Source organism: Shewanella chilikensis, assembly GCF_002836945.1.
Lineage (GTDB): Bacteria > Pseudomonadota > Gammaproteobacteria > Enterobacterales > Shewanellaceae > Shewanella > Shewanella chilikensis.
On record NZ_NIJM01000005.1, the window covers coordinates 57,672 to 115,342 of the forward strand.

General features: G+C 50.2%; 47 protein-coding genes and 2 other RNA genes (1 of these 49 only partly in view). 32 read left to right on the forward strand and 17 right to left on the reverse strand.

Annotated features, from left to right (window positions below; translation table 11 throughout):
* The first annotated feature begins 51 nt into the window (after positions 1 to 51).
* Complete coding sequence (locus tag CX651_RS02935; RefSeq protein WP_101053382.1) at positions 52 to 1,245, forward strand: trans-sulfuration enzyme family protein; 1,194 nt, start codon at positions 52 to 54, stop codon at positions 1,243 to 1,245.
* Positions 1,246 to 1,294: 49 nt separating this feature from the next.
* On the opposite strand, the gene CX651_RS02940 is transcribed toward CX651_RS02935, so the two are convergent.
* Positions 1,295 to 2,689: a DASS family sodium-coupled anion symporter gene (locus CX651_RS02940; protein ID WP_101053384.1), complete on the reverse strand. Its 1,395-nt coding sequence runs from the start codon at positions 2,687 to 2,689 to the stop codon at positions 1,295 to 1,297.
* Positions 2,690 to 3,068: 379 nt separating this feature from the next.
* Between CX651_RS02940 and CX651_RS02945 the strand changes: the two genes are divergently transcribed.
* The 8 genes from CX651_RS02945 (at position 3,069) to CX651_RS20230 (ending at position 7,185) form a co-directional block, all read left to right on the forward strand.
* Complete coding sequence (locus tag CX651_RS02945) at positions 3,069 to 3,377, forward strand: ComEA family DNA-binding protein (protein ID WP_101053386.1); 309 nt, start codon at positions 3,069 to 3,071, stop codon at positions 3,375 to 3,377.
* 145 nt (positions 3,378 to 3,522) lie between these two features.
* An RNA gene (gene ffs, locus CX651_RS02950) (signal recognition particle sRNA small type) lies at positions 3,523 to 3,619 on the forward strand.
* A 107-nt stretch (positions 3,620 to 3,726) separates the two neighbouring features.
* Complete coding sequence (locus CX651_RS02955; protein ID WP_146225987.1) at positions 3,727 to 4,932, forward strand: site-specific integrase; 1,206 nt, start codon at positions 3,727 to 3,729, stop codon at positions 4,930 to 4,932.
* 65 nt (positions 4,933 to 4,997) lie between these two features.
* Positions 4,998 to 5,354, forward strand: a complete 357-nt coding sequence (locus tag CX651_RS02960; protein WP_268249206.1) for a BRO-N domain-containing protein — start codon at positions 4,998 to 5,000, stop codon at positions 5,352 to 5,354.
* Positions 5,355 to 5,407: 53 nt separating this feature from the next.
* Positions 5,408 to 5,860 (forward strand): Rha family transcriptional regulator, encoded by a 453-nt coding sequence (locus CX651_RS02965; RefSeq protein WP_101053392.1) that lies wholly within the window; start codon positions 5,408 to 5,410, stop codon positions 5,858 to 5,860.
* Complete coding sequence (locus CX651_RS02970; RefSeq protein WP_045282675.1) at positions 5,857 to 6,075, forward strand: hypothetical protein; 219 nt, start codon at positions 5,857 to 5,859, stop codon at positions 6,073 to 6,075. Before CX651_RS02965 ends, CX651_RS02970 begins: the two co-directional genes overlap by 4 nt.
* A gap of 216 nt (positions 6,076 to 6,291) precedes the next feature.
* Positions 6,292 to 6,552, forward strand: coding sequence for a hypothetical protein (locus CX651_RS02975; RefSeq protein WP_101053394.1), 261 nt, complete (start codon positions 6,292 to 6,294; stop codon positions 6,550 to 6,552).
* 510 nt (positions 6,553 to 7,062) lie between these two features.
* Positions 7,063 to 7,185 (forward strand): hypothetical protein, encoded by a 123-nt coding sequence (locus tag CX651_RS20230; RefSeq protein ID WP_257581628.1) that lies wholly within the window; start codon positions 7,063 to 7,065, stop codon positions 7,183 to 7,185.
* Positions 7,186 to 7,247: 62 nt separating this feature from the next.
* Here the strand turns inward: CX651_RS20230 and CX651_RS02980 are convergent, their stop codons facing one another.
* Positions 7,248 to 7,883, reverse strand: coding sequence for a recombinase family protein (locus CX651_RS02980; protein ID WP_308427923.1), 636 nt, complete (start codon positions 7,881 to 7,883; stop codon positions 7,248 to 7,250).
* Positions 7,884 to 8,329: 446 nt separating this feature from the next.
* On the opposite strand from CX651_RS02980, the gene CX651_RS02985 reads away from it, so the two are divergent.
* Entirely contained in the window at positions 8,330 to 9,163 is an 834-nt protein-coding gene (locus tag CX651_RS02985) for a DUF6236 family protein (RefSeq protein WP_101053396.1), read from the forward strand.
* Positions 9,164 to 9,515: 352 nt separating this feature from the next.
* Positions 9,516 to 9,613, forward strand: an RNA gene (gene ffs, locus CX651_RS02990) — signal recognition particle sRNA small type.
* A gap of 363 nt (positions 9,614 to 9,976) precedes the next feature.
* Here ffs (CX651_RS02990) and CX651_RS02995 read toward each other — a convergent pair.
* The 6 genes from CX651_RS02995 to dinG all read right to left on the reverse strand — a co-directional run bounded on the left by CX651_RS02995 (position 9,977) and on the right by dinG (position 15,469).
* Complete coding sequence (locus CX651_RS02995) at positions 9,977 to 10,267, reverse strand: late competence development ComFB family protein (protein ID WP_101053398.1); 291 nt, start codon at positions 10,265 to 10,267, stop codon at positions 9,977 to 9,979.
* A 61-nt stretch (positions 10,268 to 10,328) separates the two neighbouring features.
* Entirely contained in the window at positions 10,329 to 11,234 is a 906-nt protein-coding gene (locus CX651_RS03000; RefSeq protein WP_101053400.1) for a histone deacetylase family protein, read from the reverse strand.
* Between the two features lie 3 nt (positions 11,235 to 11,237).
* Positions 11,238 to 11,933 (reverse strand): DUF2057 domain-containing protein, encoded by a 696-nt coding sequence (locus CX651_RS03005; RefSeq protein ID WP_101053402.1) that lies wholly within the window; start codon positions 11,931 to 11,933, stop codon positions 11,238 to 11,240.
* A 9-nt stretch (positions 11,934 to 11,942) separates the two neighbouring features.
* Positions 11,943 to 12,605, reverse strand: a complete 663-nt coding sequence (locus tag CX651_RS03010) for a primosomal replication protein (protein ID WP_101053404.1) — start codon at positions 12,603 to 12,605, stop codon at positions 11,943 to 11,945.
* On the reverse strand, positions 12,602 to 13,375 hold the full coding sequence (locus tag CX651_RS03015) for a TSUP family transporter (protein WP_101053406.1): 774 nt from the start codon (positions 13,373 to 13,375) through the stop codon (positions 12,602 to 12,604). Before CX651_RS03015 ends, CX651_RS03010 begins: the two co-directional genes overlap by 4 nt.
* Before the next feature lie 21 nt (positions 13,376 to 13,396).
* Positions 13,397 to 15,469, reverse strand: a complete 2,073-nt coding sequence (gene dinG, locus CX651_RS03020) for an ATP-dependent DNA helicase DinG (RefSeq protein ID WP_101053408.1) — start codon at positions 15,467 to 15,469, stop codon at positions 13,397 to 13,399.
* A gap of 86 nt (positions 15,470 to 15,555) precedes the next feature.
* Here dinG and CX651_RS03025 point away from each other — a divergent pair, with 86 nt between their 5' ends.
* From CX651_RS03025 to CX651_RS03065, 9 genes are all read left to right on the forward strand, one after another.
* Entirely contained in the window at positions 15,556 to 17,925 is a 2,370-nt protein-coding gene (locus CX651_RS03025; protein WP_101053410.1) for a DNA polymerase II, read from the forward strand.
* A gap of 214 nt (positions 17,926 to 18,139) precedes the next feature.
* Positions 18,140 to 19,348 (forward strand): porin, encoded by a 1,209-nt coding sequence (locus CX651_RS03030; protein ID WP_101053412.1) that lies wholly within the window; start codon positions 18,140 to 18,142, stop codon positions 19,346 to 19,348.
* 418 nt (positions 19,349 to 19,766) lie between these two features.
* Complete coding sequence (locus CX651_RS03035; RefSeq protein WP_101053414.1) at positions 19,767 to 22,520, forward strand: TonB-dependent receptor; 2,754 nt, start codon at positions 19,767 to 19,769, stop codon at positions 22,518 to 22,520.
* A 674-nt stretch (positions 22,521 to 23,194) separates the two neighbouring features.
* Positions 23,195 to 23,977, forward strand: a complete 783-nt coding sequence (locus CX651_RS03040) for a DUF3450 domain-containing protein (protein WP_039035598.1) — start codon at positions 23,195 to 23,197, stop codon at positions 23,975 to 23,977.
* The gene (locus CX651_RS03045; RefSeq protein ID WP_039035599.1) at positions 23,977 to 25,332 is read left to right on the forward strand and encodes a MotA/TolQ/ExbB proton channel family protein; all 1,356 of its coding nucleotides are present in this window, start codon (positions 23,977 to 23,979) and stop codon (positions 25,330 to 25,332) included. Before CX651_RS03040 ends, CX651_RS03045 begins: the two co-directional genes overlap by 1 nt.
* Entirely contained in the window at positions 25,332 to 25,859 is a 528-nt protein-coding gene (locus tag CX651_RS03050) for a MotA/TolQ/ExbB proton channel family protein (protein WP_082014355.1), read from the forward strand. The genes CX651_RS03045 and CX651_RS03050 overlap by 1 nt, the downstream gene beginning before the upstream one ends.
* Positions 25,860 to 25,872: 13 nt before the next feature.
* Positions 25,873 to 26,277 (forward strand): ExbD/TolR family protein, encoded by a 405-nt coding sequence (locus CX651_RS03055; protein ID WP_025011238.1) that lies wholly within the window; start codon positions 25,873 to 25,875, stop codon positions 26,275 to 26,277.
* A 1-nt stretch (position 26,278) separates the two neighbouring features.
* On the forward strand, positions 26,279 to 26,899 hold the full coding sequence (locus CX651_RS03060; protein WP_039035600.1) for an energy transducer TonB: 621 nt from the start codon (positions 26,279 to 26,281) through the stop codon (positions 26,897 to 26,899).
* Between the two features lies 1 nt (position 26,900).
* Positions 26,901 to 28,151 (forward strand): tetratricopeptide repeat protein, encoded by a 1,251-nt coding sequence (locus tag CX651_RS03065; RefSeq protein ID WP_101053416.1) that lies wholly within the window; start codon positions 26,901 to 26,903, stop codon positions 28,149 to 28,151.
* Positions 28,152 to 28,818: 667 nt separating this feature from the next.
* Here the strand turns inward: CX651_RS03065 and CX651_RS03070 are convergent.
* Positions 28,819 to 31,461 (reverse strand): SO2930 family diheme c-type cytochrome, encoded by a 2,643-nt coding sequence (locus CX651_RS03070; protein ID WP_101053418.1) that lies wholly within the window; start codon positions 31,459 to 31,461, stop codon positions 28,819 to 28,821.
* Between the two features lie 238 nt (positions 31,462 to 31,699).
* Here CX651_RS03070 and CX651_RS03075 point away from each other — a divergent pair, with 238 nt between their 5' ends.
* Positions 31,700 to 32,419: a suppressor of fused domain protein gene (locus CX651_RS03075; RefSeq protein WP_101053420.1), complete on the forward strand. Its 720-nt coding sequence runs from the start codon at positions 31,700 to 31,702 to the stop codon at positions 32,417 to 32,419.
* Positions 32,420 to 32,514: 95 nt separating this feature from the next.
* On the opposite strand, the gene CX651_RS03080 is transcribed toward CX651_RS03075, so the two are convergent.
* On the reverse strand, positions 32,515 to 33,576 hold the full coding sequence (locus CX651_RS03080; protein WP_101053422.1) for a DUF3083 family protein: 1,062 nt from the start codon (positions 33,574 to 33,576) through the stop codon (positions 32,515 to 32,517).
* 207 nt (positions 33,577 to 33,783) lie between these two features.
* On the opposite strand from CX651_RS03080, the gene CX651_RS03085 reads away from it, so the two are divergent.
* Positions 33,784 to 34,284, forward strand: a complete 501-nt coding sequence (locus CX651_RS03085) for a GNAT family N-acetyltransferase (RefSeq protein WP_101053424.1) — start codon at positions 33,784 to 33,786, stop codon at positions 34,282 to 34,284.
* Positions 34,285 to 34,347: 63 nt separating this feature from the next.
* Here CX651_RS03085 and CX651_RS03090 read toward each other — a convergent pair whose 3' ends face one another.
* Positions 34,348 to 35,022, reverse strand: a complete 675-nt coding sequence (locus CX651_RS03090) for an arylesterase (RefSeq protein WP_101053466.1) — start codon at positions 35,020 to 35,022, stop codon at positions 34,348 to 34,350.
* Between CX651_RS03090 and CX651_RS03095 the strand changes: the two genes are divergently transcribed.
* The gene (locus tag CX651_RS03095; protein WP_101053426.1) at positions 34,961 to 35,773 is read left to right on the forward strand and encodes an ABC transporter ATP-binding protein; all 813 of its coding nucleotides are present in this window, start codon (positions 34,961 to 34,963) and stop codon (positions 35,771 to 35,773) included. The two genes, CX651_RS03090 and CX651_RS03095, sit on opposite strands and share 62 nt — an antisense overlap.
* Positions 35,773 to 38,226, forward strand: a complete 2,454-nt coding sequence (locus tag CX651_RS03100; protein ID WP_101053428.1) for an ABC transporter permease — start codon at positions 35,773 to 35,775, stop codon at positions 38,224 to 38,226. The genes CX651_RS03095 and CX651_RS03100 overlap by 1 nt, the downstream gene beginning before the upstream one ends.
* Before the next feature lie 591 nt (positions 38,227 to 38,817).
* On the opposite strand, the gene CX651_RS03110 is transcribed toward CX651_RS03100, so the two are convergent.
* The 3 genes from CX651_RS03110 to CX651_RS03120 form a co-directional block, all read right to left on the reverse strand.
* Positions 38,818 to 39,453, reverse strand: a complete 636-nt coding sequence (locus CX651_RS03110) for a hypothetical protein (RefSeq protein WP_101053430.1) — start codon at positions 39,451 to 39,453, stop codon at positions 38,818 to 38,820.
* Between the two features lie 154 nt (positions 39,454 to 39,607).
* Positions 39,608 to 43,900: an EAL domain-containing protein gene (locus tag CX651_RS03115; RefSeq protein ID WP_101053432.1), complete on the reverse strand. Its 4,293-nt coding sequence runs from the start codon at positions 43,898 to 43,900 to the stop codon at positions 39,608 to 39,610.
* A 288-nt stretch (positions 43,901 to 44,188) separates the two neighbouring features.
* Entirely contained in the window at positions 44,189 to 46,978 is a 2,790-nt protein-coding gene (locus CX651_RS03120) for an insulinase family protein (RefSeq protein WP_101053435.1), read from the reverse strand.
* A gap of 172 nt (positions 46,979 to 47,150) precedes the next feature.
* Between CX651_RS03120 and sixA the strand changes: the two genes are divergently transcribed.
* Entirely contained in the window at positions 47,151 to 47,621 is a 471-nt protein-coding gene (gene sixA / locus CX651_RS03125; protein WP_101053437.1) for a phosphohistidine phosphatase SixA, read from the forward strand.
* Positions 47,622 to 47,792: 171 nt separating this feature from the next.
* On the opposite strand, the gene smrB is transcribed toward sixA, so the two are convergent.
* Entirely contained in the window at positions 47,793 to 48,323 is a 531-nt protein-coding gene (smrB, locus tag CX651_RS03130; protein ID WP_039035610.1) for an endonuclease SmrB, read from the reverse strand.
* Positions 48,324 to 48,407: 84 nt separating this feature from the next.
* Here smrB and prmB point away from each other — a divergent pair, with 84 nt between their 5' ends.
* The 6 genes from prmB (at position 48,408) to CX651_RS03160 (ending at position 54,555) form a co-directional block, all read left to right on the forward strand.
* A complete protein-coding gene (prmB, locus tag CX651_RS03135; protein WP_101053439.1) occupies positions 48,408 to 49,352 on the forward strand; it encodes a 50S ribosomal protein L3 N(5)-glutamine methyltransferase in 945 nt (314 codons plus the stop codon).
* A 96-nt stretch (positions 49,353 to 49,448) separates the two neighbouring features.
* Entirely contained in the window at positions 49,449 to 50,543 is a 1,095-nt protein-coding gene (aroC, locus tag CX651_RS03140) for a chorismate synthase (protein ID WP_025010457.1), read from the forward strand.
* Positions 50,544 to 51,731, forward strand: coding sequence for an MFS transporter (locus CX651_RS03145; RefSeq protein WP_101053441.1), 1,188 nt, complete (start codon positions 50,544 to 50,546; stop codon positions 51,729 to 51,731).
* Positions 51,732 to 51,773: 42 nt separating this feature from the next.
* Positions 51,774 to 52,901, forward strand: coding sequence for an ATP-NAD kinase family protein (locus CX651_RS03150; protein ID WP_101053443.1), 1,128 nt, complete (start codon positions 51,774 to 51,776; stop codon positions 52,899 to 52,901).
* Between the two features lie 3 nt (positions 52,902 to 52,904).
* On the forward strand, positions 52,905 to 53,174 hold the full coding sequence (locus tag CX651_RS03155) for a YfcL family protein (RefSeq protein WP_025010460.1): 270 nt from the start codon (positions 52,905 to 52,907) through the stop codon (positions 53,172 to 53,174).
* Between the two features lie 364 nt (positions 53,175 to 53,538).
* A complete protein-coding gene (locus CX651_RS03160; RefSeq protein WP_101053445.1) occupies positions 53,539 to 54,555 on the forward strand; it encodes a DUF3137 domain-containing protein in 1,017 nt (338 codons plus the stop codon).
* A gap of 149 nt (positions 54,556 to 54,704) precedes the next feature.
* Here CX651_RS03160 and rnt read toward each other — a convergent pair whose 3' ends face one another.
* Complete coding sequence (gene rnt / locus CX651_RS03165) at positions 54,705 to 55,373, reverse strand: ribonuclease T (protein WP_101053447.1); 669 nt, start codon at positions 55,371 to 55,373, stop codon at positions 54,705 to 54,707.
* A 141-nt stretch (positions 55,374 to 55,514) separates the two neighbouring features.
* Here rnt and CX651_RS03170 point away from each other — a divergent pair, with 141 nt between their 5' ends.
* On the forward strand, positions 55,515 to 56,387 hold the full coding sequence (locus tag CX651_RS03170) for a flagellar protein MotY (protein ID WP_101053450.1): 873 nt from the start codon (positions 55,515 to 55,517) through the stop codon (positions 56,385 to 56,387).
* Positions 56,388 to 56,619: 232 nt separating this feature from the next.
* On the opposite strand, the gene CX651_RS03175 is transcribed toward CX651_RS03170, so the two are convergent.
* Positions 56,620 to 57,671: the 3' portion of a ketoacyl-ACP synthase III gene (locus CX651_RS03175; protein WP_101053452.1), read on the reverse strand. 25 nt of this gene lie beyond the right edge of the window; 1,052 of the gene's 1,077 nt are visible here — the last part of the coding sequence; its start codon lies off the right edge, out of view; it ends in the stop codon at positions 56,620 to 56,622.

Sequence of the window (57,671 nt, forward strand, 5' to 3'; positions counted from 1 at the left end):
GAAGCCGAATAACAATATAAGGGATGGGCGGACTGACATGGGGAGTTAAGCATGCAACACAAGCAGCCAAAAGTACTGCACTCAGCCACACTGGCTATTCATGGTGGCCACTCTGGCGAGTCTTCCGGGGCATTGGTGTCGCCTTTATATCAGAGTGCCACCTTCTGTTTTGATACAGCCCAAAGCGGTGGTCGCCGCTTTGCCGGTGAAGAAGAGGGCTATATCTATACCCGCTTGGGTAACCCGACGGTTGCCGAGCTTGAGCGGCGTCTGGCGCTGCTTGAAGGCGCTGAAGCAGCAGCTGCTGCCGCGTCCGGCATGGGCGCGGTATCGGCGGCCTTGCTGGCATACTTGAGCTGTGGCGACCACCTGCTGGCTTCCTCGGCCGTCTATGGTTGCACTTTTTCATTGATGACAGAGCAGTTTGCCCGCTTCGGTATTGAGGTGTCTCTGGTGGATTTTGCCGATCTCGCGGCCGTCGAGGCGGCTATACGCCCCAACACTCGGGTGATTTTTTGCGAAACCCCGGTGAACCCGCATCTGGCCGTGTATGATCTCCGCGCCATAGCCGCTATCGCCAAGCGCCATCAACTGACCAGCATAGTGGACAACACCTTTATGACACCGTTGCTGCAGCAGCCACTGCAGTTGGGAATCGATCTTGTTGTTCACAGCGCCACCAAGTATCTCAATGGCCACGGCGATGTTATTGCCGGTATCATCTGTGGCTCACTGGCGGCGATAATGGCCATCAAGCAACAACAGCTAAAAGATATTGGCGCCGTGCTATCGCCTTTCGATGCCTGGTTGATTTTGCGAGGCCTGAAAACCCTCTCGGTGCGACTCGAACGTCATTGCGATAATGCCGAGCGCCTGGCGCAGTATCTCGAATCCCATCAAGCCGTGGCCAAGGTACATTATCCCGGGTTGGTTTCCCATCCGGGCCATCAGTTTATCGGCTCGCAGATGCGCAGGGCCGGTGGGGTGTTGGCGTTTGAGCTTAAGGCCGATTTGGAGCAGTCCATGGCCTTTGTCAATCGACTGGCACTATTCAAAATTGCTGTGAGTCTGGGAGATTGTGAGTCGCTTATTCAGCACCCGGCGTCCATGACCCATTCCCCCTATACTCAGGAGGCGCGTCTTAAAGCCGGCATAGGTGACAGCCTGCTGCGAATATCGGCCGGGCTCGAGGATGTGGATGACCTGATAGCCGATCTGGAGCAGGCACTGACAGTGATCAGTTAAAAGGGATAAGGCGAGCATGGCTCGCCTTATCTTTTCGGGCTTGAGAGAATCAAATGCCCCAGAAGGTGTGGGCTATGATATAGAGCACCAACATACTGATGAAGTTGATGATAACACCGACTCGCATCATTTCAGACTGCTTTATGTAGCCAGAGCCATAGACAATGGCGTTGGGTGGCGTGGCCACCGGCAGCATAAAGGCGCAGGATGCCGAAATACCTATGAGCACTGACAGCATCACAGGCGACAGCCCCAATGCTTCGGCGATAGCAGCAAACACAGGTACCAGCAGCGCAGCACTCGCGGTGTTACTGGCAAACTCTGTCAGCATGACCACAAAGAAAATGACCGCGAACACGAACAGCGACATATGGGTACTGCCGAAAATGTCTGTCATCCAATGGGCCAGGAAGACGCTGGTACCCGTGGCTTTCAGTACGGCACTCAGGGTCAGACCGCCGCCGAACAGTATCAGTACACCCCAATCGGTGGTTTTTTCTATCTTTTTCCAACCAACCAAGCCAAGTCCTGCCAGCAAAACTACTGCAGAAAGCGCGACTATGGTGTCAAACTGGCTGATACCACCGAGCGCCTCTGATAGGGGCTTACTGAAGATCCAGCAGCAAACTGTGGCCAGGAAAATAAGCAGGGTCAGTTTTCCCTGGAAACTCAGTTTCTGATTTTCGATATCCAGTTTGCATTCCACCGACAAGTCCGGTTTGAAATACAGATACAGGGCGATCAGCATGGTTGGCAGCATCAAGGCCACAGTCAAGAGACCAAACTCCAGCCAGTCGCTAAAGCTCAAGCCAGCTTGGGCAGCGGCAATGGCGTTTGGTGGACTACCTACCAGAGTGCCTATGCCACCAATGTTGGCCGAATAAGCGATACCCAGCAGCATAAAGACATAGGTGTTGTGTTGGCTCTCTCTATCCAGTTGCTGCAAGATCCCCAGTGCCAGAGGCAACATCATGGCCGCTGTGGCTGTGTTGCTGATCCACATAGACAGCAAAGCTGTTACTCCGAACAGCATCATACAGGCGATACTGAGTTTACCCTTGGAAGCCAGTAACACCTTTTGGGCTATAAGAGTATCGATTTTTTGATGGTGCAGGGCAGCAGCCAATACAAAACCACCAAAAAACAAATAGATAATTGGGTTGGCAAAGTTGCTCATGGCAGCTTTGGTTTCAAACACACCGAAAAATACCGCCAGAACCGGAATGAGTATCGCCGTGATACTCAAATGAATGGCTTCAGTAAGCCAGAGCACAGCGGCAAATACCAAGATAGACAGACCGGTATTTACCCCAGGTTCAAAGGGTAAAAAGTTGTGCAATAGGAAAAGCAGCAAGATATCTGCGGCTAAGATCAACATGTTACGTTGTTGGACGCTCTTCTCTGTCTGCGAAGGGGGTAAGCTTTCCGTTTGTTCTAAAGACATTCTTAACTTCCTCGTCTTGTTTTTATGGCAAGCAATTTAGGGTATAGCTCACATTTGGCAAAGGGCTTTATTGGGTAACTTAACCACCTTGCGTAATACATTTGTATGAGGAATCTATCACGAAATTGGAAAATTGGAGAGGTGGATCACCTAATTTTGATCGCCTTTGAGCGTTTTTTTGTTTCAAACGGTTAACTAAGAGGCACAGCCTCTATATTACTGAAAGAGAATGAAAGTTTAAAACGGTGATGCGTGTCACATTAAGCTGTTGTACTAATGTCTAGTTGCAATAATTTTGCAATATCCGTGCGCTGGTCTACATTTCTCTTAGGCCAAGGAAAAGGATCTCGGCCTCAATGACCATGACAAGGAGTCTTCAATGAAAACACCATTCTATGCTTTATTACTTGCAACTAGTTTGAGTTTCCCCCTTTACGCCGGAGAGCCCACCAAGGATAAAACTTCACAAACCCCGCAAGCCGGCCAAGCACAGGTTCACCAAATCAATATTAATACTGCTTCGGAATCTGAGCTGCAGCTACTGAAAGGGATTGGAGAAGCTAAGGCCAAAGCGATTGTGGAATATCGTAGCAGCCAAGGAAAATTCAAATCCATTGATGAGTTGGCTCAAGTGAAGGGGATTGGGGCTAAACTGGTCGAACAGAATAAACATCTATTGGTACTTTGAAGAGTAAGGGTAAACACAGGTTTTTGTTTATCTTATGTTCACTTAAAAGCACTAGGGGGCAAACGGAGGTTATTTCCCTTGATCCCGGCGGGGGCATGGTGGATAATCCACGGCGTTGCAGCAAGGCTGCAAATCTGTGGTGACCCCAGGGTCCCCCCGCAATGATAACTTGTGAACCCGGCCAGGCCCGGAAGGGAGCAACCGTAGCAAGTGACTCATGTGCCGGGGTGTGGCTCTGGGGGAACCTCCAATTCCAAACCTTTTCAAATGGTTAGCGCTGAAAGTACCTAAGGGGTCCACAAGGTGGTCCACTTTGAGTCTAGCTAAAGCCTCTAATCCAGCTCCTTACTTGTATCGATCCCGACATGGTGTCTGGTATGCCCGTGTAGTCGTTCCTGAAGACCGTAGAGATGCCATAGGGAAACGTGAACTTCGCAAGACACTTGCCACTAAAGACAAGCGCGAGGCTGTCCTGAGATCTTGGGATGTGCTTAAGGCTCTGCATGCCTTGGCTAAAGGCAAAGCATTGGCGACACAATCCCCATCAGCCAGCTTGGAGTCTTCTCAAGGTCGTGCTGTGGTATCGGCCCCAGTCCCTCCTGAGATTCCCCCCGTATCCCCCCAGTTACCTAAGTTGAGTCAGATAGCGGATGAATACAGCCGGGAAAAGGTCTTGGGTGGTGCATGGTCGAAACATACTGAGAGCGTCAACCGCAAGACATTCAGAGACATGATTGCCTTGCTGGGCGACCTTAGGATTGACCAGTTCACCAAGGAGCAGGCTCAGAGGTATAAGCAGCACTACAGTGCCAAGACTGACCTATCTGTTGCGACAATCAACAAGTATCTGACTAGGGTCACCGCCTTGTTGCAGTGGGCCTCAGCTCACTATGGGACACCCAATCCCATGGCAGGAATGAGCATTCGTGTGTCGGCAAAGGTGAAGGTGTCTAAAGAGCGGGAGGCGCTGACTCCATTCCAAATCAAGCAGTTATTCCAAGCACTGCCCATAGGTAACGCCAAAAGGTATGCCTACAGGTACTGGGTGCCTCGGCTTGCGGCGTACACTGGGGCCAGAGTCGGGGAGTTGGCTCAGTTGTATCTGGATGATTTCACGGTAATTGATGGTCATCCGTGCATCCTTATCCGAGCCAATCACCCAGACCAATCAATTAAGACCCCAAGCAGCGAGAGGGCCATCCCCATTCACCCTAAGCTGATAGCTCTGGGCTTCCTGCACTTTGTTGAGAGACAGCGAAGCCTAGGTCATCAGCGCCTGTTCCCTGAGTTGCCTAAACAGGAGGCTCGGGGTTACTCCCATGCTGTTTCTAAGTGGTTCCACAACTTCAAAAGGAAACTGGACTGGGGAGAGCGAGAGACCTTGCACGGTATACGCCATGCGGTGGCAACTCAGTTGAAGCGCAAGGAGTTTAGCTCTGATTTGGTCGCCGGGTTATTGGGGCATTCCCATGGTTCAATTACCTTCGACCGCTACGGGAAGGAGTACAAGGTAAACAACCTGCTCAGAGTGGTTGAGGCTCTGGATTGGGAATGAGGGCTGTAGACTCAAAGCTGAGCTCATCCTGAGTAAAAAATAGGGAAGTAACAACTATCCGTGTAATCCCAGACTTCAAGGATGGTCAGCCTTATTTCGTGGCTAAAGATGTCGCTGAGGCACTGGGCTACGGTCGAGATGCTGCAGCACCGCGCAAGGTTATCAGCAACATAGTGGCAAACCACTGCCCTAACCGCATCCAGATTACCCGCAAGGATGTGTCTTATGAAACACAAGACACATTCGGCAAGGCACCATCTTTAAACATCATCCCTGAGTCAGACCTTTACCGTCTGGTCATGCGTTCCAACCTGCCGTCTGCCCAAGCCTTCCAAGACTGGGTATGTGGCACAGTGCTACCTGCAATCCGTAAGGACGGTGCCTACATCATGGGCGAGGAGAAGGGAATAAACGGGAAATGAAGGGGGGGGCTGATGACCGTCCACGGGTCTAGACAACCAACAACGTACCCACTATGTCAAGCCGCGAGATTGCCGAGCTGACAGGCAAGACACATTTCAACGTCTGTGCTGACATCCGCAACATGCTGGCGCAACTTGGAGTAGGAGAATTGAAATTTCAATCGTCCTACTTGAGCAAGCAAAACAAGCAAGTCACTGAGTATCTTCTGCCGCGCCGCGAGTGCGAGATTTTGGTCTGTGGCTATGACGTAGGTCGTAGAGCCGCCGTAATCGACCGCTGGCTGGAGCTGGAGACCAAGCAACGCCAATTGCCCAAAATGACCCCGGCTCAGATGATTGCCGCTAAGGTTTACTGTCGATCAAGGGATGATCGGTTGATTGGAAGACCCGTGATGACCGTCACGAAAAATCCATGCGTATACGACTTGATTGTCTCAGGTGAGATCTTGCGGTGGTATGTTTGCCGACCAGATGAACACCACATACACACAGGAGGTAATCAATGACTATGGTCTACATCTTTAATGAATCCCATCCACTAGCTGCTGAGGTCGAGCTGCTGCCAGCTTTGCTTACCTCTGAGGCCCACAACGTCAAACAGAAAGACCCAGCCGCCATGGACTGGAAAGAGGTCACCCGAGAAGAAGCCAAGCAGGCACTATCTGAGGGCCTCCCGGTAATCTTCTCTGACGACTGCTGTACTTACCTTAAAGCAGCCTAAGGATGGCCCAGAGGCGCAGGGAGGCGCCAATAGACTGAGTATCTCCTGCTAAAGAGAGAGCTAGGAAGGTTTAACCCCCCTAGCCAACTCACTCTGACCAAACAACCGGGCAATGGCGAGGCAATGCGAAGGTGTTCTTTAAGAACGAGGGTAAAATTGCACCCGTTAATTTGGGCCGCCGAGACAGTCAAACCTTAGCCACTCAGGAAGCCCTCTATGCCTACGCTGGAAACAAGTGCTCCTGCAAAACTGCAGGTGCAAAACTTTGGGGCCGATAGAGGCTTCGCTACATGGGCAACTCAGGAAGCCCTCTATGCCTACGCTATGTGGTGCGATGTTGAGTTCTACATGGTGGTCGTGGATGCCTTCACCGCCCTGACTAACGGGGACATTGAGGAAGCCCAAGAGATTGCCCAGACCGTGGTGTCTGTCCATGAACAACGGGCCACTGAACTGTACCTCCAAGGCCATCACTGAGCAGGATGCATAGTCTGGCATCGACTAAGGCGACCTCTGGCTTGACTTTGAGACCCTCAGGACTGACGCCTGACACTCCCGACCAGCAATGGAATCTTGAGGCTGCCTGCTTAGGTGGGTAAATAATGCTCAGATTTATCGCAAAATTGTGTAGACACAAACCTGAAAATGTGGTATTTAGCCCAGCCCCCGTCTTTAGGTAGTCTTGAGGTATCCTTAGGTCTTAAGGTGTCCTTAGGTCTGAGGCTCTGTCTTGGGAGGGATATTATCCTGATTGGTTATACTGGCTGAGGAGAACCTTGGTCTTGAGGATCCTTAGGTCTGAGGAGTCTTAAGGTAAGGGAGACCGATACACGTAGACAGCAACACTTCGGAGGGTTGAGGATTACCTATGGCAGTCCCGAAGTCCCTTGGAGGGCCACTGAAACAGCAGAGGAAACTGTGTGGCCCAAAGGAAGCGAAGGAGAACCCAAAGTGACCTTGGCTTCTCTGTCGTATATGGAGGGACAATTGGCAGATGGTCTCCTGCTGGTGGTCTTGATGACCGTAGGCGGTCTCAGTGACAACACCAAAACAGGGAGGCAGAGACAAGGAATGCAGAAGATCCTCAGAACGCCTCAGAGCCTCGATTAGCCTCCAGTAATACCTTTGGCCTATCCAAGACTCTGGAGGCCACAGCAGATCATCCAGAGCGTTTACAGGCTCTTATTCCAGTGCCTCTTGACTGTCGCCAGAGACAATCCCAAGACCTCGCTTGCCTTGGATTGCGACAGCCCTTGCTCTCTTGCTTTCTTCACCGCCTCAGTAGTTCCCTTGGCTACAGGGCGGCCAAGCTTCTTGCCTTCAGCCTTGGCCCTTGCGAGTCCTTCCTGAGTACGCTCTACAATGCGGGACTTCTCGAACTCGGCAAAGGCAGTCATCAGGGACAGCATCAGCTTACCTTCAGGAGTGCTGAGGTCGGACACAGGCAAGTCTAGGGACTGGACGCTAATCCCCCTTGAGGTCAGATGCTGTATGGTCTGGAGCACGTCTATGGCATCCCGACCCAATCTATCCAGCTTCAAGACCACTAGGCGGTCTCCAGCTTCCAACTTGTGGTCTACTAGGTTCTTGAAAGCTGGCCGAGCCATGGCTGCTACGCCTCCAGAGATAGACTCGCTAATGATACGACTATCCAGTAGCTCTGGGATGCGCTCCTTGAGCTGGTGGGCTTGAGTCTCGGCATTCTGCTCGACAGTGGAAACACGACAGTAAGCAAAGGTTCTCATGGGTTCACTCTCGGTGGTGTCATAATCGGTATCAAGAATGATCTTGGGGTTCAACAATGTCAAGTGCTATTTTGTTGATACCAGATAAGACCCACAATTCCTAGTGTCATAAAACGATGGTTTGTTGAGCCTATGGATGGTGTCTGTGGTTGGCCTGAGAGTGTCTTGGGGAAACGAAGGACAGAAAATAAATCGATAGGGGGTACGGGGGGAAATTGGCGCAAAGGCTATATCTAGAAAGGCCTCAGAAATTTTTCTAGTATTTCGATGCCTGTCCCTTCAGTAGATGGAAGGATATGCGCATGGAGTAATATGATGGGATGTCTTATGATAAGGCAGCCACTTGATCGTTTACAATAGTGTCAGTGTATAGTGGCATACAGTATATGCATTAAACCTACATTACACCTCAATCGCCATAAATAGCCGAACCGAATACTGTTACATTGTCACAGTGCCGTGTCTATTTGCCAGGAAATGGGAAAACTTTATCCATAAGGAATATATATATGAAAAAAGGATTGTTAATTACTCAGGATATTACTGCTGGTAATAGTGGCTTCTCTTTAAATCAACCACTTAGTCCACAGAAACTAAGGCAATACGCACTATTTTGGGATGAGATCGCTTGTCCCCAAAGTAACATATTCCACTTTGGGATGGGGCCTGATTATGAGTATTTAATTGAAGCTGGAATAGCGAAATACGAAACAGTTAATTTTTCCGGCTCAATCCGTGGAGATGCTAAGTATTGGATAGAGTTGCAGGAAGCAGCTTTCCAAAAGCTAACCATGAGAGATGAATCAAAGTGGAGCTTAGCGTCTGAAGTGAAGTCATTAGGTATGAGCAGCCCAAGTCAACATGCTCATTCGACTTTATGTCTGCATCTAGTTGATTCAATTCAGGTGTTTACTGGAGACGTGCCTTTGGCGGAAATTCTTGAGTTCAAACAGCGGAGACATGATGAGTTAATAGAGTTTCGTGACAGTATTGATGAGCTGGTAGAACAAACTATATTCACTGCTGACACTTCTGAAGCTATTAAACGACAGATTCGTAAGGTTGAACGTGACTTAAATGAAGTCAATCGAGTTATGTCAGAGAGTAGGTATCCAACACTAAAGACTTGCGCAACCAATGTACTAACGGCTGATGGAGTTCTTGGCCTTGTTGCTCCTGCTCTTTTGGCTATGGAGCTTCCTTTGGAATCCAACGTAAAGACTGCCTTGGCTATCGGTTCAGGTATTGCGTTTAGTTTGTATAAAGGTCGCCATACAAATGTCCTTCCTCGCAACCTCAAACAATACGCTTACGTGGCTCATGCGAGAAAGGAGCTTATATAAACTACTGTCCTCAGTTTGCCCTGCATCTTTCAGCTCAGACTGGAGTTTAACAAATACTTCTTCGTTGTTTAGTGTTTTAGCAAAGTCGTGTCCTTGGTGGCTAAGCCTCAGAGAAATATTTGCTAGTCGATAGCTTCGCGCTAGGGCTTGAGGGCCCACTTCGAAAAGTGACTGATTGCTCACTAACCCATTTTCAATACTGTCTTTGTCTAATTATCGGCAAGAGTATCATGGACGTCTATTTTGTAGACACTAAAGTGTTGACTTGGAGCTAGAGTAAGGGATACAAATTGTGGGTCATTCAACAGATTAATCCACTTAGGTGTCTTCAAGCGTGTGAATGGATGCTTACCTCGCGTCCTCCCCGCAATGATAACTTGTGAACCCGGCCAGGCCCGGAAGGGAGCAACCGTAGCAAGTGACTCATGTGCCGGGGTGTGGCTCTGGGGGAACCTCCAATTCCAAACCTTTTCAAATGGTTAGCTTGAGATAAACCTTGGTGATACACAAGGTGGTACACTTTGAGTCTAGCTAAAGCCGATTTCCACCCTTATCTCTGTTACTCCCGACACGATATTTGATGCGCCAGAAGCGCAGCCCCTCTATAGCGAAGACGCGCCAATGGCTACCATTAACACTTTCGTTTGGTATAAACAGCTGGCTACATGGACTGCGATGGCTTGGCTACCACCTCATTAACGGCCAAAACAAGACCGCCAAGAAGTAAAAAAATAGCAGCAGAGCGGCGACTTTATTTCCGCTGGTGAGGCTCAAACCCAGAGTTATCCGTGTTTCTTGATAACTGGGCCTGTGCTACCCCAGCGCTTGCTGCTCGGTTTCCAGTTTCGGGGGCAATTTGGATTTCAAAAACGCCCGCGATTTCTCTAATGCCTGGTAGATCTCGTTGCGCATTCTATCTTGCTCTTGGTAGTCGCCGTAGAAATAGGTGTCCACCAGATGGTGAATGTAGCGCACCGGTAGTTGATTGAGCGTGATACAAGCCAGATCTGCCACATAGTCGGTTGGCAGCTCATCCATCAACCCCTCTTCAGCGAGGATTTCCATTAACATCACTTCGTAGTAGTTGCGGATCTCTAGCTGCATAGGTGACGCTCCCAAAGTTTTGCTGCGTTAGGCTTGGTTGGTAGCAATTGGTTCGTAGCCTTTAGCGATACAGCTTAGTCGCGGCGCGAAATAATTGACTGTGTCTGAATGTTAATTGTAGAGGGTCTTTGCAGTATCCGCCTCCCGTGACACAGGCTATTGGTATTGCCGCGTCTCTGGCATGACGCAATACGCTCATATCCCGTTTGAATATGCCCTCAAGGCTGAGCTGCAGCAAACCGAGTTCATCTTCAGCATGCACATCGACCCCAGCGTCATAAAGAATGAGATCCGGCCTATGAGTCAAGAGCAGCAAAGGCAGTATCTGCTCCAGCGTTGAGAGGTACTCGTCATCAGCAGCTCCTTTTTCAAGCTCGATATCATAGTGAGAGTCTGCTTTACGGGCGGGGAAGTTTTGTCGGCAGTGTATTGAGCAACTGATGATGTTCGCATCGCCGGCTGTCATGGTGGCTGTGCCGTCGCCTTGATGGACGTCGCAGTCGATAATCAAAATCTTGTCCGCCAGCCCTTGGTTTATCATGCGTCTGGCACTGTAGACCAGGTCGTTGAAAATACAGTAACCGCTGCCAAAGTTTTGGTGAGCGTGATGGTAACCACCGCTGATATGCAGCGCTATGCCGTGCTCGAGCGCTTTTCGCGCCGCCAGCTCAGTACCGGCGACTGAGTGCAGTGTCCGCGCTAGCAGATGCTCGCTCCAGGGAAAGCCTATGCGGCGCATTGCCTTAGGATCCAACTGGTTGTGCATAAACCCGGCAACATATAGAGGACAATGCACAGAGGCGAGGGCAGTTTGGTTTGCAGGCTTTGGGGAACAGAGGCTAAATTGCCCGGAAAATGGAGTTTGGCACAGATACTCAAACAGGCGTTGATATTTGCTGATTGGAAATCTGTGCCGGGATGGTAACGCCAGCCTAGAATAGCTGGCGTGATACACCAAAGGGAGCATCTATCAGAGCTGTTTGATGGCCCAGCTCATGAACTCTTTGCGAGTCGCTTCATCGGCCTGTAACCACCAGTATTGCAGCATTTGCTGGGCATGGGCGGCACTGTCACCACCTTGGCCACTGGCCTTGGAAGCTGCTGGCATTGTCATGGCACTGACAGGTGATGGCTGGGATACAGGTGCCACAGGTTGGTTGGCGGCCATGTTACCTGAGGTTACGGCTGCAGCGGCGGTTTCAACATCTGGACCCTTGTTGCCATTGAACAGCTGTGACAGGAAAGTGGTTTCTTTCAGTTGAGTCAGTTCCACCTGGTAGTTGACCTGGCCCTTATCGGCGCGGGTAATGACGACCTGAGGGGTTTTGGCAAACTCTTTGGGTTTTTTGACGTAGTCACCATCGGCAGGCTTAAGGATGTACTCGTTGTCGCCTTCGGCTTTCAAGGTCAGAATGAAAGGAGAAGACTTAACGAAGCTTTGACTGTCGGAAAACTCATCATCGACCATGTCATGATAACGAATAGCAATCTTGTGGACACCTTCGGACAGTGCCAGCTCAGATTTGTGGTTGAAGTTGCTGGTTTCAATTTCTTTGCCATCCAGAGCCAGATATTCAAAAGACATAGGGATGGTCAGATTGGCCGCAAATACCGAGGAAGTGCTGAGCAGGGCCAGTATGGCCGAGGCGGTCAAGCGTAGTTTCATTGTTGCTCCTTAACGATTGTAACTCTGATGCGGACGTTCAAATGCCTGAATGCGATCTTCAATATAGCTGATCGCCTGCCTGCACTTACCGAGGCGGCGATGCATCAAAAGGATGTCATTCTGGACGGGGATTTTGTCAGTACTATGACAGTTTTCAAGCTTTGATTGCAATTGTTCAATCTTTTGTTCTATTTTTTTGGCCCAGTTCAGATGTTTGTTCAGCTCTTCGTACAATTGATGGCTGTTTTGCATAACACCTGCAGCTATCCAGCCAAAACCACTTTCCTGGTGTCGGCGGCCCTGACGTTGTTGGTAGCTTCTCCGCTTGCTGGCCTGCTGTAGCTTCTGGACCCTGGCGTTGAGACCTGTGGTGCCAAGGGCCCGTTTCAGGGCGACAAACCTGTCCTGAATACGCTCGCAGCTTAAGGCTATAGTGTGTTGGGCCAACTGATGGCGCAACTGTTTTTCCAGCTGATCTATGCTCTTGTGCAGCTGTTCCACACAGGGATAGAGCTGGGCACCATGCTGAATAAACAGTTCGCTGTTGAAGCGTTCAGTATCCTGCAGCAGTTTGCGCTGCGCCGCTGGTAAAGAAGCATCATGTTGCAGCACTTCTTGCTCCAACTGCCTGAGTTGTTCCCGCAGGCGTTGTACCAGTTGATTGGTGTTCAAAACCAGGCACTCCAGGCTAGATTGGCGGCGATAAGCACCACAATAGCAATAAAGAGTGGCCTGATAAACGGCATTCCGAAGCGGATAGCCGAGTGAGCGCCGATATAAGAACCCAGCATCATACACAAGCCCATCACCACACCGACCAAAAGGTGCACTTTACCTAGCAGTAGGAAAATCATCAATGCCGTGATATTGCTGACAAAAGTCATTGCCCTGGCCAAGGCGCTGCTGTGCAGGAAGGGCAGGCGGTAAAGTGCGGTCGAGCTGACCGCCCAAAAGGCGCCAATGCCCGGGCCGGCAAAGCCGTCGTAGGCGCCAAGCCCCAGCCCCTGAAGTATCTGTTTATGTTTTGCCGGCGTTTCGGTGACGGGTTTACACTGGCTACAGCCCATGGCTCCGGGTGAAAACAGCGAATAGAGTGCGATGGCGATAATAAGTAGTGGCAGAATTTTTTCCAGCCAACGGGTATCGATGAGATAAACGGCAATGCTGCCGATAACGGCGCCTATGGCGGTGGCAATAAAGGCGAACAGCCAGAACTTTGGCGTCAGCAACTGCTTGCGGTAATAGGTAAATGCCGCCATGGAGGAGCCGAAGCAGGCAGCCAGCTTATTGGTCCCCAGAGCCAGATGAGGCGGCATGCCCACGGTCAGCAAGGCAGGAATGGACAGCAGGCCGCCGCCACCGACTACGGCATCAATAAATCCGGCCAGCAGGCCGACTGCGGCCAATATGGCCCAGCTGCTGGGTTCGAGCAGAATATCCACTTTACATCCTGATTGAGCGCATCATTCGATAACGCGGCGGTAAGGCGGCAGGGCATCGAGCAGCGACGATCCGTATCTTTTGGTTACCAAACGCCTGTCCAATATGGTTATTCGGCCATAGTCCTGCTCTTTTCGCAACAGGCGGCCGCAACTCTGGATGAGTTTCCGTGACGCATCCGGAATAGTCAATTGTAAAAACGGGTTACCGCCTTTCATTTTGACATATTCTGCATGGGCCTGCTCTACCGGCGAGGTTGGCACGGCAAACGGTAGCTTGGTCACTATTAAATTGGTCAGGTAGTCGCCGGGAAGGTCGAGACCCTCGGAAAAACTGCCGGTACCAAAGATAATGCTGGGCTCACCTTTGTCACATTTCTGCTTATGCTGCTCGAGTAGATGCTGGCGTGGGGCACTGCCCTGGATCAGTGGTTCTGATACCAGCTTGTTGCGCAGTAGATCGGCCACCTTTTCCATCTGCCAGTAGGAGGCAAACAGTACCAGAGTGGCCATTTCACCCTCCACCAACTGCTTTATCTGGCTGGCGAGTTCTTCTGTGTAGGTGTCTTCGGTTGGCTCAGTGCGCATTTTCGGCAGGTAGAGAGTGGCGTTGTTTTCAAAATCGAAAGGAGATTGCAGCGCCAGATAGCGACTGCCATCATTGAGTGACAGGCCAACCTGATAGGCAAAATGCTCAAAGCGGTTCAGTGCTCTGAGAGTGGCGCTACATAGCACGACGCCGGCGGCTTTTTCCCACAACATATGTTCCAGCATATAGCCGACTTCGATTGGCGATGCACTGAAAAGGTAGTCCTGCTGCTTGCCGCTGAGGGCTTCAATCCAGCGGGCGGTGGGGGCACCTTTGGGGTTGTCCTCCTTGGCCATCATTTTCCAGAGCTTTTGCAGGTTTTCCAGGCGCTGCATCATAAAGCCGGTTTCACTCAAGAGGGCTTCGGCCTGATGCCTTGGCAATTCACCATCCTTGACGCTTTCGCTGAGGATAGCCTGCATCTTGTTGAATTGCTTGAGGGCATCGTTGGAGGCCGTGGCCAGGTTTTCTGCCTGGATCAACAGGGCGTCCGGCAGCTTGCCATGTTCGAACCGCAGGCGGTTTTCCGGGTTGGCAAAGAGTTTGGGTTGGGTATCACAGTAGTGGGCAACCTGATTCAGCAGACCGGTTAACTCTTCGATGCGATCCAACATCGCCTGCGCCGGGGCGATGATATTGTTGCTCTTTATTTGGTTTTGCAGTTTTGCAGTGGTCTTGCTGACTTTCTCCAGCCAATCACAGGCCCCTCTGAGCGTGGCCTGGGCGCTGGAGAAATCCCTGGCCACATTCGGCAGGTGATGGGCTTCGTCGATAACGTAATAAACTTCTTCCGGGTCCGGCAGAATCACACCGCCACCCAGTTCAAGGTCGGCCAGTAATAAACTATGGTTGGCAATAAGCACATCCCAGGTGTCAATATCTTCGCGGGCCTTGTGGAAGGGGCAGTGGCTGTGACTGGCCAGTTGGCGATGACAGCTGTGTTTGTCACAGGCTATCTGCTGCCACAGGTGGTCTGGCAGCGGCGTTTTGAGGGTATCAAGTTCACCATTCCAGCGGCCATCCTGATAGTCTTTGAGCAGAGCCTGCAACTGCTCAACCTGTGAGGTATCCGGCTTGGTTTGCCACATGGCCATCTGGCTGCCGTTGCCGTCACCGACCAACATCTCAAGCTTGGCCAAGCATACGTAACGCTGACGCCCTTTGACCAGACCGTAACGGAAGTTGAGCTTGGAGTGTTGCAGAAAAAACGGCAGATCTTTATGCAGCAACTGTTCCTGCAGCGCCACTGTGGCGGTGGCAATACAGACTTTTTTCTTGCTGGCCAGCGCCAGGGGTATGGTTCCCAGAATATAGGCCAGGGATTTACCTATACCAGTGCCTGCTTCAATCACCATGATCCGCCGCTGCTTGTCGTATTCACCGGCAAGTGTTTTGGAGATCTCCGCCACCATATAATTCTGCTCCCGGCGGGAACGGAAGTTGGGCAGTGCGGAGGCAATGTCCTTGTAGATCTCACGGATCTGGGTCTTTACATGGGCTGCTAGCATGAGACTCGGTTCTGGAAAATTATCCTGTATATAATACCAGTAATTTCTTATGCTAATAAACCACTAAAACGCGATTGTCCCGACACATGCCCCAAAACACGCCGCAAACCCTTAAGGGTCGTATTCTTACCCGTCATCTGGCTCAGAGAAATGAGGGATTATGCCTGCAATACTATCTGGCCACCGAGCAGGGGCCTGTGTTGGTTGAGGTGCCGGAGCAGGAACAGGTTTGCTTTGCCAAAGAGAAGGATGCGGCGGTTTTATGCCAGAGTTTAAGCCAGGTACGGGCCCAGCCGTTGGCGCTGAGAAACTTCGCCAAAGAGAAGGTTGCGGCGCTTTACAGTCGCAGTCGGCAACAGATGCGGTTACTGCAAAAGCAGGCCCAGGATCAGGGAATGCCCTTATATGAAGCCGATCTTAAACCCCAGCAGCGTTTCTTGATTGAACGCTTTATTGCGCTCGATGCCGAGTTTTACGGTTATTTTAGCGAGGAAAGCGGCGCGCTGCAACGGTTTGTTGCCAGCCGCGCCAGGAAAGCCTCGCTCAACAATATAGAACTGGCTGTTATTTCCCTCGATCTTGAATGCAGCATGCAGGGCGAGCTCTATTCCGCCGGACTCTACGGTCGTGACCGCGATGGAGCGCTGTTTCAGCGGGTGTACATGATAGGTCAAGCCCAGGGCGGGCCTGACTATATCCACTGGGTCAGGGATGAAGCAGCCCTGTTGCAGGCTTTGATTGACTGGTTCAGTCTCTGGGATCCGGACATCATAATAGGTTGGTCGGTTGTCAATTTTGACCTGGCACTGCTGAGCCGACGCTACGTCCATCATGGCATAGAAGCACGGCTTGGGCGGGGAGGCGTGCCCATGTCCTGGTTGGTAGAAGGCAAGTATCGGCCGGAAACCCTCTCCTTGCCCGGAAGAGTGGTGCTGGACGGTATAGACTGGCTCAAGGCCGCCTTCTATCAGTTTGAGCGCTATTCGCTCGAGTTCGTCTCCCGCGCACTCTTGAGTGAAGGCAAGGCGATAGATAAAGTTGAAGATCGCGGCCAGGAGATAAGCCAGCTCTTTCAAGAGGATAAATTGGCATTGGCCCACTACAATCTGACCGATTGCCGTCTGGTACTGGATATTTTCGATAAAACCGATTTATTGAATTTTGCCTTGGCCCGGGCGCAACTGACCGGGTTGGAGTTTGGTCGGGTAGGGGCTTCGGTGGCGGCGTTCAATCATCTCTACCTGCCACACTTGCACCGGGCCGGATTTGTGGCGCCAGCAGCACCGGCCAGTGACGGCCTGGAGAGTCCCGGCGGCTATGTGATGGACTCCATTCCGGGCCTTTACCGGGACATTCTGGTGCTGGACTTCAAGAGTCTATATCCTTCGATCATCCGTACTTTTTTAATCGACCCCATGGGGCTGGTGTTGGGTATGGGTGAACCCGAAGCCGAGACGGTACCCGGTTTTCTCGGTGCAAGATTCAGCCGTAAACAACCTATATTGCCAACGCTTATTGCCAAGTTGGCCCAAGAGCGGGAAAGTGCCAAGGCCCAAGCCAATGCGCCCCTGTCTCAGGCAATCAAGATCATCATGAATTCGCTTTATGGGGTACTGGGCTCTCGGGGCTGTGTGTTCCACGATGCCCGATTGGCAAGCTCAATTACCATGCGCGGTCATGAAATCATGCAGCAGACCAAACGTTGGATTGAGGATGAAGGCATGAGTGTCATCTATGGCGACACAGATTCGACATTTGTTTGGCTGGGACAGCAGCATGACATTACAGATCCGCAAGCCTTCGGCAGGGCGTTGGCTGCCAGGGTAACCGCCAAGTGGCAACAACATTTGGCGGATAATTTTCAGCTGCAGAGTCATCTGGAACTCGAGTTTGAGCGCCATTATGAACAGTTTCTGATGCCCACCCTCAGAGATTCGAAAGAAGGCTCCAAAAAGCGCTATGTCGGTGCCAGCCGCAATAGCCAAGGTCAGTTGGATATCATCTTCAAAGGCATGGAGCAGGTTCGCAGTGACTGGAGCCCTTTGGCCAGACGGATTCAATACGAGTTGTACCGGCGTATGTTCAATCATTTGGATGTGGTGGGCTTTCTGGCCACAGAAATAGAAGCGCTCAAACGCGGTGACTATGATAATGAGCTTATTTTCTCCAAGCGACTAAGGCGTAAATTGGATGCCTATCAGGCCAAGGCATCACCCCATGTCAAGGCGGCCAGACAACTGTTGGAGCACACCGGCGATTTGAGTTATGGCCGTTTGGGCACCCGGATTAATTATCTGGTAACAATCAATGGCCCCGAAGCAGTTTCCCTCAGACGTTCAGCCATTGATTATGACTACTATATTGAAAGGCAAATCAAGCCGATAGCCGATCCAATACTTTCCATAATGAAAGAAAGTTTTACCTCAATCAGCACTGGACAGCTGAGTTTAATCTGACACTAAAGTTGTTTCAAAAAGTTAACAAAGTTAATGTATGGTTTTATTTCTGGATTTTTACGACCTTTATGGTTTTTTTTAAGGCAAAAGTAATAAAAAATGTGATTTTTATCTTTGCCGCTTTACGGAGCTTTTGCTAATCTTCGCTCCCCTTGGAAGGAAATAAAACAACGGAATGGGGTAGGCAGGCTGAAAACACTTAAGGTTACAACAAATGAACAAGACTCTCATCGCATCCGTCCTGGCAGGACTCTTAGCCGTTCCATCGGTACAAGCCATTGAAATCTATAAAGATCAAAAAAATGCAGTCTCAATCGGTGGTTTCGTTGATGTCCGAGTAATCAATACTCAGGGTGAAACGGAAGTCGTCAATGGTGCTTCCAGGATTAATTTTGGTTTTAGTCGTGAGTTAACCCACGGTTGGAACACATTTGCCAAATTGGAATGGGGCGTGAACCCTGTTGGCAGCAGCGATATTGTTTATAACAATCGCTTCGAATCAGTCCAGGATGAGTTCTTCTACAACCGTCTGGGCTACGCAGGCATTAGCCACGATAAATATGGCACTATCACTATTGGTAAACAATGGGGTGCCTGGTACGACGTGGTATACAACACTAACTACGGTTTTGTGTGGGATGGTAATGCTGCTGGTGTTTACACTTTCAACAAAGACGATGGCGCGGTAAACGGTGTTGGTCGTGGTGATAAAGTTGTTCAATACCGTAACAGCATCGGTGATGTGAGCTTTGCGGTTCAGGCACAATTAAAAAACAGTAGCTTCTATACCTGCGACATCGAAAACATCACTGAGAGTGCCTGTGAAGCAGAATGGAATGCAGGTAAGAAAGAAGCGCAACAGGTTACTTACGATTACACCTATGGTGCGTCTTTGACCTACAAGGCCACAGATAAATTCAGCTTAATGGCGGGTATAAACCGAGGTGAGTTTGATGTGGTCTATGGTACTGGTGAGCACAAAACCGCTGTTGATTTAATCTATGGTGTGGGCGCTACTTGGGGTGATTTTGACAAGAATGGATTATATGTTGCCGCAAATGCTCACAAAGAAGAAAATCATGATACTGATAACATCGGACGCTTGATTAAAGATGCCTATGGTGTTGAAACCTTAGTTTCTTACAAGTTTGATAATGGTCTACGTTCTTTTGTGTCTTATAACATTCTGGATGCAGGGAAAGACTATGTTATTCAACCAAACTTTAATGCCGATCCTAACGATGTGTTCAAGCGTCAGTTTGTGGTTGTAGGTTTACACTTTGTTTGGGATCTGAATACGGTTCTTTATGTTGAAGCACGTAAAGACTACAGCGACTTTACCAGCGCCGATAAAGCGCAAGAAGCTAGAATGTCATTATCTGAAGATGATGGTATCGCTATCGGTATTCGTTACACCCTTTGATTGTTAATAGAGTTGTTTAAAAAAGCGCCGAAAGGCGCTTTTTTTATTGGGGAAAAAAGTGTTCGTACGTCTTACCAGAAAGAGATATGTAACGCGTTTGTTACGATTGGGAAGGGTGAGACGGTTTTTATAAAACTCTATTAATTCATGGTGTTAATGTTTTCAGCTCTGGTTGAAGTGGGCAATCTTGGTGTAAGAGCCACTAGATTTATGCTAAATGAAATAATCTCATCTCTCTTTTGTTGTTAATTTTATATGCAATATTAACGTTTCAAATGTTGATAAAATGTTTGTTATGTGATTTTATTTGCGTGAAATTGTTGCGGGTAAACTCGTATCTACCAGCAAACAACTAAAGGATCCGGACAAAGCATTTGGATCCGTTACCAAGACACAAGATGTCGAAAGGGAGATAAGTATGTATAAGAATAATTCGTTAACCAACGCAGTGCGTCTGGCATTGGTTGGTGGTGTTGCAGCGACTGCTTTTAGCGCTCCAACCGTTTTGGCGGCCGAAGAAGGTGCTGACAATGTAGAGCGTATTCAGGTTACAGGCTCTCGTATCAAGCGCACCGATATGGAAACTGCAAGCCCTGTCAGTGTGATCGATGCTTCATCTATCATAGCGTCAGGTGCAGTGAATATTGACGACGTTCTGCAAAAAATGACCTCTGCCGGTGGTGCCATGACCAACGCCGGTATCAACAACGGCTCAGGCGGTAACTCGCGTATCAACCTGCGTGGTCTGGGTGACAACCGTACTTTGGTTCTGGTGAATGGTCGCCGTATGATTGCATCCGGTACCGGTGCTGCTTCTTCTGTTGACCTTAACACCATTCCGGTATCCATGATCCAGCGTGTCGAAGTACTGAAAGATGGTGCTTCTGCCATTTATGGTACCGATGCGATTGCCGGTGTGGTTAACATCATTCTGAAAAGAGATTTCGACGGTTTTGAAATCAACGTTCAAACTGGTCTTTCAGGTGAAGGTGACGCTGACGAGTCCAGCATCGACATGACATTGGGTAACACCTTCGAGAAAGGTAATGTCGTTGTTAATGCTCAATACACCAAGCGCGGTGATGCCAGCCAGGCTGACCGTGATTTTTCAAAGTGTCCTATTGCAGAAACAGGTCCAAAAGGGGAACGTAGCCTGTACTGCGGTGGTAGTAGCTATTCTCAAGGCGGTCACATCTGGGGTGACAACAACTTTGGTATCGTGGGCACCGGACCCGAAGGCGCTTATGCCATAGGTGACAAGGGCTACTATGGTGAGTACGTCGATAACGGCGAAGGCAAGCCTAAGTTCCAATACTTTGATGGTATGTCTGAAGCGGACCTGAGTGGCTTGGGTGGAACTTATCATGAGTTCAGCGATGCCGACAGATACAACTATGCCAAAGACAGCTATCTGTCGACGCCAATGGAGCGTTTGAACCTGTCCATGGCGGGTACTTATGAACTGACCGAATCGATTCGTTTCTTCACCGAAGCCATGTACTCCAAGCGTTGGTCCAATCAGCAAATGGCGCCTCAGCCAATCTGGAACAACTCTGCTTGGGTTTACAATCCTAAGTCAGCCGGTGGCTGGATGACCGACGAGCTGCTGCCTTGGGTGCAACCCGGTGAAGCACTGGCTTATGGTCGTCGTATGGTTGAGTCCGGTACCCGTGACTTTGACCAAGTAGTAGACACCATACGTATCGTTGTTGGCCTGGAAGGTGAGTTTGAAAATGGTTGGACTTGGGATGCTTCTTACAATAAAGGCAAGAACGACTCAACCGATACTTTAGCTAACCTGCACAACTTGGGTTCCATCAATGCTGCAGTTCTTGAAGGCACTTTCGATCCTTTCCTGCAATCATCATGGGAAGGTGAGAGCATCAAGCCATACATCTATACCGAAGTGAACAGCGGTGGCAGCGAGTTGGATATCATTGCGGCGACTCTGTCCGGCGATTTGTTTGAATTGCCTGCCGGTATAATGGGTTTTGCCGCGGGTTACGAGCATCGTAAAGAGGCTGCTCACTATACTCCGGATTCTCTGACTTCTCAGGGCTTGGCAAACGATCCTCGCGTTGAGCCAACCTCCGGTGATTTCAGCGTTAATGAATTTTACGCAGAATTGGCGATTCCACTGCTGAGCGAATTGCCTTTGGCGCAGCAAGTGGATCTGAGCGCCGCTATGCGTTACTTCGATTACAGCACTTTCGGTGATGATACTACCTGGAAATTGGGTCTGACCTGGCGTGTCTATGATGACCTGATGATCCGCGGTGGTATGTCCACTGCCTTCCGTGCGCCAACTGTATATGAACTGTATGGTGGTAAGTCACCATCATTCGAGCAGATTGTTCACCCTGCTACTGATCAGGATCAGGCTGAAGTGACTGTTGGTGGTAACGAAATGCTGACTCCTGAAGAAGCTGATATCACTACTTTGGGTCTGGTGTATTCACCAAGCTTTGTAGAAGGTCTGTCTCTGACCGTCGATTACTATGACATCGAGATTTCCAACACTATTACTTCAGTTGACAACAACTATATTGCCAACCAGTGTCTGGATGCTGGTGGGAACAAGATCAACACAGGCACTGCGCTGTGTCAGTCTTCCAATATTGAGCTCGACAATAGCGGTCGTATCAAGTTCGACAACGGTCTGCAGAACATAGGTGCTACCAATACCTCAGGTTACGACATCAACGTTGCCTACGTATTCGATGCCTTTGGATTGGACTGGAAGGCCGGCTGGGACAGCTCTATCCTGAGTGAGTATGAAGAGTTTGACCCGGATGGTAATGCGGTTGACTATCGTGGCTATATCACAGGTGGCGTGGGTGCTTACGCCAAGTTCAAGAGCAACCTGAACATTACCGCTGCCGGTGATGATTGGACTGTCACTTATGAAGCTCGCTACATCGACGGTATGGACTCGTTTGCTTGTAAGAAAAATGATGGCAGCTGCTACGCGCCTTCAGTAGACAGCGTGGTTTACCATGACCTGTCAGGTTCTTACGATATCACAGACCGCATCCGTGTATCCGGCGGTGTTAACAACCTGTTTGACAAAGAGCCTCCGTACTACACAGGTAACAACGACTCGAATACCGACCCTTATACTTATGATATGTTGGGCCGCTACTTCTTCGTTCGTGCCAGCATGAAGTTCTAATGACAAACTTCATCTTTGGATGAATTAAGTCAGCTTCAATGAATGAAACCCCGGGATACCTTCCGGGGTTTTTACTTTTTAAACTCTATATAAGTAAGACATAGTCGCAAATTGACAAAACACTATTGCGTAACAACTGCAATCGAACCTGGCTGCCAATTGATTTCATGGCAAGAGAGCAGGGGAGATGGTTTTGTGGTTAAACCGCTTTCCCAAGGACAGTAATCGCTTGGAAAAAGTGGATTACCATCGGTCTGTCGAATTGAATTCTTTCAAGATTGATAAAACATATCGCACCGGCTTATGCTTTTTAATTATATATAAATCATAATGTTAAACATTAGCTTATGCTGTTTTTACCGCTGTTCATCGCCCAAGAAGGTGGCTGACAATTGATCACTAAATGTAAAAAAAAGCCATTGATGATTAATCACACAGTTAGCCTTAGTTTCCAGCGTTTTCGCCTCATTTCAAATGTTGACACAGGTCAACATTTTGTGAAATGATGCCAGCGGGTCTATGCCTTCAGGGGCATAGGAAAGGGAAGATAAAAAACTAACAATCACAAGAGAAAGACATACTTGATAGCACCATCTGCCGTTGAAATAGGGATATTCGGGGCACTGTTGCTGAAAAGTTAAACCTTTTTAATCACTTCAAATTGGTTGGGAACTATGTCCAAGGTAAGCAATAGAACAAAAATCGCTTCTGCGCTTGTTGGCGCGCTGGCACTCGCCAGCAGCAACTTAGTCGTTGCAGATCCTCTTACCGACGCGCAAAAAGCCGCGGGTCGTCTGCAGTCAGACGCCGTTGCGTCACAGAAGAAGATCGATAAGTATTTTGACCAGGCTCAAGATATGCTTTTCGAATATTCCGCCGTTGCTGACGAGCGTGAATCTCTCAAAGCCTACAATGATTATCTGGCAGGACTGGTCGCTGATCAGGAAGCCACAATGAAATCCATTCAGGACGATATCAATGGCGTAGACAAACTGCGTCAAGGTGTTGTTCCTTTGATGTTTAAAATGGTTGATGCCCTGGAGCAGTTCGTGGCTCTGGATCTGCCATTCAAATCTGAAGACCGTGCACAGCGCGTTAAAAACCTCAAAGACTTGCTTAACACTGCCGAAGTGACTCTGGCTGAAAAGTTCCGTTTGATCCTGGATGCTTACAGCATCGAGCGTGAGTACGGCAGCTTTGTTGACGTTGAAACCGGTAAGCTGAACCTTGATGGTAAAGAAGTGCTGGTTGATTTCTTCCGCTTGGGCCGCGTAGCTCTGTACGCTCAGAGCCTGGACCAGAAGACTGCCTGGATGTACAACTCTGAAACCAAGGGTTGGGATAAGCTGGATGACAGCTATCTGCGTGACATCACCAAGGGTATTCGTATCGCCCGTAAACAAGGGGCTCTGGATCTGTTCGCACTACCAATTCCAGCTGCGGAGGCTGCACAATAATGAAAAAGCTAATCACTACCGCCGTCGTTGCTGCCAGTTTCTCACTGTCTGCCGGTATGGCCAGTGCCGCAGAGGCGCCTAAGACGATTGATCAACTGCTGCAGCAAGTTAAAGTTGAACGTGCCGCTCAAGGCAAAATTAATGCTAAGCGTGAACAAGAGTTCCAAGCCGAGCGTGGCGACAAGGCTGCCCTGCTGAAGCGTGAAAAAGATGCGCTGGCTGCTGAAACTCAACGCGGTAAAGACCTGAACCAGGCCTTCCTCGACAACGAGCGTAAAATTGCTCAACTCGAAGAAGATCTGAAAACCGCTCAGGGTGACTTGGGTGAAATGTTTGGTGTGGTTAAAGGCGAAGCAGGCGATTTCGCCGGTAAGCTGATCAACTCCAACGTCAGTGCCCAGTATCCAGGACGTGACAAGTTCGTTCAGGACCTGGGTGCCCGTAAGCAACTACCTAAGATTGAAGAACTGGAGCGCTTCTGGGAAGAGCAACTTTTCGAAATGGCCGAATCTGGCAAAGTGGTTAAGTTTGAAGGTTCAGTAACTGACATTGATGGTAACGTGAACAACACCACCATCTATCGTGTCGGTGCCTTTAACCTGTTGGCTGATAATAAGTATGTGGTTCTGAATCACGAGCTGGGTCTGATCCAGGAGCTGTCTCAGCAGCCGGAAGGTTATCAGGTTAAGCCTATCGCTGACTTCGAAAAAGCCACTTCAGGTACAGCCAAGCTGTATGTAGACCCTGCCCGCGGTACTCTGCTGAATATCTTCACTCAGAAGGCCAGCTTCCAAGATCGTATTGAGGCCGGTGGTACCATTGGTTACATCATCATTGCCTTGCTGGCTCTGGGTCTGCTGATCTCGCTGGAGCGTCTGGTTACTCTGACTGTTATCGGTGCTCGCGTTAAGTCTCAGGCCAAGAATGTTGCCAATCCAGGTAACAACGCTCTGGGCCGTGTACTGAAAGTGTACCAAGAGAATAAAGATGTTGACGTTGAGACTCTGGAGTTGAAACTGGATGAAGCCATCCTGAAAGAAACGCCAGCGCTGGAAACTCGTATCTCTATCATCAAAGTATTGGCGGCTATCGCTCCTATGATGGGTCTGCTGGGTACCGTAACCGGTATGATTGCAACCTTCCAGAGCATCCAGCTGTTCGGTACTGGCGATCCAAAACTGATGGCCGGTGGTATCTCTATGGCACTGGTAACTACAGTACAGGGTCTGATTGCGGCTCTGCCACTGATGCTGTGTCATGCTATCGTTGTGGCTCGCAGTAAATCTATTGTTCAAATCCTTGAAGAGCAAAGTGCCGGTATTATTGCTGAACACGCAGAGAAGAGGGCTGACTAATGATGCTATACCTGATGGACATTTGGGATTCCGTCAGGGGCTTCATGGCCTCCGGAGGCGATGTCCTCTGGCTTGTAGCGGCGGTGCTGTTTCTCATGTGGGTATTGATGCTTGAAAGATTCTGGTATCTGAACTGGGTATCACCTAAGAATCATAAAGAGATCATTACTGCATGGAATGCCAGGGAGGAAACCACCTCCTGGTATGCACACCGTATCCGTGAAGCTTGGGTATCCCAAGCGAAGCAAGATATGAATGCACGTATGCTGATCATCAAAACATTGGTAGCCATCTGTCCTATGATAGGTCTGCTGGGTACTGTGACAGGTATGATTTCAGTGTTCGATGTTATGGCAGTTCAGGGGACGAGTAATGCTCGTCTGATGGCAGCTGGTATTTCTATGGCCACTATGCCGACTATGGCTGGTATGGTCGCGGCATTGTCCGGGGTGTTCTTCAGCACTCGTTTGGACGCCAAGATGAAAATCAGCTTGGAAAAGCTGAAAGACAGCCTGCCACACCACTAGAGAGAGATTGAACATGGCACGTAAGAAGCATTCCAGTGTAGAAGAGGAAGCACAGATCGATATGACCCCGATGCTCGACATCGTGTTCATCATGCTGATCTTCTTCATTGTGACCACCTCGTTTGTGAAGCCATCCGGTTTGGACTACAACAAACCCAAGGCGTCCACAGCGACTTCAAAACCTTCGGCGAACATCTTTATCGGCGTCAGTAAAACAGGCGTGATTATGATGGAAAACCGTCAGGTTGATATTGAACGAGTAACTGCTAACGTAGAACGTATGTTGGCAGAGGCGCCAGAAGCCGCCGTTCTGATCCAGGCAGACAAAGAAGCCCAACACGGCTTGGTTGTTAAAGTACTGGATCAGGTGAAGGCTGCTGGTATTGATAAGGTCTCGGTATCTGCGGGGAACGACTGATATGTTAAGAGCACTAGTATCTATCATTATTGGTGCTGCTGTGACTTTTGGTCTGTTCTGGTTTATGGCATTCCTGGTCGGAGGTGGCGCGCAACGTGGCGACACCTCAACCGAAACGCCAGTTATCGAGATCACAATGGACAAGCAGGATTCGAAGGCACAGAAGAAACCAAGGGTGACACCTAAGCCACCCCCACCACCAGAGCAGCCACCGAAGCCAGCGGAAACGCCACCGGATAGCTCTTCTGATATTGATACCAATATGGCATTCAATATGGGTGGAGTAGAAGCAGGCGGTCCAAGCACAGGCTTTAAGCTGGGCAACATGATGACCCGCGACGGTGATGCAACACCTATCGTGCGGATTGAACCTCAGTATCCCATTGCTGCGGCGCGTGACGGTAAAGAAGGTTGGGTACAACTGCGCTTTACCATCAACGAACTCGGTGGTGTTGATGATGTTGAAGTTATCCAGGCGGAACCAAGAAGGATCTTTGATCGTGAAGCGGTTCGTGCACTGAAGAAGTGGAAGTACAAGCCGAAGATTGTTGACGGTAAGCCGATGAAGCAACCCGGTATGACAGTTCAGCTGGACTTCACCCTGAATCAAGGAGACAGATAAGATGCAAAAAGTGAATAAGCTTGCTGCAGCCATGCTGTTGACTTTGTCAGGCAGTGCAGTGCTTATGGCGCCAATCGCCCAGGCCGCTGAGAAATGTCCTATCGACCAACGTCAGGCCAAGGCTGTGGGTCAAACTGCTGCCAAAAAGGTGCAGAGATCCTTTGAAGCCTATCAGGACGGTAATCTGGACGAAGCAATCGCCGTATTGCTTGAAGCCAACGCCCGTAATGACTTCGACAAGGCTTATATCGCCCGTATGCTGGGTAACTTCTACGCTGAAAAAGGTCAGATGGGCACTTCCATCAAGTACCTGAAGCAGGCAGTAGAGGCAGATATCCTCGGTGGAACCGACCACAGTGCAACTCTGAAGTTGTATGCGGATCTACTGCTGCAGGAGAAGAAGTTTAAAGAAGCTATCACCTACTATAACAAGTGGATGGACTTCTCCTGTAAGCAAGATCCTGTGGTCTACCGTCGTATCGGTATTGCCTATACTGAACTGAAAGACTATCCAAATGTGCTGAAAACAGCGGACAAAGGTTTGTCACTGGCGGAAAAGCCTGATAAGAACCTTTACCAGCTTAAGTTCCAGGCTTACTTCAACCTCAAGCAGTACAAGAAAGCGGTTGGTGTTCTGGAAACTATGGTGCCCCTGTTTCAGGACGATAAGCGTCTTTGGGTTCAGTTGGCTCAGCTCTATCTGCTGACCGAGGACTTCGACAAGGCTACAGTGACATACGATTTGGCCTATCAGAACGGTTTCCTGGAAACTGCTGATAACATCACTCGTTTGTCGCAACTGTTGGCGTCCAAAGGTTCGGCTTATCGCGGCGCAGTGATTTTCGAGAAGCACATGAAGCAAGGGCTTATCGAAAAAAGTGAGAAAAACCTGTCTATGTTGGCCGGTTTCTTCCACAACGCCAAGGAGTTGAAGAAGGCCGCGGCTTATTATGGTCAAGCAGCAGCTGCCGGTAACGATGGCAAGCTGTACCTGAAACAAGGTCGTTTGCTGGCTTTGGATCAGCAGTTCAAGGAAGCGATTCCAGTACTCAAGCAAGCGCTGGATGCCGGATTGGAAAATCCTGGCGAAGCTCAGTTTGAGCTGGCTCTGGCCTACCTGAACCTGAAAGACTATAAGTCGGCATACCGCCGTGCTGAATTGGCCTCAAAAGACTCCAAGACAGCACGTAGCGCCACCAGCTATCTGTCATACATAAAAGAGAAAGCGCGGATCCATAACGTTTCACTCTAATGCTATGCCAGCTAAATAAAGCCCCGTATGGGGCTTTATTTTTTTTGGTTCATCGCTGATCTCCTGCGAACGCCACTCTGACTTTCAAACGCCACTCTGACTTTCCCAAAAGAGGTATGCGGTATCCCGCTAGCCATAGTCTATTCGCTTCAGCAGCTTGTTTTTGTTATTCAAACCTTCCAATTGATACCTGGTACAGCTCAAACAAGGGGATGAGTAATTGGCTGTCAGCATTGGGTCAAGGTTTCTGTTTGGTTAACCTAAAACCATAGTGCTTAAGTTGTTTTTTGAGAGCTTGCTGGCTCATAACCCGTCTGTTTATCAGTCAGCTTGCGGTTGTTTTGAGTAGGCTCAAGAGGTCAGGTTAGCCATACTTTGATCGACAAGTTTGCTTGAGACCGGCATTGCCAATGAGCCCTGTCATACTTGGCAATAATATCAAGCCGAGCATAGCTCTTTTGAGATAAGGCATCAGGTGCGCTAGCTGGAAGGCAGCGCTCATATTTATGATTGCGACTTCAAAGCTTTGACAAAGGTTCGACAGAAAAACGGCTGGAGTCGTTAGTATTTGTTACTTGGTAACGAATCAATGACTTAACAGCCGTTTGCATTTCCAGGTGCGTACGGATCTATGATTTACTTTTTATACGCAAGCTTGACTTCTGCTTCAGTTGGAGCAGTTGGCCGCTGGTAAACGTTTAATCCATTCGCTTATCAGCGCGACTCCTTCCTCGTGGCTGAGGCTACGGCCAATTTCGGGCATTCTGTCGCCCGGCTCATTGCTCTGCATCCGGAAATGCATGATGGACTCGGCCGGATTACCCGGTACCACATCATAGCCCAGAGTGCCGCCGCCATAGGCTACAGGCGATTTACAGGTGCCGTGGCTGAAGCCGTTGTCTTCATCATAGCTGCGCTGGTATTCCAGTTTCAGCCCGGTATTGGAGGCATTGCCTTCGGGTCTGTGGCAGTGGGCGCAGTTGATATCCAGGTAGCCCTTGGCAGTTTGCATCAGCTCGCTGTCACTGAGCTGAGTCAAAGTGGCTTCATCACCATCCACATAGGCTGGCACCTTGTCGACGCTGGTAAGGGTTGGCAGGCCGCTGAGAATACCCGCGCTTTGCCAATGAAGCAGTTGGTTGGCGCTGCCATTCTGGTAGGGGTAGTCACGGTTCAGATGGCGGGCCTTGGGACCAATCGGCATAAACACCGCCTGGCTGGCGCTGTCTGCCTTGAACTGATGACACTGCTTGCACTGATTCATTGACGGGACAACATAGTCAAAGTTCAGGGTTTGCCCCTTGTGCACCACGCTCTTGCCTTGAATGGCACCGGCCTTGGCCAAAGTGGCATCTGTTTGCTCGGCATTCCAGACATAGGGCAGGGCGGTCCAGCCCGACTCTCTGTGGATCAACAACCGGGTTTCAATCAGAGTTTCATTGTCCACGCCTCTGGTTGCGGTATCGGCAGGCAGGGCAAATGTTTTCACCAGTACTGTGCCTACCGGGAAGTCAAAGGCCTCATTGCTGCTGTAGTTGGCTTGTTTCCCTTCCGGCACAAACACATAGCGATACTTACTGGCATAGTCGGTAAACAGCGGCGTGTTGAGATCGTAAGGGATCCCGCCACTGTTTGGCATGGCCGCCGGCATAGAGGCGTCGGCAAACAGGCGGTACTGTGCCAGGCTGCTGCAATTGGCACCCGTCAGAGCATCCCAGTTCACACTAGAGCCTTGAGCGCTGCACAGCGACAGGTCGCCATCGCCTTCAAGGCCGCCTTCACCTTCTCCTATAGTACCGCCACCGCCGACCAGAACGCCGCCGTCACAACCTTCGGTATCATCATCCACGCCGCAGCCGAAGATCTGTTCGCCGAAAGTGACGGTATGCACAGGTAGGCTGACCAAAGAGCATTGCAACAGTTGCTGCTGCTTGGCTTCATACATGACATCGGGAATGCTGACATCGGTATTGCTGTTGCCGTAGAGCTGCCCAATACTGACATCTCCATTGTTGCTGGCACAGACATTTTCACTGCCGTCAGGGTTGAAGGGGAGTTCACCAAATCCGAGATAGGCGCCGGTACCATTGTTGGCGAGCAGTTCACCCAGGCCATCGTAGAGGATCCCCGGGAAGCGGCCATGGCTGTAGATGTAGGCCTTGATGATATCCTCGATAAGATAGCCGTTGGGCTTGGTGGCAAAACCACTTATCTGGTTGTCATGGATATAGATGTTGCGCGGTGTGGCGCGCCAGCCATCTTCAATGGCCTGACCCTGCTGGGCATAGCTGGCGGCAAAGGCAGAGACATCCGGCTCGGCGATAAAGAAGCTGGAGACTGTGACCGCCAGGGTATCGTGGTTGCTGATCTGGTTGTTGAACACTTCCACATCGTTGGTGGACAGTATGATCACCCCGGTGCCGGGAGGAACAATATGCACTCCGGCCGGGTTGGCAGAGGCGTTGGCGAAGTTGTGGGTATTGTTGTCATAAACCTTGTTGTTGAATACCCGTACGCTGGAGCCGTACTTGTGGTTGCCAATGGGAAGGTCGAATACCAGAATACCACCGGTATTGCCCATGGCCTCATTGTCATAGACATCGGCAAAGCGCGAGTTTTCCACTTCGATACCGGCGACGTTTTCCTTGGCAATATTGCGCCTGACGACTATGTATTCAGACTGGCCCACATAGATACCGGCATCGGCGCTGCCGCGGACATAGCTGTCTTCAATCAAAATATTCTCGCATTCCACCGGGTAAAGGCCGTAGGCGCCATTGCCTTGATCCAGCTCACCTTCCCACACGGCGGAGACATTGCGCAGTATGATGCCATTGGTATTTTTCAGCTTGATGCCGTTGTTTTTGGCTTCATAGACCGACAGATCCTTGATGGTGATATTGAGGGCGTTTTGCACAAAAATACCGTCACCGGCGTTGGCATTGGCAAAGTCGAGAATGGTTTCATCGCGGCCATAGCCCATGACAGTGACATTGCTGGCATAGCTGCCGTCACCGTCGACATCGCCGTCAAACAACAAGGTGGCATCTATCTCAAATCGGCCCTTTGGCAACACGATTACAGCGCCACTCTGGGCGTTGATCAGAGCTTCCTGAATTCGGGTTGTCAAATTGTCTCCGGCTTCAACCATGATGGCGCCTTCGGGGAAGGGGCTGGTTAGCGGCGGTGGCGTCACGACCGGCGGTTCTGTGGTTTGAGACGTATTGTCGTCATCCGAGCAGGCAATGAGTCCCAGGGTTAACCCGGCTGCCAGCAACGCCAAAGTCAGGGGGTTTTTCTTGTTGAACATAATCTCTCCTGATTATTGTTATTATTCCGTTAACAAGATCCCGGTTCATTTCCCGACTGACAATGTGAAATCCGGCCAAATTAGCGTCAAATAATGCAAGTAGCGACAGATAACAGATTGAAGCATTATCGCCATATATAAACACTATTTTAACAACCATTTGTTTTTCATCATTTATTCTGGATTTAGTTCGCCGGCAGTGATAAAACCTCATGCGTCAGAATCAAAAGGAGTTGGCATGAGTAAGGATGAACAAGAATACAGCCTTTCCGGTGATCCCATTTTCAGATACACGGATGGTGAAAAGGAGTGGCAATCGCCTATGGGGGAAGAGTGTATCGTCCAGATAAGCGAACATATTGAGCGCCATATTGGTGAAGTCACCTGGGTCTTTCATGAAGTTATCTCGGATACTGTGCATATTGATGTGCATTATGTGGCACCGACAGACGAGCGACCTTTCCATACTCTGGTGACTTCCGGCATGAGTGACTTGCCTATGAGTACCCCCGAAGAGGCGGATATTCCCAGGTTTATGGAGCTGATGATCACCTTGCCGGCGCACTGGCAGATAAGTCAGGAAGCCTTCAGCGATGAAAAGTGGTACTGGCCTGTAAGACAGCTTAAGTTTTTGGCGCGCTTTCCGCATAAATACGACAGCTGGCTGGGCTGGGGACACACAATACCCAATGGTGATCCTGCCGAACCCTTTGCCGAAAATACCCGTCAAAATGGCATGATAGTTCTGCCGTCGCTGCTACTTGATGACGCTTTCCACACCTTGGAGATTGACCGGGACAAGTGCATCAATTTTTATAGCCTGGTGCCGCTTTATGAAGAAGAGATGATGTTGAAACTGGAGCAGGGCAGCGATGCCTTGTTGGAGCTGTTCGACAAGTATCAGGTGAGCGATCTGGTGGATGTGGCTAGAATCAATGTGGTCACGGGGCGGAAATAGCCGAGCCCAGGGGACTCATTCATAGCACACCTATAATAACAAGGTAAAAGCCGGGCTGAGCTGCATTGTCAAAACTAGCCCGGCTTTTTTGAGTCTTAACGCTTGTAACTGATGTGCTGATGGAATCTTAACACCAGTTCATGGCGCTCCGGATCCAAACCTATGGCTTCGGCAAAGTCTTTCAAAGCCGCTTCCACCTGGTTCATATAGCGGCCATAACCAGGCTCTGTATAATCCTCTTTACCGGCGACCAGCAAAAAGTGCACCGATTCCACCAAGTTACCTCCATCCCAATGGCTGACAAACTGAGCGTCGGTTGCCGTAGGATCAAAGCCTATCATCTGGGCTTCGGCAGTGCTTTCCACCTTCTCGAACTTACTGTTGCGAACCAAAGGCATCAAGCCATTAGCTACCATGGCGGTGCGGTGCAATTGCTTGCCGGCCGCCGCGCTGCGGAACTTGTCCTCAAGGAACTGGTACAGAGGGCTGAAGTCCTCGGTATGCTCCTCTTCCAGTACGCTTTGTTTTAGGCGGCGGCTCAACGGCAGACTGACGGTGACATAGGCCAGTGAGCTGTGATCCTCCGGCAGTTTGCACCTGCGTGACTTGTAGCGCTGATAGATATCTCTTAGTTTGTAGCCATAGGTTTTTTTCTCACCCTTGGCACGGGCGAAGAGATCGTAGGCCATGTGCTGGTGATCGCGGACTTTGACCTTTAACTCCTGCTCCGGTAGGTTGTCCAATACCCCATTTAATACGGCGTTTACCCGGTTGTGGAAGTTGGCGGCGTTAGCGCGAATTTCCTTACCTGTAGCCAAAAACAGCAGTCTTAACTTGCGGGCCTTGTAGTCCGGCTGGAAGAAAAGATTCTGGGCTTCATGGTAGGCTGGGTTGTAAAAGAACAGGATCTGTTCGGCAGTTTGGAAGCAGTAGGCCTCGGTGTGAAAACGCACCACAGGCAGTTTGTCATTGGCGATCACATGAATGTTGTGCAGATCTTCCTTTTCTGCCAACTGGAATACCAACTTGCTGATTTCGCGGTAGCAGTTTTCGTAACTGGCATAGTGACTGAGCAGCGCATCTGTCATCAGTATTTCAGCCATGATGTACTGGCTGGTACGGGTGGCCAGGGGAATATAGACTTTTTGCAGGGACATATGCTTTCCTTGTTTCATGTTATCACGCTGGTATGGGCATACTAGCCGGGTTGCACTGCACTCTCATTGCGACAAAACAACTTTCAATCCGATCGGCTATAGACTTATCGCGCCCGCCCTAGTGTAATCTATGGTTATGATTTATTAAACATTAATAAACTTTAGCCAACCTTAAGGCAACAAGCTGAATTAAAGGAGTCATTAATCTTGATTACCGAAAGCCCCAGATTAATTTTGAGACAGTTCCGAGATGGTGATCAGCAGGCCTTGTTTGCCATGAACAGTATTCCCGAAGTGCTGAGGTATATCCCTGGTGAGCCATTGAAGGATGTTGAAGAGGCCGGTCAGGTGCTTGAAAAGGTCATTTTTGCCGACTACCGCAAGTATGGCTATGGTCGCTGGGCAGTTGAGCATAAGGCCGATGGCAAGGTGATAGGTTTTTGCGGCCCCAAGTTCCTGCCGGAGTTAGGTAAGGTTGAGTTGGGATACAGGTATCTGCCTGAATACTGGGGCCAGGGACTGGGTTATGAAGCCGCCAGCCATGCATTGCCAGAAATAAAAGCGATTTGCGCCGTGAATGAGTTGATAGCCCTGATCATGGATGGCAATCTGGGCTCGGAAGCGATAGCCCTCAAGTTGGGAATGCTGCCGCAGGAAGAAAGTGAACTGATGGGGCACAAGGTGAGGGTATTCAGGTGCAGCCTTTAGTCGTTTTTAGCTATGTCGTCCTGCGACTATTATGTCCGGCTGCTATTATGTCCGGTGATTGCCTTATCCGCCTGTTGCCGGCGCAGATGCGTCTGTGGCGGGGGCTTTGATGGCTTCGATTGCCGATTCAACCCAGGGCAGCACAAAGGCGGTGATCTTGGGCTGGGCCTTTTCGTTCGGGTGCAGCCCATCGGCCTGCATCAACTCGGGAAAGGGCGCTATCTCTGTCATAAAGAAGGGCATTAGGGTGACGTTGGGCTGCTTGGCCAGGTCACTATAAACGGCGCTGAAGGCGTTGGCATATCTGGGGCCGTAGTTTGGTGGCACCATGACTTCGGAAAGCAGCACCTTGGCGCCGGATTGACGGGCCAGTGCAATGATTTTTGTAAGATTTTTTTTCAGCTCCGTTGGCAAAAAGCCTCTCAGACCATCATTGCCGCCAAGCTCCACTAATAGCAGCGAGGGTTTTACCGACTCCAGTAATTGAGGCAATCTTCTAAGGCCACCGGCCGTGGTTTCGCCGCTGACAGAGGCATTAACAATGTTATGCTCGGGTAAGGCTTGTCTCAGCCCTTCGACCCAACCCTGTTTCTCGGCCATGCCGTAACTGGCTCCCAGGCTATCCCCCAGGATCAGTATATCAGCGGCCTTGACGGGCAGCGCAGAGAACAAGAATATGACTGGTATCAATGCCAGCGGACGCAAGCATAAGGAAGCAATTTTGAATAACAGTGCCATTAAGGTTTCCCATCTCGTAAAAACTGTCACTACCCAGGAAGGTGACCTGACTATCCTGAGTGGCATCAATTTGGATGTCAAGCCGGGCCAGAGTGTGGCCATTCTTGGGCCATCAGGTTCAGGCAAATCAACCCTGCTGGGCCTGCTGGCGGCATTGGATACCCCCTCGTCCGGTGAGATTTGGCTCGATGGCAGTGCCCTGGCCGGGCTGAATGAAGAGCAGAAGGCTGCGCTGCGTAAGCAGAAAGTCAGCTTTATTTTTCAGTCTTTTATGTTGGTTGATACCCTCAACGCTCTGGAAAATGTCATGCTGCCGGCTGAACTTGCGGGTATCAAGGATGCCAGAGAGCGGGCCAAAGCCATGCTGGAGCGAGTTGGCCTCGGGCACAGGCTCAATCATTACCCGAAACAGCTTTCCGGCGGTGAGCAGCAGCGGGTTGCTATCGCCAGAGCCTTTATCAGCGAACCCAAGGTGCTGTTTGCCGATGAACCCACGGGCAACCTGGATAAACACAACGCCGACAAGGTTGCCGACATGTTGTTTGAGCTCAATCGCGAGAGTTCGACCACCTTGATTCTGGTGACCCACGATATGCAATTGGCCAGTCGCTGTGAGCGCCAGTTAGAGATGCACGAAGGGCGATTGTATGAACAGGGGCAGCAAACCCCGGCGGAAGAGGCCGGTTTGCATGAGGCCAAGACAGAGAGCCAGGTGTCGGCGGCATCGGTAACGGCAGAGGAGGGGCGCTGATGGAATGGACGCTGGCATGGCGCCTGTTTCGCCGCGAACTCAAGCAAGGGCAGTTGGTATTGATTGTGCTGGCCTTGACTCTGGCGGTGTTGTCTGTCACCGGTCTGGCCCGGGTCAGTGACAGATTGCAGCTCGCCATCAATGGCCAGGCGGCCAAGTTTATTGCCGCCGACCGAATCATTAATTCACCCGTCCCCATAGATGCAGGCATACTGCAGCAGGCCAACGCGTTAGGGCTGAAGCAATCGCATAGTTTGCAGTTCAACTCTATGGTTTACAGCGGTGATGCCTTTCAATTGGTCACTGTCAGGGCGGTTGATAATGCCTATCCGCTCAAGGGCAAAATTGTCTTGCGCCAAGGGGAAACCAGTACCTTGCCGCAGCCTGGTGAATTGTGGTTCGAAATGCGTCTTGGGGGATTGCTGGGGTATCCCAAGAGTGTTGAGCTGGGTAACGCCCAGATGGCGTTGACCAAGGAGATAGACAGGCTGCCCGATGCCGGTTTCAATCTATTTGCTTCTTCCCCCCTGGTGTTGATGCGCCTTGATGATGTGGCGGCAACCGGGGTCATTCAGCCCGGCAGCCGGGTGACATATCTTTATCAGTTTGTCGGGAACAACCAGGCGCTGAGCCGTTTTGAAGAATATGCCAAGCCACTGCTGACCAGTAGCCAACGTTGGGTGGATGTACAATCCGGCGATTCGCCGATTGCCGGGGCGGTGCAGCGGGCAGAGCGATTCTTGCTGTTAGCGAGCTTATTGGGGATAGCCCTTGCCTGCGCCGCCATCGGCATTGCCGCCCAGCGTTATTGTCAGCGTCACTATGATGTGGTTGCCATGCTGAAAACCTTTGGCGCCAGTGCAAGACAAATCCGTTTATTGTTCGGTCTGCACCTGCTGCTGGTGACCTTTCTTGGAGTGATCTTGGGGATCTTCGGTGGCCTGGTGCTGGATTATCTTATCAGCCGAGCCTTGCCTGCGGAAATTGCCGCCTATTCTCCGCCTATGTTCAGACCGCTTCTCTTGGGGCTGGCTACAGGGTTTATCAGCGCCTTTATGTTCAGTGCCTATCCGCTGATGCGGCTGCTGGCTATTCCGCCGCTCAGGGTGTTGCAACGCCAGCTTGAAGGAATACGTCTGGGTATGTGGTTGCATCTGCTGCTGAGTTTGGCGGCTATGGGATTGCTCGGCTGGCTTTACTCGCGCTCTTTGCCTTTAACTCTGACCGTGGTGGCCAGTGTGGTGTTGCTCGGGGTGCTGCTCAGCCTGATGGGTTTTTTGTTAATCCGCCTGGGGCAGAGTGTTGGTATGCGCACGACCAACCCCTTGTCGCTGGCACTGGCGGGCCTTCGGCGCCGCGCCAGACAAAACGCTGTACAACTGGTGGGCTTTTCCAGCGCCTTGGTGTTATTGCTGACCATAATGGCGTTGCGTCAGGACTTGCTCAGCGAATGGCAGAAGCAGTTGCCTGAGGATGCGCCGAACTATTTTCTGGTTAACATAGCCCCGGACGAAGTAGAGCCGCTGGCGGACTTTATGGCTCAGCGCCAGATTGCTGCCACAGATATCTATCCTGTTATCCGCGGTCGGCTCAGCGCCATCAATGGTGAGGAGGTGATCACTGCCGAAGAGCAGGAACAGGGGCAGAGAGGGCGCCTTGGGATTTCAAGGGAGCTGAATCTCACCTGGCGAAATACCTTGCCGCCCAACAATGAGATCCTTGACGGCCATTTTAATCGGCAAACCGATGACGTGTCGGTGGAGTCCGGGGTGGCCGAGCGTTTGGGAATTACTGTTGGAGACAGCCTGAGTTTTGTTATCGATAACCAAACGCTGACTGTCAAGGTGGCCAGTATTCGTTCTGTGCAGTGGGAAACTTTGCAACCCAACTTCTTTATGATTTTCAGTCAGGAAGCCTTGGCGCCATTTGCTTATACCTCAATGGCCAGTTTTCATCTGGATGATGGTCAAAAGGCCGTTGTGCTTGAGATTATCCGTAATTTCCCCACTGTCTCCATCATAGATGTGGGGGCCATGGTGGTTCAGCTCAAAGAGATAGTCGCCCAGGTCTCTTTGGCGCTGACGCTGGTGTTGGTGCTGGTGGTATTGGCCAGTGCCCTGGTGATGATAGCGCAGACCGAAGCCGGCATGGCCAGTCGCCAACGAGAGCTGGCGGTTCTACGCACCTTTGGCGCGCCGGGAAGCTTGCTTAAGCTTGCCACGGCGTTGGAGTTTGCACTGCTAGGTGCCGTGGCAGGCATTCTGGCGGTCACAGTGGCGGAGTTTGCGCTCTGGCTTTTGAAAACTCAGGTGTTTGAACTCAGAGTCAGTCCTCACTGGCAATGGTGGCTGTTGGCTCCCCTCAGTGGCGCCTTGTTGGTGGCACTACTTGGCTTGTGGCGTTGTCGCAGTCTGCTGCAAAAGTCCTGTGGTGAGCTGTTAAGGCTGGAGTAGCGCCAGGGGATAGGTTGTCAGGCAATTTTGTCGAACCATTTTTTTGCCTGGCTCGGGTGGCGAATTACTGACCTTTTGCTGTTATTTTGAGCGTTGCTGGGGTAGTATTCCGACTTTCTTTTGGACAGTGAAGGGATGCGCTGCAACAAGTGAGGTGAGGCGAGTTGACACTGATACTGGCAGGCGCGATGGCTTTGGCGGGGACTATGGGCGTCTCCGCTTACACTTTGGGACATTCAGCCTTCAAGGCAGGAATGGGGGTTAAACGTTGGGTGGCTGCCGGGTTGTTTTTGGGACCCGCCGCCATGTTGTTATTTAATGCACATAGGCAATTGGCGCACCGCAAAACCACTCGACCCGGCGATAGCAAGCATGCTTTCTAGAGTTGTCTATTGATTCCAAATCACAGCAAAAGGGAGCATAAATGCTCCCTTGTTTTTTCGCTGTTCCATTAGTTCCACCAGCCTCTGGCTGGCACCACTTCCAGGTGACACAGACCCTCCGGCAGTTTCACTCTTTTACGCTCTGGTTTGGTTAGACCCAATAACTTTTTGATTGATATGATCATAATTAGTCCTCCAAGGCCCGGGGTCAGGCGTATATAAATTTCACATTAGGCGCGGCGGCCAGCTCGACAGGTTTGAACTTCACGTTCGGGGCTGCGGCCAGCTCGACAGGCTTGAATTTCACATTAGGGGCGGCGGCCAGCTCGACAGGCTTGAACTTCACATTAGGGGCGGCGGCCAGCTCGACAGGTTTGAACTTCACGTTCGGGGCGGCGGCCAGCTCGACAGGTTTGAACTTCACATTAGGCGCGGCGGCCAGCTCGACAGGTTTGAACTTCACATTAGGGGCGGCGGCCAGCTCAACAGGTTTGAACTTCACGTTCGGGGCTGCGGCCAGCTCAACAGGCTTGAATTTTACGTTCGGAGCAGCAGCCAGCTCAACAGGCTTGAATTTTACGTTCGGAGCAGCAGCCAGCTCGACAGGCTTGAATTTCACGTTCGGAGCAGCAGCGAGCTCTACAGGCTTGAATTTCACGTTTGGAGCAGCAGCCAGCTCGACAGGCTTGAATTTCACGTTCGGAGCAGCAGCCAGCTCGACAGGCTTGAACTTCACATTAGGCGCGGCAGCAAGTTCAACAGGTTTGAATTTGACGTTTGGTGCAGCGGCAAAAGCCAGTGAACTGGTAACAACGGCGGCGGTAGCAACTATAAATTTAATCATTATCTTATCTCTCTCAGGGTAGTGGTAACAGTCAGCGGTTAACTTCTTGACGCTGAGAGAGATAAAGCAGGAGTCATGCCAGAAATGTTGTCTTAACTTTAAATTGATTTTTCTTTGATGACTTTTTGGTTTTTATGCTGTTCGAACTTGGTTGCTAAATTGTGTTCTTTTTACTTGATAATTCAGGCATATTTTGTTTCAAATATTCAGAAAATTCAGCCTCAGAAACCGCCTTGCTATAAATAAACCCTTGTATTTCTTCACAATTTAATGCTTTTAAAATACTCAGCTGTGAGGGTTCTTCTACGCCTTCGCCCACAACGGAAAGCCCCATATTGTGGGCTATGGTGATGATGGAGTCGACCATCTTTAAATCTCTGTCCGATTTATCGATATCGTCAACAAAGGCTTTATCTATTTTCAAGCTGTGAATGGGGAATCGCTTCAGATACGACAGGGACGAATAGCCGGTGCCAAAGTCATCAAGTGCCAGACAGACTCCCATTTTTGCCAGTTGTTGCATGACTTTAATGGCTTTTTCAGGATGCTTGATAACAGTCCCTTCAGTGATTTCCAGTTCCAGATTAGCAGCAGGTAGGCGTGTCAGACGTAAAATTGACGCGATTCTTTGCTGCAGATCGGGTAGGGCGAATTGTCGCGACGACAAATTGACAGCCACACGGCCATCAAACAATCCCTGTTCACGCCACTGCTGGGCGGCAAAGCAGGCTTTGCGCATAACAAGGTCGCCTATTTCAATAATTAGACCATTTTCCTCTGCCAGCGGAATAAAATCATTGGGTGGGATTAATCCATGCTGAGGATGATTCAAGCGGACCAAGGCCTCCATACCCGACACTAAACCGCTACGCAGATTTATTTTGGGCTGGTAATAGACTTCAAACAGATCGTCTTTCAGGCCTTCGCGGATGAGATTCTCTACCTCCAACTGCCTAATTGCATTGCGGTTCAAGGATTCAGAGTAGAACTGATAGCGGTTACCTCCGGCAGACTTGGCATGGTACATGGCAATATCGGCCTTTCTCAGCAGTGCCTGCTCATTTTGCTCGTCTTCGGGATAAAGCACTATGCCTATACTAACGCCGACAACCAGTTGTTCGCCTACCAGTTCAAAGGCTTGACCGAAGGCGTCTATGACCCGGTTGGCTATCACTGCACTGGAACCTATGTCCGGATTCTTGTCCACCAGAATGGCAAATTCATCCCCACCTAGGCGATAAAGATTGGTGTGTCCGGGTATAGATTGCTGCAGCCTCTGTGCAACCAGGATCAAAAGCTCATCACCTATCTGGTGACCAAGTGAATCATTGATTTTTTTGAAATTATCCAGGTCAAGCACCATCAGGGTGTGGTGATGATCTTTCTTCACCAGGTTGCCCAGGGTGACTTGCAAGTTGGAGCGGTTGGGAAGACCGGTCAGGAGATCATTGTTGGTGAGCTTACGCAGCTCTTCTTCCTGCTGTTTACGACGGGAGATATCGGAAAACACCCCAACATAATGGGTCAGGATCCCTTGCTCATCGTAAATCGCATCTATGGTGAGCTCCATCAGGAACTCTGAACCGTCGCCCTTAATGGCTTCTATATCGTTACTCCAGCGGCCGTATTGCTGCAATAACTGCTTTATTTGTTGATTGTAATTGTCAGGATAACGGCTGAATTGCAGCGTTGTGCCCAGCAACTGGTTGCGGCTGTGTTGGGTGAGTTCACAGCAGGCTTCGTTAACCTCAACATAATGGAAATCGGCATCCAGAATAAACATGCCTTCCGAGATATTCTCTATCGCCCGCTCGAATAGGCGTAGCTGCTCTTCTGCTGTCTTGAAACTGTTGATGTTTTTGATGGTTCCCGTCATACGCAGGGCATTGTCATGCTCATCCCGCTCAACAATTTTGGCTCTGTCGAGGATCCACAGCCATTCACCATTTTTGCTTTTAACCCTGTAGGTTGCTTCAAAATGATCTGTTTCACCGTAAAAGTGTTTGTTGAGTGCTTCTCTTACCCGCTCTCTATCTTGAGGGTGAATATTGCTCTCTTCACCATGATGGCCGGAACGCTGGCCGTCGCGGGGAAACTCGAGGGAGCCCCAGATATTGGAGCGGTATATCTGACCCGTTTCTATATCCCAGTCCCACATTTCATCACCACTACCCCAGAGGGAGAGCTTTAGCCTCTCCTCACTCAAGGCTATTTGGCGCTGGATCTCTCTCTTGCGCAGCACGGCTTTGGTGATAACCGTCAGTATTAGCAGCATTATCAAAACATAGAGCGCCTTGGCAATGTTGGAGAGCCACCAAGGCGGGGTTATTTCTACTTGGAGTTCGGTATTTTGGCCTTTTTTACCTGTGATGGGATCTATTGCTCTGAGCTGAAAGGTGTAGCTTCCGGGAGAAAGATTGGTATAGGTTGCAGAATTAATGCCTTTGGAGCTGATCCAGTCGTCAGAAAGCCCTTGTAGCCGGTACTCGTACTCGAGTTTAATATGAGAATACTTGGGGCTATTGAATCTAAGAGTGAAGGGGTAATCGGAGTATTTTAGTTTGATCTCATTTGACAGCGAAAGAACTGAGGAGAGTTTACTATTATCGACGAATTGGGGGATATTAAATATCAATAGTTCATTGAGGTTGGCTTTTGGCGCATGACTATTTTTGAAGTTAACAATGTCATTGGGTGAAATAATGGTTAACCCGGAGATCCCTCCCAGTAGGAATCCATTTCTCCAAGTTGAAGCGCTTTGTGTATTGTATTCATATTGACTACCGAAATCTTCATTTAAAAGATATGTTTCACCAGAGGTTCCTATTATTACTTTTCTGATGGATGTGGCAACATAATTACCATCAGAATCAGTTGCGATTGAGTAAATGGGACTGTTGGCGATATACGTTGTTGATATTTTTTTTGTGGCTTTATCGTAGAATTTTAGGCCTGTCCCAGTGCCTAAGTATGTGCCTGATTTTGTTGGTGCGATGCTGTAAGTGATCTCATCACTAAAAATATGTTTGACGCCTGTAGTGTTACTGGCAGTAAAGACACCAACTTGAGTTGCGATATAAAGTTGATTGCTTTCGTAAGCAATGTTGAATATTGATGGCTTTTCACTTATTTCATATTGGCTGACGATGCCGAGTGTTTTTACATCAACTTCATGTATTAGGGAATTTGCAGTACTTATTGCAATTCGTGTTTCATCCTCATTGACAGCTAATGCGACTATAGGGCTATCAATTATTTGATACCGTGTTCCAGTATTGACATTTATAGCATACAATCCATTTAGAGAGCCGTAGAAAATAGTGTCATTTACAAGTCCTGCTGTTTTGGGGCCTTTTAGTCCTGTATCAACAGATAAGATCACGTTGAGGTCTTCATTCAGCAGTTTAAGAACTTGTGTGTCATCTGATATTAGAAGGTCTTTTTTCTGGTTTTTTTGTATATTCCAGACGCTTTGAGTATTACTGGCAAGAGTCGAAGCGAGTTGGCTTTTAATATCTATCGCAGAAAACCCTTTATTGAGAGATGGAATGTAAATGCGGCCTTTTTCTGCATAAATGAAACTCATTGACGTAGAGAGAGCCACATCCTTGATTAGACCTAGAAACTTTTCTTCTCCTTTAGATGAAATGTTGAATACTTTGTTATTTTTTAAGGCGTATAAGTCATTTCTCAAGCTGAATATGTTATTGTATTTTTCTACAGATATGCTTGTTAGTTTATTATCTTTCCATCTGTGTATACCATCTTCTTTTAAAATGTAAATGCATTCCGTTCCTTGGCTGATTGATATTGACTCTTTTGATATTAATTTACTTGCTTGCGAATCTTTATTTGTCTGATAGACAGAACCATCGTGATTGCGCGTTATATAAAGATTTTTGTAGGAGATAATCTGTTTTACATTAAGAAAATTTTCTGATTGCAATAATGTGATTTTAGGGGTTGTAGTAGTTATCTGATCTACTTTAGCTATTTTGTCGTTGAGACCAACTAATATTGAATCTTCCATTCGTTGGAGAGACCAAACTGCACTGTTCATACTGCTTATGGGTACAAAAGTGTTTTTTTCCTTATTATAGGTATAGAGACCATGGTTGGTGCCAACTAAAAGAAGGTCTTTGTGTGAGTATAAACTTTGGATGAATGAACTTCTCAGACCAGTCCCGTCATTGGCGAAATATTGTTTGAACTCCTTGCCATCGAAACGGTTAAGACCATTGAGAGTTCCTACCCAGATATAACCATCCGAATCCTCGGTTATCGATGTGACTGTGCTTTGTGAGAGCCCTTCAGGAACGCCGTATGTTTCTGCTTTTAGAAGGATCGGAGCGGGAGTATCAATCAGAGGAAGTGCTGCAACTGTAGCCGGGACAAAGGCGATAACCAAACACCAGAGCATTGTGAGGTAGAGCAGGAAATTAGGCATAAATTTAGTAAATTTTATAATGAGTGATGCCAGTATCGTGAGTGATAACTCTTTCAGAAAGTTACCTGATTGTCAAAATTAAACCTTTCTATCACATAAGCTTACCTCAAATTTGTTCAATGTCACTGTTGGCAGATTGAACTGTAATGACAGCTAGAAAGCACGCTGTGCTGATATTGAATATAATACCTTTTGTTTCCAGCTGCTGATTTACTTACTCTTGGGATAATCTGCGATACCGATTAGGGAAGAAAAAACTCCCCCGTTTAAGCAAGAGCAGCCCAGGGATTAAAGGTTAAATTGCTCAGCCTGCTGTTTGAAGGCACGTAAATCAGTGATCAAAGAGCCGGCTTCCAGGCGTTCCAGGTGCCTGTGTTGCTCTCCGGTGCTGAACAACACCAGACGATCACTGTGTTTGGTACGCATTTTATCCATCATAAACTTAATCAGCCCAGCCCGGGTTTGGCGCTTGATTTCTGCCACCACCAGCTCGCGCTGATTAAAGTGGTAATCCTTATTGCCTATACTGACCCAATAACGTTGGCTGCGGGTCTTGAGGTTGGCGTCATGTTCCATGACTTGGTTGATCAGTCCCTGCTTGGTGCTTTCCCACTGCTCATTGGTTATCTGCATCACGGCGTAGTTAAAGTCGGCGATAAACTCATCTATGGCTTCCAATAACTGCAGCGGCCCGGCGGTCGGTGACTGTACATAGAAGATCATTCCAGGATGACGGTTCAGCGGCAGATAACCAGTGCCCACCATATAACCGAGTTGTCTTTGGGTTCGCAGTTCGTGGAAGAAAGTCGACGACATGGTGTGATTCAGCAGGCTGAACAGCGCCATTTTCTCCGGGGTGGCAAACACGGATTGGTAATAGACTATGATGGCGCTGTCCGGGTGGGCTATGTTTAGCTCCCTGAGTACGGTTCCTTTTCCCTGAAGGTTGACCAGCTCCCTTGCTGATTCACGGCTGGGCTTGGACACCAGCGACAGAATATGGCTGAGTCGTTTACCAAGAGACTGGGCTTCCTGCTCCAGCCAATCACCATAGACCAGACCTTCCAGATAGATTTTTTCATAAAAGGCGCTCACATGGTCGTGCAGATCGTCCAGGGTGATATCTTCCAACAGCTCTGCCATTCGCAGTGGTTCATAACTGCGTTTTTGCAATGTTACCGTCAAGCTGGTGAACAGCTGGGAGATGGGTTTGGCCTGGGCATGGTTATACCAACTGCGGAGCAACTGGCGTTTGATAAGGTTGAATCTTTCCTGGGTAAAACTGCGCTCCCGGGCTTTATTTATCAGCAGCGCCAACAGGGTTTCCTGATTGCCGGTAAAACCGGTTAGATGCAGGGTCAGCCCGCCTTGATGGGGGTAGATGTTGTAGCTGAGGCCGGCCACTTCCGCTTGATAGGTGTGTTCGGTCAGATGATCGAGCAGCATCTCCACATACAGCCGGGTCAAGGCCGCATGTCTCGGCGTGGGGCTGGCCTGATCCGAATCGAGCGAGAGGTATAGATGCCCCTTGGGGACATTGAACTCATCATCTTTCTTGTGCCAGATACGGTAACCGGCACCTTCGGCGACAATCACCGGCTCAGGATGCCTGCTGGGTTCACTGCGGGCTATGGCGTCTTCAACGATGAAAGGATTGGGTCTTGGCAGCTCCATCCCGGTTTCAGCCTTGGCGCAGCGCCACAGTGCCAGCCTGGCGTCTTCTATGGCCTTAATTTGATAGGGGGTGTGATACCAGGCCGCTTGTTGCTCGGTATCCAGATCCTGGGCCACCAGTTGCAGGCGCATATTGTCCGGGGTCATCAAGCTCATCAGTGCTCTGGCTTCAGCGACATCCAGGCCGTCCATGCGATAGTCTCCATAGACAATATCTTCAACCTGATAATGCTGCATATTGATACTGAGATGACTGGCCAGATCCAGGGCTTTTATCTGCTCCTGGTAGCGAAATGCCAGTTTGAGCAGATTGGCCCTTTCTTGATAGCGCCAATCTTCCAGTCCAGTATCGGCAATGAGTTTGATATAACCGAAGCAGGCCGCAACCACCCTGTCGGTTTGGTTCAAACCTTTGTCTGTCAGCTGAATACTGATGCTGTATTCCTTGAAGTTGTAGCCGTTGATGCCACCACCGGCAGATAGCCCGTTGATAAGACCGGCTTCCTTGAGTTTGGAAAACAAGCTGCCGTGGCTCTCACTTCCAAGTAGGTGACTGATGAAGGTCAGTGGCTTGCTGCGATAGAATCGATCAATAGCGGGCAGGGCAAAGCTCAGGGTCAGGCGCTTTTGCTCTTTAAGCGGCACTATGTGGATCTGCTTTTGCAGTTGCTCACTGGCGAACAGTGGCAACTCGGGATAGGTTTTTTGCAGATTATGGTTTTTTATTGACGAGAAATAGCGTCTGGCATACTGCTCAAGCTCATCGATTGCCATCGGAGCTACCAGACACAGAGTCATCAGGTTGGCGCTGTAATGGCTGTTGTAGAAGGTAAGCAGTTCTTCCCTGAGTTGTTGCTCGTCTCCGCCCAGGGTTTGTAGATTCCCGACGGAAAACTTGCAAAAAGGGTGCCCCGGGTTAACCGTTTCTTTCAATACCTGATAGATACGGCGGATATCGTCTTTCTGCTTGAGGCTGAACTCAGACTCTATGGCGTGTCTTTCTCTTTCCACCAACTCCTGATTGAACAGCGGCGCAATAAAGAATTGGCTGAATCTATCCAGCGCCTCGGCAAATACCAGAGGATCTATGGCAAAGAAGAAGTTGGTGTGCTCAGTGCCCGTCCAGGCATTATTGCTGCCACCATGCTGGTTGATAAAGCTGTGATAACCTCCTGCCTCGGGAAACTTGGCGGTTCCCAAGAACAACATGTGTTCAAGAAAATGCGCCATTCCGGGGCGGGATTGGGGATCATCGAAGTGGCCGACATTAACCGCCATGGATGCGGCGGCCTGGGCAGAATGCATATCTTGCACCAGCAGCACCCGCAGGCCGTTGGTCAGAGTCAGATGACGATAGCTGCGGTGGTCATTGGGGCTGGAAATGACAGACTGGCATGTGCTCAAGGGATAACTCCCGTATAGACAGATTGTTATATATTGATAGCCTTGCGCTTTTTTGGCAAATATCTCTTGGATTTTTCGACTAAAGATTGAGAGCTGTGCGGTTTGTTGCCGCGCTATAAAGGGCTACAATTGACAAAGAACCATAAGAACTTTTTTCTGTAGTGAGTGATGTATGCAGCTTTTTCTAATGCGCCATGGTGAGGCCAGTTTCGACGCACCCTCGGATCGGGAGCGAATACTGACTGATGCCGGACGCCTCCATACGACACAGATGAGCAACTGGCTGAATGATTCAGTCTCTGCCTTTGATCTGGTGTTGGTGAGCCCTTACCTCAGAGCGCAGCAGACCTGGCAGGAGCTGGGAAAACACTTTCCAGAACCGCGTAAATGGATGGTATTGGATGAATTGGTACCATCGGCTGACCCGGAAATGGCTGCCAGCCTGGTGAAGGCCTACGCCGAACAATTTAAGGCAGACAAAGTGTTGGTGATAGGTCACATGCCATTATTGGGTTATATGGTCAGTGAATTGGTGGCCGGTATTGAGCCGCCGTTATTTGCGACTTCGTCAGTGGCACTTATTGATGTGCATGGACAGCAGGCAAGTGTAATGTGGCAACAAGGGCCGTACAATATCGCCTAGTGTTTCCAGATTAAAGCTGCCTTCAGGGCTGCAATTAACCTGAATTCAAGCGCCTTACGTTATTAAAAAGGTGATCCTTGGACAAAGTACCAGCAAAACAAGCAACCCGGCAATGACCGGGTTCTTCGTATTTATAGTGCTAAGTATTTAAAGGGAGCAGCTCAACTGCGGTTAGCGTCTGTGGGGATGTTCGCCAATATCTATCAGTATCAACAGCGCTGCATCGCCGCCCCATTCTTTGGGGGCCTGATGAAAGGCTTTGACCTTGGGGTGCTGCGCCAGCCACATGGGTAACTGCTGTTTGAGAATGCCGGTGCCGTAGCCGTGCATGACACTACAGCAAGGGCTGTGTTCACGGATACAGGCCTGGATCAAGGCCGCCAGTTCCAGCTTGGCTTCGGTTTGGCGGTAACCATGCAGATCCAAAAGAAAGTCAGGCACATAATCGCCTCTACGTAGACGTTTGACTTCCATGGCGTCCACATCGTCCCGACACCAACGCATAGGGCCGTTTACTGGCAATAATGGCTGGTAAACGTCTGAAAAATAACTATCCGCCTGGATCTGAACTTCTTTTTCAGCCAGTTGTTTTTTGGTTTTGCTCGGCGGGCGGAAATGGCGCTTATCCTGGTCGAGCGGGGTGATCCCGGATACCAGTGCCTGAAATTCCGCCAGGCCTTCTTTGTCGTTTTCTTCGTTCATCAGGCTATTTTATTGAATCCTGTTTCTTCTGAACAGACTTCAGTTACAATGGTTGCGGAATAAGAATAAAGCCGGAGTCAGATTTTGGATAAGATCTTTGTGGATGAAGCCGTCACCGAATTGCGGACGGTAGGCGACATGTTGCGCTGGGCCGTCAGCCGTTTTAATGACGCCAATGTTTATTATGGTCATGGTACAGATAACGCGTGGGACGAAGCGGTTTCCCTGGTATTTCACGCCCTGCATCTGCCCGATGACATTGGTCAGCAGGTGATTCACGCCAATCTCACCAGCAGCGAAAAACACAAGATAGTTGAGCTTATCATTCGCCGGGTACGCGAGCGTTTACCCGTGCCTTATCTGACCAACACCGCCCGTTTTGCCGGGCTGGACTTCTATGTGGATGAAAGGGTGCTTGTGCCTCGCTCACCGATTGCCGAAATGATCCAAAACGGATTTGGTCCCTGGCTGTACAACAAGCCGGTAAGACGGATCCTCGATCTCTGCACCGGCAGCGGCTGCATCGCCATCGCCTGTGCCTATCAGTTTGAAGAGGCTGAGGTCGATGCGCTGGATATCAGTGAGGATGCACTGGAAGTGGCGCAGATAAACGTTGAGTCGCTCGGCGTGATGGACAGGGTGTTTCCCATGCAGTCCAACCTTTTCAGCGCAGTGCCACGAGCGCCGCAGTACGATCTGATTGTGTCCAACCCACCTTATGTTGATGCCGAAGATATTGCCGATATGCCGGATGAGTATCGCCATGAGCCGGAAATTGGTTTGGCGTCCGGTCGCGATGGCCTGGATATCACCAAGCGCATTTTGGCCAATGCCGCCGATTACCTCACAGATGACGGTATCCTGGTGGTTGAAGTGGGCAACTCCATGGTGCATTTGATTGAGCTTTTCCCCGATGTGCCTTTCACCTGGGTCAGCTTTGAACATGGCGGCGATGGGGTGTTTGTGCTGACAAAAGATCAGTTAGTTGAAAATCAATCACTGTTCGCCATCTATAAAGACAGTGAATAATAAAGCGGCCCATTAGCCAATGGGCCAGTAAAGCCGAGGTTCGGATAGCCGAACCTCTATGCTCGGTCATTTTATCTCCAGGGGGAAATTAAGCGGATGTCGGGAAACAGCATAGGTCAGAACTTTGTCGTCACCACTTTTGGTGAAAGCCATGGGCTTGCACTGGGCTGCATTATCGATGGCTGTCCGCCAGGGCTTGAGTTGACCGAAGCCGATATGCAGCAGGATCTTGACCGTCGCCGTCCGGGGACTTCCCGTTATACCACTGCCAGGCGTGAGCCGGATCAGGTGCGTATTCTCTCCGGCGTGTTTGAGGGCAAGACCACAGGCACCTCCATTGGTCTGTTGATTGAAAATACCGATCAGCGTAGCCAGGACTACTCCAATATCAAAGATCTGTTCCGTCCCGGACATGCCGACTATACCTATCAGCAAAAATATGGCTTGCGTGATTATCGCGGCGGTGGCCGCTCCTCGGCGCGGGAAACTGCCATGCGAGTGGCGGCAGGGGCCGTGGCGAAGAAATACCTCAAGGCGGTACACGGCATTGAGATCCAGGGTTATCTCTCCCAGCTTGGGCCTATTTGCGCTGACACTTTGGATATGGCGCAGGTAGAACAGAACCCCTTTTTCTTCCCCGATGCCTCCAAGCTGGAAGCGCTGGATGACTATATGCGTGAGCTGAAAAAATCCGGTGATTCCATCGGTGCCAAGGTCAGTGTGGTGGCCACCAATGTACCGGTCGGCCTTGGCGAACCGGTATTTGACCGTCTCGATGCCGATATTGCCCATGCGCTGATGGGGATTAATGCGGTCAAGGGCGTTGAAATCGGTGATGGCTTTGCCGTCGTTAACCAAAAGGGCTCAGAACATAGAGATCTGATGTCGCCTGCCGGGTTTGACAGCAACCATGCCGGCGGCGTGCTCGGGGGTATCTCTTCCGGGCAACCCATAGTGGCCCATATGGCGCTGAAACCCACTTCCAGTATCAGCGTGCCAGGCAAGAGCATGACAGTGCAGGGCACAGAGGCCGAAGTGGTGACCAAGGGGCGGCATGACCCCTGTGTCGGGATCCGCGCTGTGCCCATTGCCGAAGCCATGTTGGCGATAGTCTTGATGGATCACTTGCTGCGTCATCGGGCTCAAAACCAGGATGTCAGCAGCCTTACACCTGTACTTGGAATGCGATAAATGCGCGGACTGTTTCCCGCAGGGGGACAGCTCGCCTGGCTTTCTGCCTGCTATTTCTTCTTCTTTGGCATACTCGGTGTCATGGTGCCCTATCTGGGGGTATTTTTTGACAACCGTGGCTTCGACGCAGCCGAAATAGGCTTTCTGCTGGCCATACTCATGGCAACCCGCATAGTCGCGCCCAATGTCTGGGCGCTGGTGGCGGATCGCACCGGCATGCGCTCTGAGCTTATCAAGCTCGGCGCCTTTGCCGCCGCCTTGACCTATCTGAGTTTCTTTTATCATGGTGGCTTTCTTTATCTGGCGCTGAGTCTGGCCCTCTATACCTTCTTCTGGAATGCGATTCTGGCGCAGCTTGAGGTGATCACCTTGGAAACCCTGGGTACTGAAGCCAACAAGTATGGCCTCATTCGCAGTTTCGGCAGTGTCGGCTATATCGTGCTGGTGGTGGGCACCGGCTGGGCCATCAAGGAGTTTGGCCCCGAGGTACTGCTCTATGTGGGGCTGAGTCTGTTTCTTGGGTTACTGGGCAGTGCCTTACCCTTGCCATCGAATCGGGCCTCGGCGGGAGCCGGGCAGGATAAACCGGCACTCAAACTTGGGCGGCCGCTGCTGTGGTTTTTACTGTCTGCCATGTTGCTTCAAGCTAGCGCCGGGCCTTTCTACGGCTTTTTCGTGCTTTATCTCAAGCAGGTGGGTTACACAGAGGCCAGCGCCGGTATTTTTGTGGCGCTAGGTGCCGTGGCGGAAATCTTCATGTTTATGATAGCGCCCAGGTTACTCGGTCGCTATGGGGTCAAGACGCTGCTGCTGGTGAGTATAGGCATGACGGTGCTGCGTTGGCTGCTGGTGGCTTTTGGCGCCGAAAGCATGTTGCTTTTGGGGCTCAGCCAACTGCTGCATGCCTTTACCTTCGGTTTGACCCATGCGGCATCCATCCAGTTTGTTCACCGTAATTTTGATATCAGCCACCGCAGCAAGGGCCAGGCACTATACGCCAGTTTGAGCTTTGGCGTCGGCGGCGCTTTGGGCACCTGGGTATGCGGCCTGATTTGGGGCGATGGCAGCGGCGCCTTCTGGTGTTGGGTGTTTGCCGCCGCGTGCGCCTTGCTGTCCATGTTGGCCGTGCTGGCTATTCCGGGTAGCGACTCCAGGCGTCAATCACAAAGTGACCCCATTGACGCCTGATGATTTCTTACAAGAGCAGAGCATCATTTGCCGGAGAGAGTTATGAGTAAAATGTTTCGACTGGGCCTTATCATTAATCCGCTGGCCGGGCTTGGAGGCAGTGTGGCCCTCAAGGGCAGCGACGGTGTGGCAAAAGAGGCGCTGAGCCTTGGCGCCACCCCCAAGGCCGGTCTGCGAATGGAACAGGCCTTGGCAGTGATAACGCCTTTTGCCGAGCGCCTGCAAATTTATACCGCCTCGGGTAACATGGGCGCCGACCTGGCGCAAAAGCTGGGTTTTCGCACAAAGGTGTGTTACCAGGCGGCAACGGATACCAGTCGCAGTGATACCCAGGCTGCCGCCAAGGCCTTGATGGCGCAGGAGCTGGACTTGCTGCTGTTTGCCGGAGGAGATGGCACGGCAAGGGATATCTATGGCGTTGTCGGTGAGCACTTCCCTGTACTCGGTGTACCGGCCGGGGTCAAAATTCATTCGGGTGTTTACGGCATTACTCCCCATGCATCCGGGCTGGTATTGAAGCAACTGCTGGAAGGCGCCCTGGTGAGTCTGATGAGCGCCGATGTGATGGACATAGACGAAGAGGCCTTCCGCCAAGGCACTGTCAGGGCGCGGCGTTATGGTGAAATGACAGTGCCTGCCGAGCCGCGATATATCCAGGCGGTGAAGATGGGCGGCCGCGAGGTGGATGAACTGGTGCTGGCGGATATTGCCGCCGAGGTGGTCGGCGATATGGAAGATGAGCTCTATATCATGGGCTCCGGCAGTACAGTGGCGGCCGTAATGGAGGAGCTGGGGCTCGATAACACCCTGCTCGGGGTGGATCTGGTGCAGAACAAGACCCTGCTGGCCTCGGATCTTAATGCGGCGCAGTTATTGAGTGCCACTGAAAATCAAAAGGTTAAGTTGGTCATTACCCTGATAGGTGGCCAAGGGCACATTCTTGGCCGTGGCAATCAGCAGTTGTCGCCCGAGCTCATCCGGCGCATTACTAAGGAAAATATCATCATTCTTGCCACCAAAAGCAAACTAAAAGCACTTGAAGGCAGGCCGCTTATCGTGGATAGTGGCGACCAGAAATTGGATAGCGAACTTAGTGGCTATTATCGAATTGTGACAGGTTACCGGGATTACGTGATGTATCAGGTGGCCAACCCAGACTTAGCGGAGTAGAGCATGTTAGAGAAGTACGAACAGGCATTGGAGCAGTGGATTGGCGAGATAGTGGCCGGCGGTGACGATGATGCCCTGTTTGCCAGCGGTTACCTGCAGGGGCATTTTGCCGTGGTGCTGGCCGAGCTGGAAAACGAGTCAGAGCAAGGGCCGGATGCCTTGAATGAGCGGATGCAGCAATGCCTGAAACTGGCAGCCAAAGAGCTTGAAGATGCCGATTACCGTCTGGTGGATAACGCCTGGTCAGAACTGAAACAGCGGATCGCTGCCTGAGTTCTGTCGGCACAGCGAGACAAGTTTGTTGTTGTGGTATAAAACCTGCAGTGGCTCCTTGTTGAAAAGGAAAGCTGTAATACCGGCAATTTTATCGAAATAATTATTATCCGATGACAAGAGTCATCGGATTTTTGTCTCTTTAAAGCCCTACGTAAGAATAGTTTTATCCGACAGCGTTTTTGTACTCTGGGCCGGGTTACCGGAGTAAAGGTGACATTGGGTGAAATGCTGCGGTAAAAGGGGAAATGTCAGTCTTAGTGTTCGTTGTGCATTTTGCAACTGCTTGATCTGAGGCTGAGAGACTATCTCTCGGATAGTCGCGGGGTGACCCGGAAAAAATGGCAAAAGTAAAGAACACAGGATGAATTCAATGGAGTTGGAGATCCCGGAGCAGGACAAGCTGGCCTTCGGCCAATATTACGGGAAACAGATTGCCCCCAAGTGCCGACGTTATGAGTCGGTGCGAGAGGCAGCCGCTGCCAGGTATAGAGAGCGTAGAAAGATAGTTGCGCCTCTCACCTTTATCGGCATTCCGGCATTTTTGCTATTTTTTGCCATGAGTTTCTACGGCGCTTTCATGCTGGATTTCGAAGATGGGGTGTTCTTCATTGGTTTTGGTGGCGCCGTGGTATCTTTGGGGTTGGTGGTGTTGGCCAATATCTGGGCAGGCAGTGAGATAGGTGAACTACGTACCCAGATAGTTGAGGAGATCTATCCTTTACTGCTGGGTTATTTCGGTAAAAGCTTTGCGTTCAATCCTCCGGGATTGCCTGAACTGGAAAGCTATAAAGACTATGGTCTCTTTCCCTCCTATGACAAAGGTTATTTTCAAAACTCGGTCAGAGGCAAGTATCTTAATGTGCCTTTTCTGCTTAGGGAACTGACGTTGCTCGAACGCACAGGCAAGAATGATAATGGTCCCCAATATAAGACGCTGTTCGACGGCATAGTGATAGAGTTTGAGCTGCCGAAGACATTTTCCGCTACCATCCAGGTGCGCCGCGATAAAGGTTTTATGGGCAATGGCTTGGCCCAGTTCAGAAGCAAACTCTCGAGGGTGAGGTTGGAAGACCCGGACTTTGAGCGTAGATTTGAGGTCTACAGTGACGATCAGCTCGAAGCCAGATATGTGCTTAATACCGCGACCATGGAACGTTTGTTGTCACTATCAGGATTTTATCAAGGTGAGCTGGAAGCTTGTTTCAAACAGGGGCGATTGTTTGTCAAAATAGCCTGTCAGCACAGCTATTTTGAGCCACAACTGGATCTACTCAAGCCGCTGGATCTCAGCGCAGACATAGAGCAAGTGTTTAAAGAAATCCATGAAGTGTTCGATTTGATTAAAGCCTTGAAATTAGACAGTCGCACCGGGCTTTAAACTCGAGGCTCAAGACCTTGGTTTTGAGCCGGGGTGTCTTTGGTTTCTGGTCGGTGGTTGCTGATGCACCTTTAAGCCAAACGCTCAAATAGTTTGGCTTAAGGCCAGGAAATCCCCCAGTTTGAGTCGGCTTATATGTCTGAGCCGGTTTAGATAGCCTCTGGTGGGGTGTCGGTTTCGGCAGTGGCAGGTAAAGGCCAGCCGCCAAGGGCTTTCCAGCGATTCACTATGTAGCAGAATAGCTCGGCAGTGCGCTCTGTGTCATAAAGCGCCGAATGGGCTTCTTTGTTGTCAAAGGGGATCCCGGCCAAGGTGCAGGCCTTGGCCAGTACTGTATGGCCTATGGCCAAACCGGCCAGAGTGGCGGTGTCAAAAGTCGCAAAGGGATGAAACGGCGAGCGCTTGATATCATTGCGCTCGATTGCTTTGCTGACAAAGCCGTGATCGAAGGCGGCATTGTGAGCCACTATAATAGATCTGTGGCAATCGGCCGCCTTTTGTGCCTTCTTCACCGCCTTGAATATCTCCAGAAAAGCTTCTTTCTCGCTGACGGCTCCCCTGAGAGGGTTGTTGGGATCTATGCCGTTGAATGCCAGCGCCTCCGGCTCGAGATTGGCGCCTTCAAAAGGTTCTATATGGAAGTGCAGGGTTCTGTCTATGCCCAGATTACCCTCTGCATCCATCTTCAGCAGGGTGACCGCAATCTCCAGCAGCGCGTCTGTCTGCGCATTAAAGCCAGCAGTCTCTACGTCGATCACAACAGGGAAATAACCCCTGAATCTGTGCTTGAGTTGGTTGGCTAGGCTTGGCTGAGTCATGCATTTCCCCTGGAAAATAACGAAGCGGCTATTATGCTAAAACATCAACAGGGTGTCATGTTCGATTGTTGTTTTTATAGGCTAAAGGAATGAATTTCTTTGCCGATAGAGACAACATGGTGTGTGAAAAGAGAGATTCCTATGTGGCGTAAACTGTTTCTGCTGTCGACTCTTTGTCTGCCGCTGTCGGCGATGGCGGATCTCAGGCACTATGTGGCGTCGCTCGACGACTCTCATTGGCGCGTGGCGCAAAACACGCCTCTAGGTTGTAGCCTGGAGCACGATATTCCCGCCTACGGTAAAGCCGTATTTTCCAGTCATGCGGGAAAAGATCTGAATTTGCAATTTACTCTGGATATGTGGCAAAAGCCCGATGCCGTGACCCATGCCCGCTTGATGAGCAAAGCACCGGCCTGGCGTCCTGGAGTGACGTCCAAGGCGATTACCGAGCTGAGCTACCAGAAATATTTCAATGGTGAAGTACCGAAAAAGGCCGCCTGGTCCATGCTGGCAGAGCTGGACCGCGGCATGGAACCCACTTTTTACTACAGCGATTGGTACAACCAAAGCAACAAGGTGGCGGTCGGTCTTTCCGCGGCCAACTTTGCCCAGAAATACCGCGAGTTCAAACAGTGTTTGGCCAATCTACTGCCTTACAGTTTCGATGATATCGCTTTTACCGTGCTTACCTACGAGATGGGGGGGACTGAGTTGACCCGTTATTCCAAGGCGCAACTGGCGCGGGTGCAGGAATATCTGGCCTACGATCCTGAAGTGGAGCTGGTACTGATTGATGCCTATACCGATAGTTATGGCGGTCGCAGTATTAACCAGAAGGTGTCACAACAGAGAGCTGACTCAGTTAAAGATTTTTTTGTCGCAAGGGGGATCCCGGGAGACAGGATCCATACCGAAGGACACGGCGAACGGCGGCATGTGGCATCCAATGATTCCAGTGATGAACGGGTCCGTAACCGCCGGGTAGTCATCCGGATAAGCAAACCGCTCAAGTAGGGCCAAGAACTGACCTAAGAGAAGGTGCGAATAAGTCCTCGAGGCCTTCTCTTTTGTAGAAAGCGGCACAATTGAGTTAGTGTATTCCGGTAAGCGTTTTAGGCTATATTCGTCAAGGTAACTTTTTGTAGCTACCGGACATCTTATTCCTGGCCAAGTATGGCATCTAAAAACGAAAATGCCGTTCACTTTCCATGAACGGCATTTTTGTTTGGGGTTCTGCTTAATTCGTTTAAGCCTTATCGCGATGGCAGAAATAGTCTACTGCGCGTTTTACCAGTTCAATACCTGTCTGCTCGCATGGCGGCAGCTCGGCATCACTCTGTTTCAGCGGTGTGACTCTATCACCCCATTTCAGCAGCAAGGCCGCGCTGGTGAGGCCAGCGCCGAAGGCACAGGACAGAATGTGTTGTCCTGGCTTGATCATGCCTTTTTCCAACGCATCACAGATGGCGATGGGAATAGTCGCGGCCGAGGTGTTGCCATAGTTGGCTATATTGACGAAGGCTTTCTCTTTGGGGATCTTCATTCTGTGCACCAGAGTGTCGATGATCCTCTCGTTGGCCTGATGGGGGATTACCCAATCGACTTCTTCCTTGTCCAAGCCACATTTGTCCAATACTTGGGCGCTGAGTTTACCCATGCCGTTGATGGCACGTTTGAAAATCTCCTGACCGTCAAACTGAATGTAGAAGTCCAGCGACTCGGCGACAAATCTATCCATACCCGTACCGAAACTGGCCTTCAGAATGTCACGACCGTCTGGGTCATTATTGAGCTCATAGCCCAGTACGCCACATGGGCTGTCTGTCGCTTCCAGTACTACAGCACCAGCACCATCACCGAATAGTACTGCAGTTTCTCTTCTTGACCAGTCGAGATAAAAGCTGAGACGCTCGGCACCGATAACCAGTACTTTTTTGCATTGACCACTCTTTATCTGGGCGGTTGCAAGGCCTACGCCGTAGAGAAAGCCACTGCAGGCGGCGTTAATGTCAAAGGCGGCACAGGTTGCGCCTACATTGGCCTGTACGGTCGAGGCTATGTTGGGGATCAGAGTGTCCGGGCTGGCGGTGGCCAGGATAATCATGTCCAGTTCGCTACCTTCTATGCCGGCGGCGGCCAGCGCATGCTGGGCAGCGACTGTAGCCAATTCAGAAGTGTTGACGTGGCTGATATGACGCTGGCTAATCCCTGTTCTGGGTTTAATCCATTCATCGGAGGTATCGATAAAGGTAGCCAGATCATGATTGGTCAGTACGGCAGGGGGAACGCACTTTCCCC

Bases quoted from the DNA above. Each gene is read 5' to 3' on its own strand.
- CX651_RS02935 (WP_101053382.1), top strand. From the start codon at position 52: ATGCAACACAAGCAGCCAAAAGTACTGCACTCAGCCACACTGGCTATT.
- CX651_RS02940 (WP_101053384.1), bottom strand. From the start codon at position 2,689: ATGTCTTTAGAACAAACGGAAAGCTTACCCCCTTCGCAGACAGAGAAG.
- CX651_RS02945 (WP_101053386.1), top strand. From the start codon at position 3,069: ATGAAAACACCATTCTATGCTTTATTACTTGCAACTAGTTTGAGTTTC.
- CX651_RS02965 (WP_101053392.1), top strand. From the start codon at position 5,408: ATGTCAAGCCGCGAGATTGCCGAGCTGACAGGCAAGACACATTTCAAC.
- CX651_RS02970 (WP_045282675.1), top strand. From the start codon at position 5,857: ATGACTATGGTCTACATCTTTAATGAATCCCATCCACTAGCTGCTGAG.
- CX651_RS02975 (WP_101053394.1), top strand. From the start codon at position 6,292: ATGCCTACGCTGGAAACAAGTGCTCCTGCAAAACTGCAGGTGCAAAAC.
- CX651_RS02985 (WP_101053396.1), top strand. From the start codon at position 8,330: ATGAAAAAAGGATTGTTAATTACTCAGGATATTACTGCTGGTAATAGT.
- CX651_RS02995 (WP_101053398.1), bottom strand. From the start codon at position 10,267: ATGCAGCTAGAGATCCGCAACTACTACGAAGTGATGTTAATGGAAATC.
- CX651_RS03000 (WP_101053400.1), bottom strand. From the start codon at position 11,234: ATGCTCCCTTTGGTGTATCACGCCAGCTATTCTAGGCTGGCGTTACCA.
- CX651_RS03005 (WP_101053402.1), bottom strand. From the start codon at position 11,933: ATGAAACTACGCTTGACCGCCTCGGCCATACTGGCCCTGCTCAGCACT.
- dinG (WP_101053408.1), bottom strand. From the start codon at position 15,469: ATGCTAGCAGCCCATGTAAAGACCCAGATCCGTGAGATCTACAAGGAC.
- CX651_RS03025 (WP_101053410.1), top strand. From the start codon at position 15,556: ATGCCCCAAAACACGCCGCAAACCCTTAAGGGTCGTATTCTTACCCGT.
- CX651_RS03030 (WP_101053412.1), top strand. From the start codon at position 18,140: ATGAACAAGACTCTCATCGCATCCGTCCTGGCAGGACTCTTAGCCGTT.
- CX651_RS03035 (WP_101053414.1), top strand. From the start codon at position 19,767: ATGTATAAGAATAATTCGTTAACCAACGCAGTGCGTCTGGCATTGGTT.
- CX651_RS03040 (WP_039035598.1), top strand. From the start codon at position 23,195: ATGTCCAAGGTAAGCAATAGAACAAAAATCGCTTCTGCGCTTGTTGGC.
- CX651_RS03045 (WP_039035599.1), top strand. From the start codon at position 23,977: ATGAAAAAGCTAATCACTACCGCCGTCGTTGCTGCCAGTTTCTCACTG.
- CX651_RS03050 (WP_082014355.1), top strand. From the start codon at position 25,332: ATGATGCTATACCTGATGGACATTTGGGATTCCGTCAGGGGCTTCATG.
- CX651_RS03055 (WP_025011238.1), top strand. From the start codon at position 25,873: ATGGCACGTAAGAAGCATTCCAGTGTAGAAGAGGAAGCACAGATCGAT.
- CX651_RS03060 (WP_039035600.1), top strand. From the start codon at position 26,279: ATGTTAAGAGCACTAGTATCTATCATTATTGGTGCTGCTGTGACTTTT.
- CX651_RS03065 (WP_101053416.1), top strand. From the start codon at position 26,901: ATGCAAAAAGTGAATAAGCTTGCTGCAGCCATGCTGTTGACTTTGTCA.
- CX651_RS03070 (WP_101053418.1), bottom strand. From the start codon at position 31,461: ATGTTCAACAAGAAAAACCCCCTGACTTTGGCGTTGCTGGCAGCCGGG.
- CX651_RS03075 (WP_101053420.1), top strand. From the start codon at position 31,700: ATGAGTAAGGATGAACAAGAATACAGCCTTTCCGGTGATCCCATTTTC.
- CX651_RS03080 (WP_101053422.1), bottom strand. From the start codon at position 33,576: ATGTCCCTGCAAAAAGTCTATATTCCCCTGGCCACCCGTACCAGCCAG.
- CX651_RS03095 (WP_101053426.1), top strand. From the start codon at position 34,961: ATGACTGGTATCAATGCCAGCGGACGCAAGCATAAGGAAGCAATTTTG.
- CX651_RS03090 (WP_101053466.1), bottom strand. From the start codon at position 35,022: ATGGCACTGTTATTCAAAATTGCTTCCTTATGCTTGCGTCCGCTGGCA.
- CX651_RS03100 (WP_101053428.1), top strand. From the start codon at position 35,773: ATGGAATGGACGCTGGCATGGCGCCTGTTTCGCCGCGAACTCAAGCAA.
- CX651_RS03110 (WP_101053430.1), bottom strand. From the start codon at position 39,453: ATGATTAAATTTATAGTTGCTACCGCCGCCGTTGTTACCAGTTCACTG.
- CX651_RS03115 (WP_101053432.1), bottom strand. From the start codon at position 43,900: ATGCCTAATTTCCTGCTCTACCTCACAATGCTCTGGTGTTTGGTTATC.
- sixA (WP_101053437.1), top strand. From the start codon at position 47,151: ATGCAGCTTTTTCTAATGCGCCATGGTGAGGCCAGTTTCGACGCACCC.
- smrB (WP_039035610.1), bottom strand. From the start codon at position 48,323: ATGAACGAAGAAAACGACAAAGAAGGCCTGGCGGAATTTCAGGCACTG.
- aroC (WP_025010457.1), top strand. From the start codon at position 49,449: ATGTCGGGAAACAGCATAGGTCAGAACTTTGTCGTCACCACTTTTGGT.
- CX651_RS03145 (WP_101053441.1), top strand. From the start codon at position 50,544: ATGCGCGGACTGTTTCCCGCAGGGGGACAGCTCGCCTGGCTTTCTGCC.
- CX651_RS03150 (WP_101053443.1), top strand. From the start codon at position 51,774: ATGAGTAAAATGTTTCGACTGGGCCTTATCATTAATCCGCTGGCCGGG.
- CX651_RS03155 (WP_025010460.1), top strand. From the start codon at position 52,905: ATGTTAGAGAAGTACGAACAGGCATTGGAGCAGTGGATTGGCGAGATA.
- CX651_RS03160 (WP_101053445.1), top strand. From the start codon at position 53,539: ATGAATTCAATGGAGTTGGAGATCCCGGAGCAGGACAAGCTGGCCTTC.
- rnt (WP_101053447.1), bottom strand. From the start codon at position 55,373: ATGACTCAGCCAAGCCTAGCCAACCAACTCAAGCACAGATTCAGGGGT.
- CX651_RS03170 (WP_101053450.1), top strand. From the start codon at position 55,515: ATGTGGCGTAAACTGTTTCTGCTGTCGACTCTTTGTCTGCCGCTGTCG.